Source organism: Vibrio chemaguriensis (assembly GCF_012275705.1).
GTDB classification, from domain to species: Bacteria; Pseudomonadota; Gammaproteobacteria; order Enterobacterales; family Vibrionaceae; genus Vibrio; species Vibrio diabolicus.
In genome coordinates this window covers 115,343-160,091 of record NZ_SHOE01000011.1, presented here as the reverse complement: position 1 = coordinate 160,091, position 44,749 = coordinate 115,343, and the positions used below count along the sequence as shown (strand labels likewise).

Sequence of the window (44,749 nt, the reverse complement as noted above, 5' to 3'; positions counted from 1 at the left end):
TACTCGACGGGGCGTGTAGTTTAACGTGAGAACCAGATATTTTGGATAGGTTGGTTGAACTGAGTTATACAGTGGCTGTTAAACCAGTTCGCGCTGCAGTGCAGATGTTGAGTTTTTTTTTTTTTTCAGATGTGTATAAGAGACAGGTTTCTTTATACAGTAAAGACAGGTGAGAAAAAATTTCTGTGTGGGGTGCTTTTTTGTGATGAAGTGGGAAAAATGAGCCGAAGTGATTACAACGACTCATTAAAATTGAAAAGGTTACGGACGAGTTGGGTTAATCGTGAGCGGCTCTAATGTGACTACTGCATTCACACCAGCACCTGGATGATCCACGTATGATGTGTCTTGCATTAGTGTGTAGTAAACGTCGACGAAGTCATCATCATTCGTTAGGACGCCGTCAGGGATAGTGTCGATGATCTTATTCGTGATTTGCGGAATAATCGCGTAAGCCTGAACTTCTGGATCTGGAATCGCTTTCAATACTTCTTCGGCAACTTGAACAAGGAGTTTTGCCAACTGTTTATAGTCTGTACCATCATCTTGTTCCATGAGCACGATATCCGCAGCGCCCCAGCGGTAACGAGACCAATGAATAATGATCTGATTCGGGTAGTAATCTTGGTTATCGTAGTCTAAGTATGGAAGCTCCACTAAATCGAGAGTCGGTTCATCACGACTTGGATTGACGCCCGTTACGATAGCGTAGATTTCTGCCTTGCCAGAGATCCAAGGTTCTTTGTCATCGGCGAGACGGATCTTTTTCAACTGCGTTGTTTGAATTGGAGCCGCTTCGCCCACAGCGCTACTTGACAATAGCGGTGCATTTTGACGCTGTTCATCAGAAAAATACCGCTGAACTAAAGCTGGCTGGCCGAGTTTTTTCATCTCAGCTTGCATAGCTTGCAAGCCTGCTTTTAGCTCTGCAGAGCTGTTGTTATCAACAACGAGTACAGGTACATCTGGGAGTTGGTAAACATCGAGTTGATGGATGTTGCCATACACATCAAATGCTTCGATGTATTGCCAATTCTCATCATCACCACTTGGTTCAAATGCAAATAATGGCTCGACCTCGCCACTTTGCCATGCTGTTATCATGGCTTCATTTGCCAAGCGAACTTCCAGCAACTGATCTGAGTATTCAGAAATACCTTTCCAGCTACGAATTTGAGTGTCAGCTTGTACAAGCTGACGGCTAAACTCGGAGTTGGGGTTTTGTTGAACAAATGCTGATACAGAGACGTTAGTCTGTTGTGGAGTAATATCTCTTCTCAACATGGGTTCAATGGCAGCATAGTTCTCACTCAATTGTTGAGCGAGGGCACGCTTCGTCTTAGTGATATCTTCCGCTTTTGCGTTGGATACACTGTTGACTTGCGTTTCCTCTGATTGGCAGCCAATAAGTGCTAATGTACTGAGAACAGACAGAATGATGGTTTTCTTCATAATATGTCCTTTATTGATTTTATGAAATAGAGTTAATACTCTATTCATGGTGAGAATATCACCGGACATAGATCATTGAATTTGCTTTTCTATCTTTTGTGTAAACTTTGCCCACAGGATCAAAATTTATAAACTTCTCTTTAATGACAGCAAATATCGTGTCGCCTCACTACTTTGTGTCTATTTCTTGTCTAAGAAAGCCAAAAGCCAGTGGCAATTAAGCTACTGGCTTTTTTATTGAAGTCATTTCCCTGAGTAACAAGTGTTAGAACAATTTACTAGACCAACCAAGCTTGTTACGTAAAACGTGATAGTAGCTGTAGTCTTTGGGATGGATGAGTTTGAGCACATTTGGACTTTGATAGATGTGGATTTCGTCTCCTGGAGAAACAGGGAGAGACACTTGTCCATCACAGCTAACTTCTTGTGTTCCTCGGTTCTCTGGTGACACCACCAATTTAATTCGACGCTTTCCATCAACCACCAAAGGTCGACTCGACAAGGTATGAGGAAACATTGGCACGAGTGAAATGGCATTCAAGCTAGGCGAAAGAATTGGACCACCGCCAGAAAGCGCATATGCAGTCGAGCCCGTTGGTGTGGAAACAATCAAACCATCGGCTCGTAAAGAGAAGGCGAAGCTTTCATCGATGTACACTTCAAATTCAATCATATGGGCAATTTGCCCTGGGTGAAGTACAGCTTCATTTAGCGCAGCGTTGTGGCTTTTAATTTGCCCGTGACGGTGTACTTCCGCTTCTAAGAGAAAGCGCTCTTCTTCAATATACTCACCGTCGAGTACCGCTTGCAGGGACGCTTGGAACTCGTCTGGGTTTAAGTCAGTTAAGAAGCCCAGGTTTCCACGGTTCACCCCTATGACTGGTACATCAAATCGGGATAAAATTCTTGCCGCGCCTAGCATGTTGCCATCCCCACCAACCACAATGGCTAGATCGGCATTTTTTCCTAGTTCAACTAAACTGGCAAATTGACTCTGCGGGATATCATCCAGTATTGCGGCAAGGCGATCGTCAATAAATACTTTATAGCCTTCAGAGGTCAGCCATTGGTACAACTCTTTATGAGTTTGAATTGCTTGTTGATCTCTTGGTTTTCCGATAATCGCGATCACGTTACATGGATTTTTCATAGCATTTCCGCATTAAAGAGGCTTGAATCAGGAATCTTCATCCCCATAATAATGGCAAGTCACCTAAATATGCGAATTTTTATGTGGTTAAAGCCCGCAAAAACGCGCATGGCTTTAAGGGCATTATGTTGAATTCTGGAGATATCATGAGCAACGAAGAAAACAAAGTTACAGAAGAAGAGCTTGATCAAATCATCGAAGAGGCTGAAAAAGTAGAAGCTGAAGCACAAGAAGTTGAAGCTGAGCTTGAAGAAATTGGTGATGAGACAGACGCTAAGATTGCTCAACTAGAAGCGGCACTACTGTCTAGCGAGGCAAAAGTAAAAGAGCAGCAAGATGCGGTGTTGCGTTCTAAAGCTGAAGTAGAAAACATGCGTCGTCGTACCGAGCAAGAAATCGATAAAGCACGTAAGTTTGCGTTGAACAAGTTTGCCGAAGAGTTGCTTCCTGTTATTGATAACCTAGAGCGTGCAATTCAAGCGGCAGATACAGAGAATGAAACGGTTAAGCCGTTCCTAGAAGGTGTTGAGTTAACACACAAAACGTTTGTCGACGTTGTGGCGAAATTTGGCTTGAAAGCAATCAACCCTGAAGGTGAAGCATTTAACCCAGAGTTCCATCAAGCGATGTCGATTCAGGAAAGCCCTGATCATGAATCAAACACAGTTATGTTTGTTATGCAAAAAGGCTACGAACTAAACGGCCGTGTGATTCGTCCGGCAATGGTAATGGTTGCTAAATAACCTTAACTGCCTGTTTTTAAATATAAAGCGCCCATCATTTTTTGATGGGCGCTTTTTTTGTTTTAAACGTAAGTTGTTGTAATGAGCTTCATTGTATATCGATAAAATGGAAGTTTGATCCCCTTCATATTTTTTCTTATTGGTTAATTATTTTCCTATAGGAGATTTCTTCTCATCTCACTGCGTGTTTATGAACGAAGAGGGCTGTAAGTAATTGTAATCATTCGTTGTGTGAATGTTTGTGCTGCATAGGAATGTAAATATAGTCATTTTTTCTAAAACAATTCCGTTAACAAAAATGTAAATTATCACTTTATTTTGTAACCTTGGTGTGTATGATTTGCGACTAATGCTTTAAAAGTAAGCATATATAACTACAAAGATGTAAATAGCAAACACAACATATCGGAGATTTATAATGGATAAATCGCTTTCTAGTAAGATTTTTATAGGCTTGTTTGCCGGCCTTGTGCTGGGAACAGCAATTCAGTACTTATTTAGCGGTATTGCGATTTTTGATACATACCTACTTGGATCAGCAGAAGGCGTTGGCGGCATGTTTGTCTCGCTGATCAAATTGCTTGTTGTTCCTTTAGTTTACGTTTCAATCGTATGCGGCATTGTTGACTTGAAAGACATCAGTGCATTTGGTCGTCTTGGTGGAAAAACTTTTACCCTCTACATTCTTAACACCATCATTGCGATTACGGCGGCTTTGACTGTTGGTTTGATTTTCCAGCCAGGAGCTGGTGCTAATCTGGCAGGAACGGTATCTGAGGCCGTACAGCTGACGACGACAGAAACGCCGGACATTTTCTCTCTAGTTGTTAACATTGTTCCTAGCAACCCAGTACAAGCGTTTGCTAACGGCGACATGCTGCAAATCATCTTCATGGCAATTCTGACAGGTCTTGCAATTCAAGCTTTGGATTCTCGTGGTGGTCCTGCCATCCGCACGTTCAAAATGGCAAATGAAATCATGATGAAACTGGTTGGATTAGTGATGAGTCTTGCGCCATATGGTGTGTTCGCGCTAATGATTCAATTGGGTGCAACACTAAACGCCAATACATTGATGTCCGTGGCTGGTTATGTGGCCTTGGTGGTTGCGATGTTGGTGTTCTGGATCTTCTTCTTCTATCCAATGGCAGTAAGTCTTGCGACAGGGACCTCTCCAAAGACTTTCCTACGTGCAACTCGTGAGCAGATTCTGTTCTCTTTATCTACCGCGAGCTCAAACGCGACTATCCCGGTAACGATGCGAACACTGACAGAAAAGCTTCAGGTCTCTAAATCGGTTGCTGGCTTCGGTGTACCACTGGGCGCAACGATGAACATGTCTGGTGTGTCTATCTATATTGCTCTAGCAACGATGTTTGTTGCGAACGCTTTTGGCCAGCCAATTAACACCGCAGACATCTTCACGCTTGGTTTAACTATTCTTCTATTATCTATTGGTGCTGGTGGCGTTCCTGGAGGCGGCGTGGTAATGGTAGGCGTTTTGCTTCACCAACTAGGCTTACCACCTGAAGGCTTGGCAATTATTGCTGCGGTTGACCGTATTAATGACATGTTCTGTACGTCTTCAAACGTTGTGGGCGACACGGCAGTGAACACCATTGTGGCAAAAACAGAAGGTGAGATTGGTAAAGAAGAAGGCGTTGACGCTGAGCCTGCTCAAGCGAACGCTTAATGCCTTGAATCATTTATTTTAACCCTAATATTGAAACGAGCTCTTATGAGCTCGTTTTTTTGTTTAGGAAGAGTCGGGCATAAATACATTTACCTGAGAAATGGTGTTTTGTTGCGCTACAGCAGTGTGACGAGTTCCCAACTAATCAGAAAGAAACACATAAATTTCGAAAAAAGACGCTTTTTTTTAATTCTGCCCTTGAAAAGCATTTTGCCGCCCTTATCTATGTGGCATAGAGAAGCAAACATTGATTATTTTTGTTTGTGAGCAAGGGTTGAAACCCGATTCTCCTCCCCCCACATTGGGGTTATAACCAAACGAAAATAGAATTTATTCGGAGATAGCCAGATGGGTAAAATCATTGGTATTGACTTAGGTACTACTAACTCATGTGTTGCTGTATTAGACGGCGACAAACCACGTGTAATTGAAAACGCAGAGGGCGAACGTACTACTGCATCGGTTATTGCTTACACTGACGGTGAGACGCTAGTAGGTCAACCTGCGAAACGTCAAGCAGTAACTAACCCAGAAAACACGCTATTTGCAATTAAGCGTCTAATCGGTCGTCGTTTTGAAGACGAAGAAGTTCAGCGTGACATCCAAATCATGCCTTACAAAATTGTTAAGGCTGACAACGGTGACGCTTGGGTAGAAGCAAAAGGCCAAAAAATGGCGGCTCCTCAGGTTTCTGCTGAAGTTCTTAAGAAAATGAAGAAAACTGCTGAAGATTTCCTTGGTGAGGAAGTAACTGGCGCAGTTATCACAGTACCTGCTTACTTTAACGATGCTCAGCGTCAAGCTACAAAAGATGCTGGCCGTATCGCAGGTCTAGAAGTTAAACGTATCATCAACGAACCAACAGCAGCAGCGCTAGCTTACGGTCTTGATAAGAAAGGCGGCGATCGCACTATCGCGGTATACGACCTTGGTGGTGGTACATTCGATATCTCTATCATCGAAATCGATGAAGTTGAAGGCGAGAAAACATTCGAAGTTCTAGCGACTAACGGTGATACTCACCTTGGTGGTGAAGACTTTGATAACCGCCTAATCAACTACTTAGTAGACGAGTTTAAGAAAGAGCAAGGTATCGATCTTAAGAACGATCCACTAGCAATGCAGCGTGTTAAAGAAGCAGCAGAAAAAGCGAAAATCGAGCTTTCTTCTACTTCTCAAACTGACGTAAACCTACCTTACGTTACTGCAGATGCAACTGGTCCTAAGCACATGAACATTAAAGTGACTCGTGCAAAACTAGAATCTCTAGTTGAAGACCTAGTACAACGCTCTCTTGAGCCACTAAAAGTAGCTCTAGCTGACGCTGATCTATCAGTAAACGACATCACTGACGTAATCCTAGTTGGTGGTCAGACTCGTATGCCAATGGTTCAAGCGAAAGTTGCTGAGTTCTTTGGTAAAGAAGCGCGCCGTGACGTAAACCCTGACGAAGCAGTAGCAATGGGTGCTGCAGTTCAAGGTGGTGTACTTGCTGGTGACGTTAAAGACGTACTACTACTAGACGTAACTCCACTGTCTCTAGGTATCGAGACAATGGGTGGCGTAATGACTAAGTTAGTTGAGAAGAACACAACTATCCCAACTAAAGCGAACCAAGTTTTCTCTACAGCGGAAGACAACCAGAGCGCGGTTACTATCCACGTTCTACAAGGTGAGCGTAAGCAAGCGATGTACAACAAGTCTCTAGGTCAATTCAACCTAGAAGGCATCCAGCCTGCACCACGTGGTATGCCACAAATCGAGGTTACTTTTGACCTTGATGCGGACGGTATCCTACACGTGTCAGCGAAAGACAAGCAGACTGGTAAAGAGCAGAAGATCACTATCCAAGCTTCTGGCGGCCTGAGCGATGAAGACATCGAGAAAATGGTTCAAGAAGCAGAAGCTAACAAAGAAGCGGACAAAAAGTTCGAAGAGCTAGCGACTGCACGTAACCAAGCTGACCAAATGATTCACGGTACTCGTAAGCAAGTAGAAGAAGCTGGTGAAGCACTACCTGCAGAAGAGAAAGAGAAGATTGAAGCAGCAATTTCTGAGCTAGAAACAGCGCGCAAAGGCGAAGACAAAGAAGCTATCGATGCTAAAGTTCAAGCACTAATGACAGCTTCTCAAAAACTGATGGAAATCGCTCAACAACAAGCTCAAGCGCAGCAAGCACAAGGTGCTGACGCCGATGCACAGTCTAAAGAAGACGACGTTGTAGATGCTGAGTTCGAAGAAGTTAAAGACGACAAGAAATAATATTTCTTAACCAGATGGCTGCAAAGCCATCTGGGGTCGATAAGACTTCGTGTGCGGGCGTTTGGGGCAACTCTTACGCCCGTCTGTTTGTAAACGCTGTCTTTCTAGTTAAGTATGTTGCGGATAAGTGCACTTACCTAGAACGATACAAACACCAAGCGGTGAATCGATGCCGTTTGTAGTAATTAACTGGTGACGAAGAACATGTCAAAACGTGATTTTTACGAAGTATTAGGCGTAAGCCGTGATGCCTCAGAGCGCGATATCAAAAAGGCGTATAAGCGTCTAGCGATGAAATTCCACCCAGACCGAAACCAGGGTGATGAGTCTGCGGCGGACAAGTTTAAAGAAGTAAAAGAAGCGTACGAAGTTCTGACCGACCCTCAAAAGAAAGCGGCGTACGACCAGTACGGTCATGCTGCTTTTGAACAAGGCGGCGGTGGTTTCGGTGGCGGCGGCTTTGGTGGCGGCGGTGCTGATTTCGGCGACATCTTTGGCGATGTATTCGGCGACATTTTTGGTGGTGGTCGTCGTGGCGGTGGTGGTCACCGTGCTCAACGTGGTGCGGACTTACGTTACAACATGGAACTAACGCTAGAAGAGGCGGTTCGTGGTGTAACGAAAGAGATCGAAGTACCAACACTCGTACACTGTGATACCTGTGATGGTAGTGGCGCGAAGAAAGGCTCATCTGCTGAAACATGTGGTACCTGTCATGGTCATGGTCAAGTACAAATGCGCCAAGGCTTCTTCGCAGTGCAACAAACCTGTCCAACCTGTCACGGTAAAGGCAAGATCATTAAAGACCCTTGTAATGAGTGTCATGGTCAAGGCCGTAAACAGAAAACCAAAACACTTAACGTTAAGATCCCTGCAGGTGTTGATACTGGCGACCGTATTCGTCTATCTGGCGAAGGTGAAGCGGGAGAGATGGGAGCTCCAGCGGGTGACTTGTATGTACAAGTGCACGTGAAAGAGCACCATATCTTCGAACGTGATGGTAACAACCTATACTGTGAAGTGCCTGTAAGCTTTGCGATGGCGGCTCTAGGTGGTGAAGTTGAAGTGCCAACTCTAGATGGTCGCGTAAGCCTAAAAGTGCCTTCAGAAACGCAAACAGGTCGTATGTTCCGCATGCGTGGTAAAGGAGTGAAAGGCGTTCGCGGTGGCGGTATCGGTGACTTGATTGTTAAGTTGGTTGTTGAAACACCAGTAAACCTAAGCTCACGCCAAAAAGAACTGCTCAAAGAGTTTGAAGAGTCTTGTGGTGGTGAGGCGGCGACAAAGCATAAGCCTAAATCAGAAGGCTTTTTCAACGGTGTGAAAAAGTTCTTTGATGATTTAACCAGCTAAGACGTTAGTGAAAAGCACAAATACAAAGGCCTGCTAAAATGCAGGCCTTTTTGCATCTCGGTGTTCTTTTTAATTCCAGCAATCACTTGGTTCTTCGACATTTGTTGACGTTAAAGTAATCGTTTTAGCGCCAGTCAAGCACTCGTCGTCGTCTTGTCCCAGAGCCGATTTTGCTGTTGCTGTAATGGTATAGGCCGTACTTGCAGAGCTCGCAATATTGAAAGAAAATCTATCTGTGTCTGAATCACATAGAGTGCATGTGCCTCCAGAGATAATATGACTCCAGTCGTACCCACCATCATAAGATGTCTCTAGCTCTAGCTGAATTCGACTAAGATCGCTCAAGGCAACCGTCCTATGAGACTTGAGCACATGATTGGTGTAAGAAGGGTAGGCGACAGCCGCAATGATCCCAACAATCACTACGGCTATCAGTAATTCGATCAATGTCATCCCTCCCAATCTTTTTTTGTAGCTGTTACAGCGAGAAATTCGAATCATCACGAGTAGTTTCCTTTTCACTTTTCCGCCTATTTTTGGCAGGTGATAGCATCTGTGCAAGATGAATTACGGCCCTTTTGCCGTTTACATAGGAATTTGGGAAATGCCTCGCGGGTTTACGTTGTTGGAGCTTCTTATTACTGTTGCTGTGCTGAGTATTATATTGGCGTTTGCAGCTCCAAGCTTTAGCCGTGTTTCACAAACTGTGCAAATGCAGCGATTGGCAACTGAATTAGCTGGTTTTCTAAGCCAAAGTAAGTCCGAGGCGGTAATGAGAAATCAAAAGTTATATATACATTTCTCAATGGCTAAAAACGTTGTTGTCAGTCAAGGTGCATGGTCTCTACAGTTAACTGACTCATCTAGCGGCTCAGGGGGAGTAATCTTAAACCTTTCCGGCTCCGCATACTCTGAATTATCTTTGAAGCACAGTTACGATAATCAAAAAATAAGCTTCGATGAGGTCCGTGGACGGCCCCAAGGAGGAAATATAGAGTTTTTCCCAACCAATGCTCAAAACATAAAACTACAAGCAAAGCTCTCAAACCCTCCTGGGAGGATTAAGATTTGTAGTAATTCTGGAGCGAAGTTATATGATTACCATCAGTGCTAACAAACGCTATCAAAGAGGTAGCTCTTTAATTGAATTAATGATTAGTTCTTTAATTGGGTTAATTGTTCTTAGTGTAGTGGGCTCTATATTCTTGAGTTTACAAAAAACAGCAAAAGAAAAAAGCTTAGAGCTAAATTTATTGCAAGGTCTTAATATCACTTTATCTGTTATGAAAGAAGATATTCAAAGAGCAGGTTATGATGGTGGGAACGGTAGTTCACTCAAATTATCCGGAGCTACAGGAACCATAATGCTGAGCGGCGCCTCTTCTGTTGGTTTTGTGTATTTTAAAGAAGACTCAGCTGCCAATGAAGACTATCGAAACATTAAGTATGAGAAGAGAGATACTCGGTTTTTTATATGTGAAAAAGGCGTTGTGTCTCAAACACAAATATTATCTTTTGATGGTATAGATTTTTGTCGTTCTCTATTTGATGATGATATTTTCCAAGTCACCCAATTCACCGTTAGTTCAGAAACAGTGACTAATGGAGGAAATGTAAGTTCGGTCACGAACGTTAAGTTAGGTTTGCAAACGATTGATGGAGTCTTTAGTGAAGTCGCGGAGTTTTCTATCAAACAAAGGAATTGGCAATGACATCTAAATATAGCTATTCCGGTTATACCACTTTGCTTGTGACTTCTATACTTTTATTACTTGCTTTAATTGCATCATTAGCATCATCCAAAGGTGTATTTTTTCAAATAAAAGTTGCGCAAAACGAAATAAAATCTCGACAAGCACATTGGTTAGCTGAAGGAGGTGTTGAATGTGCATGGGCGCAATTTAGAGTTAGTAATATTGTACCTGCAGTAATAACAGATTGTGGCTCAGGGCTTTGGACGGCTCCGAATTTTACGAGTACTTCCAATGGGTATTTGGTTACTTCTAATGTTGGATTTACAAGCATTAGTAAGGAGATTATTTTGGGAGGTAACTTGAGCTATGGTGCAATGCAGTCTAGTGCCGACATTTATTTTCATTCTAGTGCAACGTTTTCTACTCCAGATCCAGGGGAATTGAGCAGCGATGGGTGGGAGTGTATTGCGTTAAGGTATAAAAAGCGCTTTTACTCCTCTTCAGTTGATAATAAAGGCGTAATTCATGGAGAGTCTCCCTATGCCGATTTTAACAACCCTACAAATAAAGATTGTGCAAACACGACGGCAAACCGTCATCTCTCATCTAGTGTTGGCGGGGTTGGTGCTGGTGATGATTTTACTCAAGATACAGATTTAAAGCCATTTGAATCCTTCTTTGGAGTAAAGGCTGAAGAGCATAACGATGTCCGAGATAATGGTGTATTTCATGTTATGACGGGCTCAGTGGCTGGTGGCATACCTAATTGTGGTGCTGCTTTAACAGCAGAAATTCAGTCAGGGAAGCATCATTTATGGGTTGAAGGGAGCTGTGAAATCAAGCAATCGGAATACAATGATTTGGTGAATGCTACATCATCGACCAATGGCGTAACAGTGCTCATTCATGATGGTCTTTTCTCCGTGATGGGACCACCGAGCTCCGGCGCTACATCAAATAAGTTTAAAGGGGTCTTGTTTCATTTCAATCATGATTATGCTCCGGCAACAGCGGATTGGGTTGGGTTCGAAGCCAATGCTCACCTAAATCATGTGCCAAGTGTTGTAGAAGACTCATACAGGACAATAGCTTCTTATTATCAGCATGGTTCTTTTACGGTATCTGGTGGTCAATATTTTGATAGTGAAGATCAGGCAGCGGTTTTCTTCGATTCTTTGGATTTTAGATACAATAAAGATGTGATAGACAATTCAAGGAATGCGCATGCAATTCCTAGATGGAAGAAGGGCTCTTGGAATGATCTCTAAACAAAAAGGTTTTAACCTTCTTGAAGTTCTAATTTCTTTTCTGCTTATCGGTGTTGGGGCTCTAGGTTTAACGAAGCTAAACGTGTATCTAGAACGCGAATCCGAATATGCCATAAAAAGTATTGAAGCACTGCGTCTAGCAGAAAACCAGCTCGAATGGTTCCGGACGCGTGGTGCTTCTGCGGCGATGTCTACCATCACACCTGCAAATTTTGCTTCTATTGCAACAGGCTCTTTTGTTACTGGATCTTATGTCGTCGAGTGGGAAGTTCCAGCTGCCACGGTTTCAGGAACACTGAAAACTATCACTATTACCTCTAGCTGGAAGGATAGAATCGGCGAGACGCGATCAGTTCAGCTTAAAACGATGATCTCACAATACAGTGAATTCGAAAACTAAGTTCAATTGCATGCATGCGCTGAGACAAATGCGGGTGTAATTCCTGTTTGATACCGGATTTGTCACGGTTAATAAATGGTTTTTGAACTGTTAATCGAGTTGATGTGCTACTGTTTTTATTATGTTTAATTGAAGTGGTGTTTTTGCAAAATATGTCTCCAATTATGAAAAAAAATATAGAACCTTGTGCTTTCTCCATTAGTGTTTACTAGAATACTCGTTGGATAGTAGGCCGTCATAATTACTCAAATAGGCCTTGGCACCAACATCATTCACTATGGAGTTACCATGAGTAACCAAGCTGTAAATAAGGCACCATCATCGAAGCCGAGCGGGATGGAGCGCTTTTTAAACTTTATCGAGAGGACAGGTAACAAAATCCCTGATCCTGCGATTTTGTTCTTCTGGGCATTGATCATTACTTGGGCGGCGTCAGCACTTTTATCGAATGTATCATTCGATCTTCCAAACCCTCGAACGGGCGAAGCTCTTACCATCACTAATTTACTTACGGGCGAAGCGCTAGCAAGTTTCCTTGCTAACATGGTGACGACGTTTACTGGCTTTGCGCCACTGGGTATCGTACTTGTCGCAATGCTAGGTGTGGGTGTTGCAGATTCTTCGGGCTTTATTACGACGGGTCTTAAGAAGATGTTGAACTTCACGCCAGCTAAGCTTCTTACTCCAATGCTGATTTTGGTTGCTATTGTGTCGCATACTGCGGCAGATGCAGGCTATGTTCTGGTTATTCCTTTGGGCGGTATTATCTTCCATGCGGCAGGTCGTCACCCTCTAGCAGGTATTGCGGCAGCATTTGCAGGTGTATCTGGTGGCTTCTCTGCTAACTTTATCCCTTCTGGTATCGATCCACTACTTGCAGGCTTTACGCAAACCGCGGCGCAGGTTCTTGATCCTGAATACGTGGTTAACCCATTAGCAAACATCTTCTTTACTGGCCTATCTTCCATCATTATTGTAGCGATTGGTTGGTACGTGACAGAGAAAATCATCGAGCCTCGTTTGTCAAAAATGCCAATTGATGACGATGCGGAAACTGCGCCAAACCTAGGCTCATTTACTGAACTGGAATCAAAAGCATTTCGTTATGCTGGTTGGGCAATGATGGCGGGTATTGCTTTACTTGTTGCAGCGTTAATTCCAGAAACATCAGCACTTCGCTCGCCTGAAGGTGAAATTACGGCCTTCTCAGCACCGATAATGAAGTCTATCGTGCCGTTGATCTTTATTCTGTTTATCATTCCTGGTTACGTTTACGGTAAAGTGTCTGGAACGTTCAAGACCAGCAACGACATTATCAAAGCGATGGCTGATACTATGTCGACCATGGGCGCATACATTGTAATGTCGTTCTTCTGTGCTCAGTTCCTATCTGCATTTGCTCAGTCAAACATCGGTACGATGCTAGCGTTGTATGGCGCAGAAGGCTTAAAAGCGATGAACCTACCAGGTGAAGTGACTATCATCGGTATGATCCTTCTAACCGCGTCTGTAAACCTACTTATTGGTTCGGCATCGGCAAAATGGGCTTTAATTGGTCCAATCCTAGTGCCAATGCTAATGGCGGTTGGTATCTCGCCTGAGCTATCTCAAGCGGCTTACCGTGTGGGTGACTCTGTATCGAACATCATTTCACCTCTAATGGTATTTTTCCCTCTTGTAGTGGTTTACTGTCAGCGTTATGTGAAGTCGGCTGGTATCGGTACGCTTGCGTCACTAATGATGCCATTCTCGATCGCAATGCTGATCGGTTGGTCTATCTTCCTAGTTGCTTATTGGATGGTAGGTATCCCGCTAGGCATTCAAGCTCCTTACACTTACACAATGTAAAAACGTGTAGGGTGTGAAAGCCGCTAATTGGCAGCCAAAAAGCGCAGGTCTTCGATCTGCGCTTTTTTGTTCTCGCAAAACGAACATCGATAGGTCTTGTAACTAGGTTTTTTGGAGTTGCAAACTTTGTCCCGTGATGTGTTGCTGTAGTGAAACCGAAGTTGGTGCTAAAATTCCTGAATTCAATCGTTTTTTGTTTCTTTGGAGCCTCCTTTGTCTAACCATCCGTTTACCCCTCAAGATGAATTGTTTATGCGCAGAGCGATGGTGCTTGCTGAGCAAGCAGAAGCTGAGGGGGAAGTACCTGTCGGCGCAGTGCTTGTCAAAGATGGTGAAATTATCGCTGAGGGGTGGAATCGCTCTATTGGTACTAATGACGCTACCGCACATGCTGAGATTCAAACACTGCGTAAAGCAGGCCAAAAGATAGAAAATTACCGCCTTCTGGATACGACTTTGTATGTAACACTTGAGCCATGTCCAATGTGTGCCGGAGCCTTACTGCATAGCCGCGTTAAGCGGGTCGTTTTTGGAGCGCCAGATTTAAAAGCGGGAGCAGCAGGAACAGTGCTTAATTTGTTTGAAAGCCAAGCTGCTTACCATTACGCCTTAGTTGAAAAGGGGCTGCTAGAAGATGAGTGCCGCACTCAGCTACAAGCGTTTTTTAAGCGTCGCCGAAAGGAAATTAAAGCAAAGAAACAAGCACAAAAAGCATTAGAAAATGGAGAGAGCGAACAAGGTAGTGGGAGTAGTGAGGGCTAGCAAACACCTACAACGTGGTAGATGTTTGCTTGGACGCACTAGTGATTGACTAAATGTACAAAAACACGATTACGTGAACTTACTTTCTTTTTCATACATGTCAGTTTACGTTTACGTCGGATAGCAGCTACTGTGTTATTTAAACGCTTTGACTGCACTCTACGTCTTCTCATATTCAAAACCTCCTGCAGACAAGACTTATACCAGTAAATAGCGGTTCATCGATGCTTTACAATAGGCTCGATAATCGCACTAAACATTTGATGGTTTAACGTTCTTCATTTGACTTCTGCATTGCACAGAGCCAGCAAACAATTTCAATACGATGCTTAATAATAGGAGTGACGTTATTTCGGCAGAGCGTAGCCGAAAGCGCCGCTTCCTCAAGTGAGCTAAACCATGTGGTTACGAAGCAATCTGTTACAAAGCAATCAGTTTAACTAATGGTGAAGAAAAGGCGACCAACCATAGGAATGATTGAGTGTGGTTGGTGTCACTCAGAATATTGGATTCTAGATAAGTTTTCGCTAGGACTCAACAAAAATGACGAGCTCATGGGCTCGTCATTTTTTAGTTTACAGCGGGTCTATTCTTCAGGGCTTTCTTGTTCGGTGTCTTCTTCAACCGTGACGTCAGAAGCGCCAGATATTTGCTCTACAACGGTCTCTACTGCTCCTGATATCAAAATGTCAGGGTTGAGCGGCGGGATAACTTGCAAGTCATCGCTATTCTCATCAATCGCTGGTCTTTGGCTGACATGACCAATGATGGATTGGTAGTAACGTCGAATATTTTCTACGTAATTACGCGCTTCATCACCTCTGGCGTACCCATAGCGAGTTTGACTGTAGTAACGCTTCTGACGCAGTAAAGGCAATCTGTCTTTTACATCCGCCCAAGCGTTTGGATCGCCACCTTGCGCTTTAGTAAGTCGTCGTGCGTCCATCATGTGGCCATAGCCAATGTTGTATGAAGCCAGGGCAAACCATATTTTTTCATGCTCGTTGATGCTATCAGGCACGCGACCTACAATGCGACGTAAGTACTCGACACCACCACGAACAGATTGCTCAGGGTCTAAACGGTTTGTTACCCCGACGCTTTTCGCTGTTGGCAGAGTAAGCATCATCATCCCTCTAACACCCGTTGGCGATTTTGCCGCTGGCTTCCAGTGTGATTCTTGATACGCCAATGCTGCAATTAAGCGCCAGTCGAACTCTTCGCTGTACTTTTGGAATAAAGGTGCCCACTTAGGCAATTTGTCATCCAGAGCTCGAATGAATGCGCGAGTATCAACGTAGTCAAATGCTTCAATATGACCAATGTACTTCTCTTCGAGAGTGGACAGTTCTCCTGATTGTTTAATGTTACCGAAAAACTCTATCAGCATCGCATACAAACTTTCGTCTTCAGAGCGTCGAGTAAACCACGATACTGGTTGATCTTCTGTAAGTTCAAACGCGAGCGCAAGATCGGGGTAAAGGCGCTGAGCTAGGGAAAGTTCTACAGAGTCAGTCACAGTAAAACGCAACTCACCAGTGGATACATATTTAAGTAAGTCTCTCGTATCAGCATCGCCAACAATTTCAAACTGTAGCTCTGGGTATTGCTTCTTTAATGCGGTTAGGGTCGGAACATATTGCGATTGTTCGACGATCTTTAATGTTTGTGCGCCTGCATTTGTATCTTCGTCAGATTCGCTATCTTTCGATGCTTGGTATTCAATCAGCTGTTCGATATCACGTGGTCGAAGTTGCCCCTTTTTATACACAACTTGTTGGCTTACATAATAGTAAGCAGGGCCCGGTCTAAAGCGTTTTACCGCTTGTGATGTTTGATTTAAGCCCGTGGCGATGAGATCAATATCTCCTTTCTTAAGAGCAGGAAAAAGCTCGGCTTGACGAAAGGCAGGTTTAATCTCGAGCTTGACGCCGAGCTGCTCCGCAAACTGACGCGCCAATTCGTAATCCAACCCAGCGGGACCATCGGGACCAATATAATAGGAAAGCTGATTGTTTAGCGTGCCAACACGAAGCACGCCACGTTCCTGAATCTTTTCGAATTCACTTTTGGGTTCCGACTCAATCTGGCAGGCAGAGAGTAGTAGCACAGAAACAAAAATTAGAGCGCTGCGCTTGAGTCGGTTGAGCTGGCTTATTTGCATTAATAGGTACATCTTAGGAAATTTCTATTTGCCTTTATATCAAAGCGAGCTCATGGGGCAAAGTGAATCACACACTTATAGCGTGACATTGTGTGTTTTATCGACATTTTAGTCGCAATTCAAATTTGACAAAAAAAATGACGCAAACGGTTGCTTTTGGTGTTACATCACAAAAACAATTGCTATATAATGCGCTCGCAATAACGAGGTGGAATCGGCATAGGTTCGACAGGGCTTATTTTAAGTGTCTGAATTTATTCCAATATCACCTTAATCAATTGCATAAGAGACCTAAGCACATGAGAATTTTGCGTGGCTCCCCAGCTCTTTCTGAGTTTCGTGTTAATAAACTACTGGAACTTTGTCGTGAACAAGATCTGCCTGTAACTGGCATTTATGCCGAGTTTATGCACTTTGCCGATCTAAAGTCTGACCTTGATGACCAAGAGTTAGAAAAACTTGAAAAGTTACTAACTTACGGCCCAACCATCGAAGAGCATGAGCCAGAAGGTCTTCTACTTCTTGTTACGCCTCGTCCAGGCACTATCTCGCCTTGGTCTTCTAAATCTACCGATATAGCTGTTAACTGTGGCCTGGATAAAGTGAAACGTCTAGAGCGCGGTACGGCTTATTATATCGAATCTTCAGTTGTTCTATCAGATGCTCAAGTTGGCGCTGTCAAAGCGTTAATTCATGACCGCATGATGGAAACGGTATTTACAGAATTTGAAGCTGCGTCAGCGCTGTTTACAGTCGCAGAACCTAAGCCAGTGGCGCATGTTGATATCTTAGCGGGCGGTCGTCTTGCGCTGGAAGAGGCAAACGTTTCCCTTGGCTTGGCACTCGCAGAAGATGAAATTGATTACTTGGTAGAGAACTTTACTAAGCTTGGGCGTAACCCAAACGATATTGAATTGATGATGTTTGCTCAGGCGAACTCAGAGCACTGTCGCCACAAAATTTTTAACGCAGATTGGACTATCGACGGGGTAGATCAACCTAAGTCTCTGTTCAAAATGATCAAAAACACGTTCGAAACGACACCTGACTATGTACTGTCTGCATACAAAGACAACGCGGCCGTTATGGCGGGTTCTAAAGCGGGTCGTTTCTTCCCAGATCCAAAATCACGCCAATATACCTACCACCATGAAGATGCACACATCTTGATGAAGGTAGAGACGCACAACCACCCAACGGCAATCTCTCCATGGCCGGGCGCATCGACTGGTTCAGGCGGTGAGATCCGTGACGAAGGCGCGACGGGTATCGGCGGTAAGCCAAAAGCGGGTCTGGTTGGTTTTACAACCTCTAACTTACGTATTCCTGGTTTTGAACAGCCATGGGAAACCGACTTTGGCAAGCCAGGTCGTATTGTTAACGCGCTAGACATCATGCTTGAAGGTCCTCTAGGCGGCGCGGCATTCAACAACGAATTTGGCCGTCCAAATCTATTGGGTTACTTCCGTACTTACGAAGAAAAAGTGACCTCTCACGCGGGTGAAGAAATCCGTGGTTACCACAAACCAATCATGATTGCTGGTGGTATGGGTAACATTCGTGACGAACACGTGCAGAAGAAAGAAATTCCAGTGGGTGCGAGCTTAATCGTACTTGGTGGTCCGGCAATGAACATCGGTCTTGGTGGTGGTGCGGCATCTTCCATGGCATCTGGTCAGTCAGCAGAAGATCTGGACTTCGCGTCAGTACAGCGTGAAAACCCAGAGATGGAACGTCGCTGTCAGGAAGTGATCGACCGTTGTTGGCAGTTAGGCGACGACAACCCAATCGCATTTATCCACGATGTGGGTGCAGGCGGTATCTCTAACGCATTGCCTGAACTTGTCGACGACGGTGAGCGTGGCGGTAAGTTCCAATTACGCGATGTACCAAACGATGAGCCGGGCATGAGTCCGCTAGAAATTTGGTGTAATGAATCACAGGAACGTTACGTTCTTGCGGTAGCGCCAGAAAACATGGAATCATTCGATGCAATCTGTAAGCGTGAACGCGCACCATATGCAGTGGTGGGTGTGGCGACAGAAGAGCGTCATCTAACGCTAGAAGATTCTCACTTCGACAATACGCCAATCGATATGCCAATGGATATCCTACTTGGTAAGCCACCGAAGATGCACCGTGACGCAACCACACTAAAAGTGGAAAGCCCTGCCATTGTTCGTGAAGGTATTGAGCTTAATGAAGCGGTGGATCGCGTACTTCGTCTTCCAGCGGTTGCAGAAAAAACATTCCTAATTACTATCGGTGACCGAACAGTAACGGGTCTGGTTGCTCGTGATCAAATGGTTGGCCCTTGGCAGGTACCAGTAGCAAACTGTGCAGTAACAGCGGCAAGCTATGACACTTACCACGGCGAAGCAATGTCGATGGGTGAGCGCACGCCAGTGGCATTACTAGACTTTGGTGCATCGGCTCGCCTAGCGGTTGGTGAGTCACTAACGAACATTGCGGCAACAGAAATCGGTGATATTAAACACATTAAACTGTCTGCGAACTGGATGTCGCCAGCGGGTCACCCAGGTGAAGATGCCGGTCTTTATGAAGCAGTCAAAGCGGTGGGTGAAGAGCTCTGTCCTGCATTAGGTTTGACGATCCCAGTTGGTAAAGACTCCATGTCGATGAAAACCAAGTGGGAGGAGAACGGCGAGAGTAAAGAAGTCACTTCTCCACTGTCGCTAGTTATCACGGCATTTGGTCGTGTGGAAGACGTACGTAAGACCGTGACTCCACAACTACGCACTGACAAAGGCGATACTTCTCTAGTTCTTGTTGACTTGGGTAACGGCAAAAACCGCTTAGGTGCGACAGCATTGGCACAAGTATACAAACAGCTTGGTGATAAACCTGCTGACGTAGATAACGCAGAGCAGCTAAAAGGCTTCTTTGATGCAATGCAAGCGTTAGTACGTGATGACAAGCTAGTGGCTTACCACGATAAGGGCGACGGCGGTCTATTTGTTACACTGGCTGAGATGGCGTTCGCGGGTCACTGTGGCGTAAAAGCGAACATCGCAGAGCTGGGTGATGATGCGCTAGCCGTTCTATTTAACGAAGAGCTAGGTGCGGTTGTTCAAGTTAAGAATGATGATCTGGATTCAGTTCTATCTACTCTGGCGGCAAACGGCTTAGAGGCATGTTCACATGTGATTGGTTCAGTTAACGCTTCAGACGACTTTATTATCTCTTCTGGTGATGCAGTTGTGCTTGAACGCTCACGTACCGAACTACGCGTTATCTGGGCTGAAACAACGCATAAGATGCAAGGTCTACGTGATAACCCAGCGTGTGCTGACCAAGAGCACGAAGCTAAGAAAGACAACTCTGACCCGGGTCTAAACGTTAAGCTCAGCTTCGACGTAAATGAAGACGTTGCAGCGCCTTACATTGCGAAAGGTGCTAAACCTAAGATGGCGATTCTACGTGAGCAAGGCGTTAACTCCCACGTTGAAATGGCTGCAGCGTTTGACCGCGCAGGTTTTGAAGCAACCGACATCCATATGAGCGATATCCTAACGGGTCAAGCGGTACTGGATGAATACCATGGCCTAGTAGCTTGTGGTGGCTTCTCTTACGGCGACGTACTAGGTGCGGGTGAGGGTTGGGCTAAGTCTATCCTGTTTAACGCACAAGCTCGTGAACAGTTCCAAGCCTTCTTTAACCGTAAAGAGACGTTCTCTTTAGGTGTATGTAACGGTTGTCAGATGCTTTCTAACCTGAAAGAGCTGATCCCGGGTGCAGACTTGTGGCCACGTTTTGTTCGTAACGAATCTGAGCGTTTTGAAGCGCGCTTTAGCCTAGTTGAAGTTCAGAAATCTGATTCTGTATTCTTCGACGGAATGGCTGGTTCGCGCATGCCAATCGCGGTTTCCCACGGAGAAGGGCGTGTAGAAGTACGTGATGCAGAGCACCTAGCAGCGATCGAGGCATCATGTACGGTTGCGGTTCGTTACGTGGATAACCTCGGTAACCCAACACAACAATACCCGAACAACCCGAACGGTTCGCCAAACGCGATTACCGGTTTAACAACAGCAGACGGTCGCGTAACTATCATGATGCCTCACCCAGAGCGCGTATTCCGCACAGTTGCAAACTCTTGGGCTCCGGAAGGTTGGGGTGAAAATGGTGCTTGGATGCGTATGTTCCAAAATGCCCGTAAGAATATCGGTTAATTAACCAAAGGTTAATCTAGCTTAAGTAAAGCGTTGGTTGAGAGACCAGCGCTTTCTTTTTTCTTATTACTCTTTTTTCTTCGTCGCTCTTTCTCGTGACTAGGCGAAACGTTGCTTTGTTCTGCCTCTTCTTTGTCATCTATTATCTCGCGTAAAAAACTTGCAGCGTTTAGATTACTTTTATGCTCTAATACCGCGCTTACCAAGGGATGGTGTTAAACAGCTCAGCTTAGATGGAGTTATCAAGTTGACCGAATCCCTGATTGATCCCTAAATCCCTTAGGAAATGAAAGAAATGTCTAAGAATCCAAAATTTGCTATCCGCGTCACTGAAAAACGTAACGGCTGGAGCGCAGAAATCACTCGCCAAGTGACATCTCGTAAGACTGTAGTATCAAAGCGTGAAACTGGCTTTGACAGCGAAGAGAAAGCACAAGCTTGGGCTGAACAAGAACTGTCTGGTTTTATCCAAAACCAAGTGGTTCGTAACGAGCGTAAAGCAGCGCAACGTCAAGAGCGTGAAGCAGAACAACTAGCGGCAAAAGTTCGTAAAGAAGAAGCCCGCAAAGCACGTGACGCTGAAGTAGACGCTGACGAAGAATAGATTCAAGTCGGTGAGATGGTGACGTCACCCATCAAACAAAAAGTGAAAATGCCCTGAGCTTTGTCTCAGGGCATTTTTTATTGTATCGACTTAAAAACAATCCGAAGATACTGACAGACTAAACGTACCGTCTTCAGGGGCTGCAAATTGTTTATTGCCAAGAAGAAGGTGAGGGTTATTAGCATAAGTGCGATGTGTTGACTTGCCCTTTGCCGAGTGCCTCTCTGGTAAATCAAAGTGTTGCAATCCGTCAGATAGATCGTTTGCTTCACCGTAGTCGAAATGCGTTGCGACGTCTTTAGGCTGCTTGGCATAACGACAGTGATCCGGCTTTCCATCTTCATGCCAAGTTAACGCGTTTGTTTTGGCGTCTAGATTCAGATTATTTGTTGTTGGTTGTGCGTAATGATCCTCAATAACTTGGTGCTGACTCTGCTCTTGTAAGTAGTCAGCAATGCTCTCAGAAGTCTGTGCCAGGCTTTGACTTGCTGGAACGAAGCAAGCAAGAAGAAACAATGTTTTTAAGTTGTTCATAGTGTGTATGCAAGCAAAAAGAAATGATAGTACTGATAAATAAAACGGTGTGCAATTATGGTTGTTCGTTAAGAAACAGCAGGGCAGTTAATGTCTGCCCTGCATCTTTTAGGTATGGTTAGTATTGATAAGTGAGGTGCAGTTTGACTTCGCGACCAGGCGAAGGCACGCCATTAGATAGGTATGCTTCGTAGTAACGATCGGTTAAGTTTTTCACAACCGCGCCAACACTCAAGCCTTCGACTTGTTGTATTTCCCAAACCACGTAAGCGTTTTGTAGCGTGTATTGCTCACTTGGCGATTTCACTTTTAAATTGTTACCGCTTGCCTTGGTTTTGGTTTGCGCATCATACCAACGGACTTCCCAGCCAGTGCGTAAACCTGGAATCCATTCGTAACCTAAACCTAAGTTGATATTTAATGGTGGCACATCAGGGTGATCATCATCTGAACCTGTGGAGTCAGATAGACTGCCTTTGTTTTTGCCGCGAATGTAACTTGCTGAGAAATTACTGTAGAAATCTTCAATCCGGTATTGTGAAATTAGCTCAAAGCCGTAGTTTTTAAAGCCATCTAGGTTTGTATTCCAGCTTTGTAACTCAGTAGTATTTGTGTCGAGGTTTTCGCCCGTTCGTATATCAACTGTGTCGCTAACATCGTTATAGAACAAAGTTAACTCTGTTGCGAGGTTATCGCGAGAGTTCACCAGCCCTTCCGTTAAGTTGATAACGCTTGCTTGATAAGCATGGATACGAGACACGTCCAGATTCAAAGCAGTAGTCGTAGCGGTAGCTCGCGCATATTGCACTGAGTAGATGTTATCAACGGTTGGTGCTTTTAAAGCGTAGGCGTAGGAGGCGTTTAAACGCGTATTATCGGTCGCATCAAAGTCGATATCCAAACGTGGGCTAAAGCCTTTATGCGTCGTTTCACCGTAGTCATGCCCGGCGGCTGGATCATTATAATCCGGCGCGGCGTTCCCTTTTCCTTCACTCTTGATGTATTCGTAACGCAGAGAAGGTGTGATGGTTAGACGGTCTGTTGCTTGATAGTGATCAGCAATGTAAGCCGCATAAATTGACTGAGTGCCAGATGGTTCGTAGTAAGGGGTATACCAACCGTAGTTTTTGGCTTCATTACTGTCGTATGATGCGTTGAATACTAATGAGTCTCTATCGGTTTTTTGATATTGAAGCCCTGTCACTAGAGTGTGGTCTCCGAACTGCGCTTGGTTAAACACATCAACATAGTCACGCTCGTAACTCAACCAAGACTCGTGACCGTAACTGCCAACAGAAACGAACATTTTCTCGAATGCCACGTCAGGGCGAACCCAGTGACGATCGTTTTCAGAACGTGCCATTTTGATATTGAAATCAATATACGGGTTAGTCGGCATGTAGTGGTAAGAGATGGTCGTGGTGTTATCCGTGTATTTATTATCGACGGTGTATGCGTATTGGGCTTTTTCTAATGAGCCGTATTTCTTGATGTTGTACTCAGTGATGTTAGGCATTTTTCCGCGGCGGTTAGCCCAAGGTTTACGACCTTCATCTTTGTAGCGAGTGTGGCTAATTTCAAACTCGTGATCGTTGTTTTCATAACCGACTTTTACGAGCATGTTTTCTTGCTCGTAACCTGAGTAATCCAGCGTTTCACCACCACCGACTTTAATGTCATCAGAATCTTTTACCGAGCCATTCGCTAGAAAATAAAAACCAGCATCGTTTTTACCATAGAGTGTTAGCGTGTAGGCATTCTCATCGCCGTTGTTGTTATATGCACTTGAGATGCGAGCACCAAAGTTTCTGTCGCCATAAAGGAGATCATCGACACTTTTGGTTTTAATGCGAATGGAGCCACCAAACTTTCCGTTGAGTGCTCGATAGTCGTGCGCGCCCTTGATAATTTCTGCTTCACCAATCAAGAACGGATCAAAAAAGAAAGTTCCGTAGCGGTATTGTTGAAAGCCAATTGGAGCGCCATCGACAAATACGGCGATATCGCTTGGATCATCAAAACCACGAATATTAATACGTTCGCCGCCGGAACGGCCGCCGCCATCTAATGATGCGCCCGGAACGGCATCGATCATTGAGGCAAAATTGGAGTACTGTTGCTCTTCAATCTCTGACCAATTAATGGTGGTTTGCGCAGGCTCAGCAACGGTGATGGGTTTGGCATAACGCACACCGATGACTTCGAGCTCTTCATTTGGCGTTGTCTCGGCATATGAATAAAGAGGGAAGAGCAAAGTCAGTGAAATGAGATTTACTTTGAATGGATGACTTTTTAATCGTTTCATATTGATGATTTATAGTGTTTTTATGAAGCTCGGATTATAAGAACATTATTACGATTAATAAATGATAATGAGATTAATTATCAAATGTGTTTTTGCGATGGCTTGTAAAGTTTTTTATCCATTTGTGGAAACTACGATGAGTATCGTTAGCTTACAGAAAACAAAAAGCCCAGCATCATGGACGCTGAGCTCATTGGCTTTTAAACAAAATGGTGCGAGCACTGTTGCTCCTTTCGAGCTAATCAAGTGCGTACTTGGTAGGAATTACTGAGTTTCTAACGGGATCTGTCCGGTAGTCAGTGGCTCGACATCGAACTCGGTCAGTCCTTCAATGTAACTTTCAACGGCTTGTTCTACCGAATCATCACCTTGGTTGAAGTAAGCAAGGTGGAAGATCGCATCGCCTTCATTAACCAGTGGCAAAGTTTGTTGACCGATCACCAAGCCACGCTTTGGCGCTTTGAGCTCTACCTCATCATGTCCAAGAGGAGAGCTGATATAGGCGAGCGTTTCACCCTGTTCCACTTTGTCTCCCAGATTAACGACAGTACGCAAAATACCGTTACCTGACGCACGAACCCAGCTGGTGGACTTCGCTATGATAGGCTCAGGCAGCTTTTTTCGGCTAGCGCGCAGCATGCCAATGGCTTGCATTACACGCCGAACCCCGAGTACACCAGCGCTGATTGACAGTGGATCAAAACGCAATGCTTCGCCAGCCTCGTAGGTTAGCACGGGGATATCACATTTTTCTGCTTCACTGCGTAAAGAGCCATCACGCAATGCTGAGTCAACAATCACTGGCGTCGCAAACGCCTGAGCAATACGCAGAGTTTCTGGGTTGCTTAAGTTTGCGCGAATCTGTGGCAGGTTCGTGCGGTGAATGGCTCCGGTGTGCAGATCCAAGATGTAGTCACAACGCTTGGCAATGTTGTTAAAGAACCCGTGTGCCATTCGAGATGCAAGCGCGCCTTTTTCACTGCCAGGAAAGCAACGGTTGAGATCTCGTCGATCGGGCAAGTACCGTGATTTATGGATGAAACCAAACACGTTAACGATAGGTACTGCAATGACAGTGCCTTTCAGTTTTTGTGGATCCAGTTGGTTAATGATCTGACGAACGATTTCTACGCCATTAAGCTCATCACCATGGATAGCAGCATTGACCATTAACACAGGCCCTTCTTGTTTCCCATGGATGATTTCCACAGGAATAGATAAAGGCGAATGTGTGTATAGCTTCGCTGCTTCAAATTCGATCTCTAATCGTTGTCCTGGTTGTATTTGATGCCCTAAGAGCTCAAACACTTTGCTTTTTTTACTTCTGGCCATAAACCATCTCTGTCAAATGCGTTATCGGCAATGTAACAATTGCTGCAAAATCGCACTAATCATTCTCATTAAGGACACGACAAATTACTTTAATCGTCATGCGCGAAATCTCAGCATGTGTGAAGTTTTTGTTTTCAATATGATCTTTTCTATCAGTTTAATACATAACGAGAGGTACAGAAGGAAGAGCAATCATAGGCTTAAAAAATGTGACTGTATTAAAAATAATACTGATAATGAGGGACAAAAAAACGGACTTTTAACCCTACTTTTTATCCGATAATATCCGCGCCGAATTTGAGGTCTAACATTTCTAACTAGAGGTTTTGATGAAAAAGGCAATTGCTAAAATTGGTGCATTGACTGCTGTAGCAGTTTCACTTTCAGGTTGCGTTGGCAGTAATGCCGTGACAGGTTATGTCATGGGGTTTAACTTGAAAGCTGTAGATAACCGTTACGCTCGAGGTGGTCTAAACATGCTTTTAGCACCTGTTTATGGTGTCGCAATCGCGGCGGACTACATCGTGTTTAACTCTCTAGAGTTTTGGACGGGTAAGAACCCTTTAAATGGTAAGCCACATATCTTCGATACAAAGATGGATACTTACATCGATGTAAACCACCAGTTAGATAAATCGTTAACGACGGCGCCAATTGCACCGTTAGCGAATAACCGTGTTATTGAGCAGGGTCGAATGCAGCAAATCGATGAGAATACTGTTCAAATGGATATTACTTACAATAACGGCGAGAAGGCGATACTCATGGGTGTGCGCGATGGTGAGTTTGTCACTTACTACATTGATGGCGAAGTCGTTGCACAAACCTCAATGGATGAGCTAGCTGCTTATACGCAAAATCGCGTGTAAATTGGTCCAGCCAAACAACAAAGGGTGCCGTAAAGCACCCTTTGTTGTATTTCGTGATTGAATTACGCTTTCTCTGGAATTGCCTCTAGAAGCGCTACCATCTGATCCCAGTACAACTGAACAGTATCAATCTTCACTTTCTCATCTGGTGAGTGAGGGAATTTTATTGTTGGACCGAAAGAAACCATATCCATGTGTGGGTATGGTTCTTTAAATAGGCCACACTCAAGACCAGCATGGATGACCATGATGTTCGGCTTATGACCGTAAATGCCTTCATACATATCACGGAAAATTGCCATGATCTCGGAATCTGCATCTGGCTTCCAGCCAGGGTAAGCACCTGAGAACTGAATTTGTGCGCCTGCTAATTCAGCAATTGAACGTAGCATACTCTCAACTTGGCTGCGGCCAGAGTCAATCAAAGAGCGAATCAGACACAAAACTGTCACTTTATTTTCTTCAGTAGTGATCACGCCAACGTTCAGTGACGTTTCGACCACACCTTCAATTTCGTCGCTCATGCGCATGACACCATTTGGACAAGCGTTAAGTGCGGCAATGAAGCGTTGCTGATCGGCGATTGAAAATACTTGTGCGTCACTAGCAAGCAATTCATTAAAGGTTACGATACCTGTTTCGATTTTACCCAGCTCAGTTTTAAGCAGATCAGTGTAGTGATCGAACAACTCTGAAAGTTTGTCTTGGTTTTCAGCAGGAAGAGCGACAGTGACAAACGCTTCGCGAGGGATTGCATTACGTAAGCTACCACCACGGAATTCTACCAAACGTAAATCAAGCTCTTGCGCATGACCCGCGAGGAAACGACCAAGTAATTTGTTGGCATTACCGCGACCTGTGTGAATGTCACAACCTGAGTGACCACCTTTTAGGCCTTTCAGCGTCAGTTGGCGTGTTACGAAACCTGCAGGTGTTGCTTCTCGAGAAATATCGAAAGTCATGGTGCCATCAACACCACCGGCGCAACCCATGTAGACTTCGCCCTCTTGTTCAGAGTCTGTGTTTAGAAGGATCTCACCTTCTAACCAACCAGCCTCAAGACCAAATGCGCCAGTCATGCCTGCTTCTTCATCAATCGTCAGCAGAACTTCGATTGGGCCGTGCTTAATGTCTTTAGATGCCAATACAGCAAGGCAAGAAGCCATACCAATCCCGTTATCTGCACCAAGCGTCGTGCCTTTCGCCGTTACCCATTCGCCATCGATGTAAGGTTGGATTGGATCTTTGGTGAAGTCGTGTTCGGTGTCTTCGTTTTTCTGCGGCACCATGTCGATGTGTGCTTGAAGTACAACAGCTTTCTTATTTTCCATTCCAGGTGTCGCGGGCTTTTTGATGAACACGTTACCGGTTGGATCACGGTGAACGTCAAAGCCTTGCTCTGTTGCCCAGTTGATAATGTACTGTGCTAATGCTTCTTCATGTTTAGATGGGTGAGGGATAGAACAAATCTTATCGAAAAGCTGCCAAAGTGGAGCAGGTGATAAGGTACTGATCTCAGAATGGAACTCAGACACGGAGGACTCCTTTTGATGTGCTTTGCCAAATATATACCGTAAAAATATTGTCGAGATAGCATTAAATGCTAGACGATTTGGCCTTCAAATTGCCGTTTAGCATACCACCAGATAAGGAGTACGAGTAGTCGCGTGCACAAGGATTTCTCTCAGAACTGTCACAGTTTGTGAACACAATAACAGGCACTATGTGTTCTTTATCATACATTCTGAAAGTGGCTTTATTTTTTAATTCACAAAACTGTAATTTAATTACAGTTAAACTTTGATGAAGGTCAATTTATATATTTTTTGTGATTCTAGTCACTAAAATCCTTGTAATTAAATTTCTTGGTGGTATATTTGTAACCAGCTTCTGAGAGAAGAATGAAATGCTCAAAGGATGAGTCCGTTTTATCGCCTCCAAGGAACCGAGAAATCAACGAATGTTTAATTGATTTAAAAGGTGATAGTTATGAAAGGTTTACCAAGTACAATGTTCTGGAATAGCAAGTCTGTTTACACCGGCAACTTTGTATACCCAACAAGCTTTGGCTACTAAGTGAAGTCAACGCATGTGACTCGAACAGTTTGTTCACCCCTATAAATTGGAATTTTTTTTCAGTGATAGTGCTGACATGATTCGCCGCCACCCAAATTGGGTGGCGTTTTTTTATCTCCACTTTCTCTTTCTGACATATTTTCTGCCATCAAGGCTGGATTCTATTCTCCGTTCTTCAGTTTTATCGACTTTCCCGTCAAATCCACCTAGATATGACGCTTAAAACGCCCAGTTTCTATTTGAAAGTTTAGTACATTGTTCAGTTTTTATTCTGTTGTTGGGTTCTGAGCAATAATTATTAATTGTTGTTTTATAAGAATATATTTTCTGTTTTGCTTCTAAGAATTAGCGAATGGGTTTCATATCCAAAGAAAAAAATCGCATTAGAGTGAAGATTCTATCTAGAATTTGCTATTTGATAACTTTATAATTCCCGCCAATCGATTACGCAACCGTTTACTTTTTTACCTTTACAGGATTCGATCATGCTCGAGAGGCTTTTTAAGCTCAGTGACAATGGCACAAATGTGCGCACTGAGATCATTGCAGGTGTTACCACCTTCCTAACCATGGCTTACATTATTTTTGTAAACCCAGCGATCCTGTCGGATACCGGTATGGACCGTGGTGCCATTTTTGTTGCAACTTGTCTTGCGGCCGCTATCGGCTGTTTCATCATGGGATTTGTTGCCAACTACCCAATTGCACAAGCACCAGGAATGGGGCTGAACGCATTTTTCACTTACTCTGTTGTGTTGGGAATGGGCTATACGTGGCAAGTTGCGTTAGCGGCGGTGTTTGTTTCAGGCCTGCTGTTTATTCTTTTGAGTATATTTAAGATCCGTGAGTGGATTATTAACTCGATCCCGCATTCTCTTCGAACTGGTATTTCAGCCGGTATCGGTCTTTTCTTAGCATTTATCGCATTAAAAAATGCAGGCATCGTCGTTGATAACCCTGCGACATTAGTTTCTATGGGAGACATCACATCATTGCCATCTGTATTGGCTGCGATTGGTTTCTTCCTTACTATCGCGCTTGTTCACCGTGGTGTGAAAGGTGCGGTGATGATCGCCATTCTTGGTGTTACAGCGCTTGGCCTTCTATTTGGTGATGTGCAGTGGGGCGGCATTATGTCAACGCCACCAAGCATTGCACCCACTTTCATGCAACTGGATTTCTCTGGTTTGTTTGAAGTTGGCATGATTTCCGTTGTGTTCGCTTTCCTATTTGTCGATTTGTTTGATACCGCAGGTACGCTAGTTGGTGTTTCTCAAAAAGCAGGCCTCACGGATGAGAATGGCAACATCCCGCGTCTAAACAAAGCGTTACTTGCAGACTCAACGGCAACGTCAGTAGGTGCATTACTCGGTACCTCAAACACCACATCTTACATTGAGAGTGTTTCTGGTGTGGCTGCTGGTGGTCGTACTGGTCTAACAGCAGTGGTTGTTGGTGTACTCTTCCTACTTGCTCTATTGTTCTCACCGCTAGCAGGAATGATCCCAGCTTACGCAACATCGGGCGCTCTGTTCTATGTCGCGATTTTGATGCTGTCTGGGCTGGTAAGCATTGATTGGCGTGACCTAACGGAAGCATCACCAGTTGTTGTGACTTGTTTGGTGATGCCATTAACGTTCTCGATTGCAGAGGGTATTACGTTAGGCTTTATCGCGTACTCGGCGATCAAATTATTCAGCGGCAAGGGCCGTGAAGTGTCGATGAGTGTGTGGGTGATGTCTGCCATCTTCATCGTCAAATACCTCGTCGGTTAATTTCTCGAGCAAAAAGCCAGTGTGGATTTATTCACGCTGGCTTTTTCTTTTTTCACGTTGTTCACTTAAGACGGTTTTTCTGCGGAATAGGCAGAGAATTTTGATATCACCGTTGGTATTAGCGGTGTGTTTCGGTAGAATAATCGTTTGCGCAGCTTGAAATCCTCATCTCCATACGTTTTGGAGAGGTCAGTGAGCATTCCGCTTTTGAGTGAGTTCGCTAGATTTTGAGGATGCATATTTTCAAATTATTAGGTTATTACAATGAGTAAAAAATTCATTATCACTTGGGATGCAATGCAGACTTACTGCCGTGAACTGGCTGAAAAACAAATGCCAGCTGAGCAATGGAAAGGGATTTGGGCGGTAAGCCGCGGTGGTTTGGTTCCTGGCGCTATCTTGGCTCGTGAACTGGGTATTCGTTACGTTGATACAATCTGTATTTCAAGCTACGACCATGATCATCAGCGCGATATGACGGTACTAAAAGCACCTGAAGGCGATGGTGAAGGTTACCTAATCGTTGAAGACCTAGTAGACAGTGGTGATACGGCGCGCAAACTACGTGAGATGTATCCAAAAGCGAAGATGATCGCTGTGTGTGCGAAACCTTCAGGCAAAGCGTTGCTAGATGATTATGTGGTAGATATCGAGCAAGACACTTGGATTGAACAACCTTGGGATATGTCAATCCAGTATGCTGAGCCTGTAAACCGCAAGCAAAAATAAACGCTATTAAAGAATATTGAGAAATGCCCCTGTATAGGGGCATTTTTTTTATTATCATAACAACTCATGCTAATAGCCTAAGGTTCTTCCTATGTCTGAAGACGTCAGTAAAAATCTTTCCGAAACTTTATTCGTGAAACATAAGCAAGCAAAAGAAACCTCTGCGCTTACCCAGTACATGCCGACCAGTCAAAAAATACTTGATGAGCGAGAGGCGCAGGGTGATCGTGCTTGGTATCGTCATTTGCGCCGCTTGCAATGGGCTTGGCAAGGGTTGTCTCCGATAGAGATGGAAGGTGTGCTTTCTAAAATCGCTTCTTCTTCCCACTCTCGAACCAATGATGATTGGTTAGACACCGTAATGGGATACCACAACGGCAACTGGACATTTGAGTGGATTAAGCTCGGCATGGAGCATCAGAAGCGTTCAAATGAAATGCAAGGTGAGGAGGCCGCCGATGAACTCTTCACCGCTTCTTTGTGTTTTAGTATCGCAGGCTACCCACATCTGAAGAATGATAATTTGGCCTTGCAGGCTCAAGTGCTGGCAAACAAAGCGTATTCTGACGGCGCAGAAAAGACCAAGTACACCATCAAGCAAATTGAAGTGCCTTACCAAAATCGCAAAATCATCGCGAATCTTCATTTGCCAAGAACCGACAAACAACTGCCTGTGGTGATGGTGAGCGCTGGTCTCGATACGTTACAAACCGACATGTGGCGTTTGTTCCGCAATCATCTTGCACCACGAGATATTGCGATGTTGACGGTTGACATGCCTTCGGTAGGGCACAGTTCTCACTGGCCTTTGACTGAGAACTCAAGCTGTCTGCACCAAGCGGTACTAAATGAGCTGTATTCATTGCCTTGGGTGGATCATCACAAAGTGGGGTTAGTTGGATTTCGTTTTGGTGGTAATGCCATGATCCGACTCTCTTTTGTTGAGCAAGAGAAGATCAAAGCTTGTGTAGCCCTCGGCGCACCCGTACATGATATTTTTACTTCCCCTGAGAAGCTGCAAAAAATGCCGAAGATGTATCTGGATCTGTTGGCTTCTCGCTTAGGGAAAAGCGCGGTTGATATTAATAGCATGGCGGGCCAGATGATGGCCTGGTCATTGAAGGTTCAGGGCTTCTTGAGCAGTAGAAAAACTAAAGTACCTATTTTAGCTTTGAGCCTTGAAGGCGATCCGGTGTCTCCACACAGTGATAACCAACTCGTCGCGCTGTTTAGCCAGTATGGCAGAGCGAAAAAAATCAGTTCCAAAACGATTACAAAAGGATATGAGCAATCCCTCGATTTAGCCATAAAGTGGCTAGAAGATGAATTATTAGGGTGACAATTCTCCTAAATTAGTTAAAAGTGATATATCTGAGCAAAAAATAAGCTCATGATAATTAAAAATAATAATCATTCTTGGGTGTTTACTTTTAACTATGAAAACGGAGATTCATATGTCAGAGACGACTCAGGGCCCGACTCACTTTCGCTTGATGTCAAAGTTGAAGGCGATAGGGCCTTACCTGCGCGAACCACAATCGCAAGAAGGGCGCTATTATTTTGATTGTCTATCTGTTTGTGTAGACGACAAAAAATCGCCTGAGAAGCGTGAATTTTGGGGCTGGTGGATGGATTTAGAATCCATCGAAGGAGGCTTTACTGCCAAATATCATATCGGCAAGTACAACAAAGAAGGGCAATGGGTATCTGAAGCCCTGCCTAAAAAAGCGGTAGAGGAAGTGTATCTGACGCAGAGCACATTCCATCAAAAGCTGGTTGATACTTTAGAAGAACACTTCAAATTAGAAGTCGAATATCACACGGAGTCTTTCGATTTCGCTTAATTTGGTTGTTTTCATTTAATACCAAACAAAAAGGTGCGAAAACGCACCTTTTCTCTTGTTAATTCCCTCTTTGATTGTTAAAACATCCTCTCTTTATTTGTTTTTCACTTCAGAAGACATCATGACAACGAATCAACAAAATGCAGTTGTTTCACAACCACAAACTGTCGTTGTGAAACTGGGTACAAGTGTGCTGACAGGCGGCACTCTGGCACTCGACCGTGCTCACATGGTTGAGTTAGCGCGCCAGTGTGCTGAGCTTAAAAAACAAGGCCATTCAGTGGTAATGGTTTCGTCTGGTGCTATTGCAGCAGGCCGTGAGCATCTTGGTTACCCCGCATTGCCCAACGAGATGGCGAGTAAACAATTACTTGCGGCGGTAGGGCAAAGTCGCTTGATTCAAACATGGGAGTCTTTGTTTGGTATTTACGGTATCAAGATCGGCCAAATGCTACTAACTCGTGCTGATTTAGAAGATCGCGAGCGATTCTTAAACGCACGTGACACCATCAATGCGCTCGTTGCGAACGATATTATTCCTATCGTAAACGAAAATGATGCCGTTGCGACCAGTGAGATTAAAGTGGGCGATAACGACAACCTTTCCGCTTTGGTGGGCATTTTGTGTGGCGCAGATAAGCTCTTGCTTTTAACTGACCAAAAAGGTCTGTTTACTGCTGACCCTCGTAAAGACCCAAATGCAGAGTTGATCAAGGAAGTAAAAACCATCGACGATACGCTGCGTAAAATCGCAGGAGGAAGTGGTACAACATTGGGTACTGGCGGTATGGCAACGAAGCTGCAAGCCGCAGACATCGCTCGCCGCGCTGGTATCGAGGTTATTATTGCTGCCGGTAGTGCACCGAATGTTATCTTTGACTCTTTGAGTGCAGAGCCACAAGGCACACGCTTCCTACCTTGCGCTGAAGCTTTAGAAAACCGTAAACGCTGGATTCTGGCGGGACCTGCGGCATCGGGCGACATCATTATTGATGACGGTGCGGTAAATGCTGTGGTCGGTAAGGGCAGTAGCCTACTTGCTAAAGGGGTAATCAAAGTAAGTGGTGACTTTGCACGAGGCGAAGTGGCGCGTGTAACAAATTCTCACGGTAAGTTGGTGGCTCGTGGCATCAGCGCCTACTCAAGTGATGACCTAACTAAAATTACTGGTAAGCACAGTAAAGATATCATCTCTATTTTGGGGCATGATTATGGCTCTGAGGTGATTCATCGCGATGATTTGGTCGTCATTCAGGAATAGAATTAGAGGGAAGCAAAGTGGATTTAACGAATATGGGTAAAGCTGCTAAAGATGCAGCTTTCGAATTAGCGACAGCGTCAACTGCGCAAAAGAACCAAGCTTTAGCGATCATCGCTGATGAGCTAGAAGCAAACTCCGCTGCTATTTTGGCGGCAAACGCTAAAGACATCGAACTTGGCCGTGAAGCGGGTTTAACCGATGCGCTGCTCGATCGCCTTTTGCTGAATGAAGAACGATTGACTGCAATTGCGAATGATGTTCGCAACGTCATTAGCTTGAACGATCCTGTGGGCAGCGAAATCGACAGTAAGGTACTGGAAAATGGGATGTCATTGTCTCGCCGCCGCGTACCACTGGGTGTTGTGGGCGTAATTTATGAAGCGCGTCCTAACGTGACCATTGATATTGCGGCGCTGTGCTTGAAAACCGGCAACGCAAGCATTTTGCGTGGCGGCAAAGAGACATTTTTCTCGAATATGGAATTGGTAAAGGTTATTCAGTCTGCGCTAGCAAAGGCGAACCTTCCTGCCGCTTCGGTTCAGTACATTGAAAAGCCAGATCGTGAGCTAGTCTCTCAACTGCTTAAACTGGACGATTACGTCGACATGATCATTCCACGCGGTGGTGCTGGCCTACACAAAATGTGTAAAGAAAACAGCACGATTCCGGTGATTATTGGCGGCTTTGGTATCAGCCATATCTTTGTCGACGAATCCGCTGATCTAGAGAAATCCCTGAATGTGGTTGAGAACTCTAAAGTTCAACGTCCATCTGCGTGTAACTCATTAGATACGCTGCTCGTGCATGAAAAAATTGCAGCACAGTTTCTGCCAATGATCGTTGAGCGTATGGACGAAAAAGTGACGTTCGTGGCAGAACCAAAAGCAAAAGAACTCATGGAGCAAGCGAAACAAGTTCGCGATGCTGTTGAAGGTGACTTTGATACGGAATGGTTGAGCTACACCCTTGGTGTAAAAGTCGTGTCTGATGTGAAAGATGCAATTGATCATATGCGTGTTCATAACGCGAGCCACTCAGATGCGATCATGACCAATAGTTTGGAAAACTCAGAACTGTTCATCAATTCTGCCGGTTCTGCGGCGGTTTATGTGAATGCTTCAACGCGCTTTACAGACGGTGCGCAATTTGGCCTTGGCGCAGAAGTCGCAGTATCCACGCAAAAGCTACATGCCCGTGGTCCAATGGGCTTAGAAGAGCTAACTAGCTACAAGTGGGTTGGTAAAGCGAATTACTTAGCACGCAGTTAACACATTCAACGAGATCTTGAGTGAAAAAGGGGCCTTTGGGCCCCTTTTTGTTTTGTCTAACATACCAATTCCGCTACACTACATGAGCTTTTATTTCGGTTTGAAAGCGTTATACCCAAATAGCTTTAATAGAGTCCGCATAACTATGAACGCGTGGTTAGCCGTGATTGCTCATGAGGTTATTTGGGTATAGATATGGAGGTGATATGCATTGTCCTTTTTGTTCCGAGAACGATACCAAAGTTATTGATTCCCGCTTAGTGGCTGATGGCCATCAAGTTCGACGTCGCCGTCAGTGCTTGGCGTGTAGCGAGCGTTTTACTACGTTTGAAAGCGCAGAGTTAGTGATGCCTAAAGTGATCAAATCGAATGGCAACCGTGAACCATTTGATGAAGATAAAATGGTTGGCGGTATTCAGCGCGCATTAGAGAAACGTCCAGTGAGTGCCGATTCTATAGAGTTAGCGATCAGCATGATCAAATCACAACTGCGTGCGACGGGTGAACGAGAGGTTCCGAGTGAAATGATTGGTAATTTAGTCATGGACCAACTCAAAGAGCTCGACAAGGTCGCTTATATCCGTTTCGCCTCAGTTTACCGCAGTTTTGAAGACATTCGCGAGTTTGGCGAAGAGATTGCCCGCCTAGAAGACTGAGTAGCTCATGACTCAACACACTCCTGAAAGAGCGTTTTCTGATTTAGATTTCGCCATGATGTCACGAGCTATTAAGTTAGCGAGACGTGGCATTTATACCACCGCCCCAAATCCAAATGTGGGGTGCGTCATCGTTCGTGATGAAGAAATTGTTGGTGAGGGCTATCACCACCGCGCTGGTGAGCCGCATGCCGAAGTGCACGCGATGCGCATGGCGGGTGAAAAAGCAGTTGGTGCAACCGCTTATGTGACGCTCGAACCTTGCTCTCATTACGGCCGTACACCGCCATGTGCTGAAGGGCTAATCAAAGCCAAAGTGGCACGTGTGGTTTGCGCAATGGTAGACCCAAACCCTAAAGTTGCGGGGCGGGGCATCCAGATGTTGCGTGATGCCGGAATTGAAGTACAAATCGGCTTGTTAGAGCAAGATGCCCTTGCCCTTAACCCTGGTTTTATAAAGTACATGCGTACAGGCATGCCGTTTGTTCAATTAAAAATGGCAGCCAGTTTGGATGGGCAAAGCGCACTCAGCAATGGGCAGAGCCAATGGATCACCTCCCCAGCGGCCCGCCAAGATGTGCAGCGTTATCGAGCGATGAGTGGTGGTATTCTCTCTACCAGCAAAACGGTGATTGATGATAATGCGTCACTCAATGTGCGTTGGGATGACTTACCTACCAGTGTTCAAGCGCAGTATTTACGAGAAGAACTTCGTCAACCAGTACGTGTAATCTTAGACCGTCAGAACCATTTAACGGATGCGCTCAAGCTGTTCCACACCGATGGAGAGCGAGTTATTGTTAGCCCAGATGGAGACTGTATCCCTCTATTGGACAGCGCTGACCAAATTGACTTATCAACAACATTAAAACGTATCTCGGATGAGCACCACATCAATCACTTATGGGTTGAAGCTGGAGCCACGCTAGCGAGTGCGATGATAAAGGCTAATCTTGTAGATGAGCTCATTGTTTACCTTGCGCCAAAACTCATGGGCAGCGATGGTCGGGGGCTTATCGGTGCTTTAGGATTGAGCGCTATGGCTGACGTCATAGATTTAAACATTACAGACGTTCGTATGGTCGGGGTAGACATTCGTATCACCGCCACCATCAAACGTAATGAACTTAGATAAGAAATAGTATGTTTACAGGAATAGTAGAAGCAGTTGGCAAGTTAGCTGCGATTACGCCGAAGGGCGAAGATATCACCGTCACGGTTGAAACGGGGACGCTTGATATGTCAGACGTTAAGTTAGGCGATAGCATTGCGACCAATGGTGTTTGCTTAACGGTAGTTGACTTCGGAAGCCACTATTACAGTGCTGATCTGTCATTAGAAACCTTGAAGAAAACTGGGTTTGCTGAATACCAGGTGGGCGATAAGGTGAATCTAGAAAAAGCCATGTTACCAACAACGCGATTGGGTGGACATATCGTTTCTGGCCATGTCGATGGGGTTGGTGAAATTGTCGAACGCAATTTAGTTGGCCGTGCGATAGATTTTTGGGTTGCAATGCCAGCGGAAATTAGCAAGTACGTTGCAGAGAAAGGCTCGATTACTGTTGATGGTATTAGCCTAACCGTCAACGACTTACGTAAAAATGCTTTTAAGCTGACGATCGTTCCTCATACGAGTGAAGAAACTACGATTGACCAGTTTCAAGTGGGGCGCAAAGTAAACTTAGAAGTTGATGTACTTGCGCGTTATATGGAGCGTTTACTGCAAGGGCAGCAAGAAGATAAGGCCGAGTCTCGTATCACGATGGACTTTTTACAGCAAAACGGTTTTGCATAAGTATTGGGAGTGGCTGCGTGAGGCATGCGATAAAGAGCAGACTCACAGAACACCGCGAGATTCATTGACTTGCTTGGTGCAAAGCTCAAACTATTGACCTAACTAGCATTCACTGCAACATGATTTTTTCATTGCTGCCGCAATAACAAATTTAGAATAACGGGAAAACAGACTATGCCAATCAGTACGCCACAAGAAATTATTGATGATATTCGCGCAGGCAAAATGGTCATCCTAATGGATGATGAAGACCGCGAGAATGAAGGTGACTTGATCATGGCTGCCGAGCATATTACGCCGGAAGCCATCAACTTTATGGCAACCTACGGCCGTGGCCTGATTTGTTTAACCATGACCAAAGATCGTTGCGAAAGCCTAGGTCTGCCACCAATGGTGCAAGACAATAATGCGCAATACACAACCAACTTTACCGTTTCTATTGAGGCGGCAGAAGGGGTAACGACGGGTATTTCAGCAGCGGATCGCGCACGCACGGTTCAAGCGGCAGTCGCGCCAAACGCCAAAGCTGCGGATTTGGTACAGCCTGGTCATATCTTCCCGCTCGCGGCCCAAGATGGCGGTGTACTGACTCGCGCAGGTCACACTGAAGCGGGCTGTGATTTGGCTCGCCTTGCTGGTTTAGAGCCTGCATCGGTGATTGTTGAGATCTTAAATGACGACGGCACCATGGCTCGTCGCCCTGATCTAGAGGTCTTTGCAGAGAAGCACGGTATTAAATTGGGCACTATTGCCGACCTAATTGAGTACCGCAATAACACTGAGACAACGATTGAACGTGTGGCAGAGTGCAAGTTACCGACAGAGTTTGGCGAGTTCACGTTAGTCACGTACAAGGACACCATTGATAACCAAGTGCACTACGCAATGTGCAAGGGCGATTTGAAAGAAAAAGCGCCACTGGTTCGCGTACATCTTCAAGACGTTTTTACCGACTTACTACGTAGCGATCGTAATGCAGAGCGTAGCTGGACACTAGATAAGGCAATGAAACGCATTGGTGAAGAAGGCGGTGTGCTGGTTGTTCTTGGCCATGAAGAATCGACTGATCTACTTATTCATCGCGTGAAGATGTTTGAAGCGCAAGACAAAGGTGAAGCACCAACGCTTGCTAAAAAACAAGGCACGTCTCGCCGTGTTGGTGTGGGGTCACAGATTCTTGCGGATCTCGGTGTACATGATATGCGCCTTTTGTCATCGACCAACAAAAAGTACCACGCGTTAGGTGGTTTTGGTCTGAACGTTGTTGAGTACGTCTGCGAGTAACAACCGAACAATAAGTTCCTAGTCTTTGACGTGCTTAACTCGTCAATGGCTAGGAACCGGTGATTTGCCTCCAATTTCCATTAGATATTGCTCACAAATTTGTGCTAGAATCCGGCGATTCTCACTTGATGAACATATTTCACTTATAAATAGAGTTAAAGGAAAGCTTATGAAAGTGATCGAGGGTGGCTTCCCAGCGCCAAATGCAAAAATTGCTATCGTTATTTCTCGTTTCAACAGTTTTATTAACGAAAGCCTACTTTCTGGTGCGATCGATACACTAAAGCGTCACGGACAAGTAAGCGAAGACAACATCACGGTTGTGCGTTGTCCAGGTGCCGTAGAACTACCTCTAGTAGCTCAGCGTGTTGCTAAAACTGGCAAATTCGACGCTATTGTTTCTCTAGGGTCTGTTATTCGCGGTGGAACGCCTCACTTTGACTATGTTTGTAGTGAAATGAACAAAGGTCTAGCACAAGTGTCTATGGAATTCAGCATTCCAGTAGCATTTGGTGTTTTGACTGTTGATACGATCGATCAAGCGATTGAACGCGCAGGAACCAAGGCTGGTAATAAAGGTGCAGAGGCTGCACTAAGCGCACTTGAAATGATTAATGTACTATCTGAAATTGATTCCTAATGGGGGCCAGTGTGAAACCAGCCGCACGTCGTAACGCACGTCAATTCGCTCTACAGGCGATCTACTCATGGCAAATTACTAAAGAGAATGTTGCCAAGATTGAAGAACAGTTTTTGTCTGGCGACAAATACGATGAAGAAGAACTTCATGCATCTGAGCCAGCGCTTGCTGCTCCAGAGACAGACGTAGCTTACTTCCGTGAACTATTAAGCGGTGTTGTACTTAGCCACGCTGAGCTAGATAGCAAAATTCGGCCATACATCTCTCGTCCTATGCAGGATTTAGATATGATGGAACTTGCTCTTCTTCGCCTTGCTATGTACGAGATGACTCGTCGCGAAGATGTTCCTTACAAAGTTGTTATCAATGAAGCGATTGAACTTGCAAAAGTTTTCGCAGCAGAAGATAGCCACAAGTTTGTGAATGGTGTACTTGATAAAGCAGCACCTCACATTCGTAAGAAATAACGATTTCTTCAATGAAAAGGTCAGCACATGCTGACCTTTTTTGTATCAAAAGCTTTTACATCAAAAAGTAAGTGAATTATGTCTGGTGAATTTAATCTGATAGACAAGTATTTCGTCGGTCGTCAGAGCCAACGTAAAGATGTCCATCTAGCCGCTGGTGATGATTGCGCTTTGGTCAAAGCGCCAGCTAATGTTCAGATTGCGATTAGCACGGATACATTGGTAGCTGGAACGCATTTCTTAGCCGACGCGAACCCAGCATGGGTCGCACACAAAGCATTGGCTTCTAACATCAGTGATTTGGCTGCGATGGGCGCAACGCCTGCGTGGGTGAGCTTCGCATTAACGATGCCTGAGCCAGATGAAGAATGGCTTGCACCTTTCTGTGATGCATTTTTCGAACTGGCTGATTACTATGGTATTCAGTTAATTGGCGGTGACACAACCAAAGGACCTTTGTGCTTAACGCTGACGGTGCAAGGTTTTGTGCCTGAAGGTAAAGCACTCACACGTTCCGGAGCAAAGCCAGGGGACTGGGTGTACGTAACAGGGAACCTTGGCGATGCCAAAGCTGGCTTGGATGTGATTCTAGATGGTTCTCTACGCAGCAGGGCAGGTGCGGAAGCACTAGAGCGAGCTCATTACCTCAGTTCTCCGCGTGTGCTTGCTGGACAAGCTCTGATTGGCTTAGCCTCTTCGGCGATAGATATTTCAGATGGTTTAATCTCTGATATTAAGCACATTTTACAGCGATCTCAGGTTGGGGTGAGTATTGATGTCTCTCAGCTACCGATCTCTTCAGAATTAGTCCAGTTTTTAGATGATAAGATCAGCGCGCAGCAGTATGCTTTAGCAAGTGGCGAAGAGTACGAATTGTGTTTTACCGTGCCGGAGCAAAATCGAGGCTCGTTACAAAGCGCTTTATCTCATACTGGCTGTAAGGTCACATGTATTGGTCAAATCCGACCAAATGGAACCTTCGAGCTGCATGATAACAATCAACCACTTGATTGGGACTTAAGTGGCTTCGACCACTTTAAATGATCTGAGCTAAGCTCTAGCCAAGAGCCTGTTACCATTGAGCAACTCGCAGGCGTGACGATTGAAACCAAACTAGCAGTATAGGTTTAAGGATATGACCAACCCTCTTTCTCTGATTTCATTAAAGAACCCGTGGCATCTATTGGCGACGGGTTTTGGCAGTGGATTATCCCCGTTTATCCCAGGAACAATGGGGACACTGGCGGCCGTGCCCTTTTTTTTGTTGTTGGCGCAATTGCCATTTTCGGCGTACGTCATTGTTGTTCTGATTTCGTGTGTGATCGGTATTCAAATCTGCCAAGTGACGTCAGCAGACATGAAAGTACATGATCATGGTTCAATCGTATGGGATGAATTTGCGGGTTTTTGGATTACGATGGGCATCGTCCCTGCGTTAAATATTCCGTTGACCGAGTGGAAGTGGTTGCTCACTGGCTTCATCTTGTTCCGTTTTTTCGACATGGTAAAACCGTGGCCAATTGGGTGGCTAGATAAGCGAGTTCACGGTGGGCTGGGTATTATGGTTGATGATATCGTGGCGGGAATTATGGCCGGTGTTGCCCTGTTTCTAGTCGCAAAATACGCAGGCTGGATGAATTAAACGTTGGACATAAAAAAGGGATGCCATGAGCATCCCTTTTTAAATTCTATTTTGCTAAATAATCCAAGATGGATTGTTCAATCCCTTTTGCATCGAGACCAAGCTCTTCATGCAGTTCATCTTGTGTTCCCTGATGAATAAACTCATCTGGTAAACCTAGGTTCAACACAGGTTTAATGATTTTATCTTTCATCATAAACTCAACGACACCTGCACCTGCACCACCTGCGATAACATTTTCTTCTAACGTCACGAGCACGTCATGATCTGCGGCTAATTGACGAATTAATGCTTCATCGAGCGGCTTCACAAAGCGCATGTCAGCAACAGTGGCGTTAAGGTATTCTGCCGCTTCTAACGCGTTACCCAAGAAAGTACCAAAGTTCAGAATAGCAACTTTTTCACCTTGGCGAACCATGCGTCCTTTACCGATTTCTAAAGCCGTAAACTCAGTTTCGATTTCTACGCCCATCCCGCTACCGCGAGGGTATCGAACCGCACTAGGGCCAGTATGTTTATGGCCAGTGTAAAGCATTTGTCGACATTCGTTTTCGTCACTTGGCGCCATGATCACCATGTTCGGAATACAGCGCATAAAGCTTAGATCGAATGCGCCTTGGTGAGTTTGGCCATCTGCACCAACGAGACCTGCACGGTCGATAGCGAACATTACTGGTAAATCCATGATCGCGATATCGTGGATCAGTTGGTCATAACCACGTTGCAAGAAAGTCGAATAGATAGCAACGATTGGATGATCGCCCGCAATTGCCATGCCTGTTGCAAGTGTCACAGCGTGCTGCTCAGCAATCGCCACGTCAAAGTATTGGTCTGGATATTCTTTTGAGAAACGTACCATACCAGAGCCTTCGCGCATTGCTGGCGTAATTGCCATTAGCTTAGGATCTTGGGCCGCCATGTCACATAAAAAGTCACCAAAGATCTTTGAGTAAGTTGGCTTACCGCCACTGCTTTTCGGTAGACAGTTATGCGTTGGATCGAATTTAGGAACACCATGGTAGCCGATAGGATCTTTCTCGGCAGGCTCATAACCTTTGCCTTTCTTGGTCATGATGTGTAGGAACTGAGGACCTTTGAGCTCACGCATGTTTTTTAGCGTTTTGACGAGTTCATTGACGTCGTGTCCATCAATCGGGCCAATGTAATTAAAGCCGAACTCTTCAAACAGAGTGCCTGGCACTACCATGCCTTTTAGGTGCTCTTCCGTACGGCGAACCAACTCTTTAATAGGTGGAACACCAGACAACACTTTTTTACCGCCTTCACGGATAGAAGTGTACAAGCTGCCAGAAAGTACTTTCGCAAGGTGGTTATTCAGGGCGCCGACGTTTTCTGAAATAGACATTTCGTTGTCGTTCAAAATCACCAACATATCAGGATGAACGTCGCCAGCGTGGTTCATAGCTTCGAATGCCATGCCGGCTGTAATTGCGCCATCGCCAATCACACTGACAATTTTACGACCTTTGCCTTCTTTTTGTGCGCTGATGGCCATGCCAAGACCAGCACTAATCGATGTCGAAGAGTGACCGACAGATAAGGTGTCATATTCACTTTCTTCACGCCAAGGGAAAGGGTGTAGACCATCCTTTTGGCGAATTGTTGGCATTTTATCGCGACGTCCGGTGAGGATTTTATGCGGGTAAGCCTGATGACCAACATCCCAGATCAGTTTGTCGATAGGGGTGTTGTAAACATAATGCAGAGCGACAGTTAGCTCCACGGTGCCTAAGCCAGACGCTAAGTGTCCGCTAGATTGGCTCACTGAATTTAGCAGATACGTTCGCAGTTCATCACACAGATTTGGTAATGTTTCTTTCGGAAGAAGACGTAATTCTTCCGGTGTATTTGCTAACGCCAGTGTTGGGTACTTTGAAATATCAAGAGTCATATAAATGCGCGCTTATAGTGTTAATTTTTGCGCTCGATGACATATCGGGCGAACTCTTCGAGTAACTGAGTATTGTATGGGATAGCTTCCAATGCTTGAAGTGCTTCCTGTAACAGAGTGTGAGCTTTCTCTATGGCTCCCTCTAAACCCAGCAGGGAAGGATAAGTGCTCTTATTCAGACCTTGGTCGGAACCTTGAGGCTTACCCAGTGTTTCTGTGTCACTGATGATATCAAGAATATCGTCTTGAACCTGAAACGCCAAACCAATTGCTTTTGAGTAGCGCTCCAAGTGAGGTAGAACCTCGATACCTTTCTCACCAGCAGCTAATGCACCTAATTTTACCGCACAATCAATCAGAGCTCCGGTTTTTTTACGGTGTATCTCTTCCATTTCTTCAAGAGAAACTTGGCGATTTTCTGCGCCTAAATCTAAAGCTTGTCCAACACACATGCCGTTGGCGCCAGAAGAATGCGCCAACGCTTTGATCATATTGATGCGTTGAGTCTCGGCTGCCGGGTTTAATTGACCATCGGCAATAATGGTGAAGGCGAGAGTTTGTAGTGCATCACCTGTCAGTATTGCGGTTGCTTCATCAAACTTAATATGACAAGTTGGTTGACCTCGACGCAGTTCATCATCGTCCATGGCAGGCAGATCATCATGAATGAGTGAGTAGGCATGTATACATTCGATAGCAGCGGCAGGAGTGTCTAAGTCTTCTGGTTTACAGCCGAGCATTTGACCTGTGATGTAAACAAGAAAAGGGCGAA

General features: G+C 44.9%; 37 protein-coding genes (1 of these 37 only partly in view). 27 read left to right on the top strand and 10 right to left on the bottom strand.

The window, feature by feature from the left end; genetic code table 11:
- Nucleotides 1–261 precede the first annotated feature (261 nt).
- The gene (locus EX191_RS12645; RefSeq protein ID WP_193447851.1) at nucleotides 262–1,452 is read right to left on the bottom strand and encodes a DUF3103 domain-containing protein; all 1,191 of its coding nucleotides are present in this window, start codon (nucleotides 1,450–1,452) and stop codon (nucleotides 262–264) included.
- 265 nt (nucleotides 1,453–1,717) lie between these two features.
- On the bottom strand, nucleotides 1,718–2,602 hold the full coding sequence (gene nadK / locus EX191_RS12640) for an NAD(+) kinase (protein ID WP_193447850.1): 885 nt from the start codon (nucleotides 2,600–2,602) through the stop codon (nucleotides 1,718–1,720).
- A 146-nt stretch (nucleotides 2,603–2,748) separates the two neighbouring features.
- Between nadK and grpE the strand changes: the two genes are divergently transcribed.
- The 4 genes from grpE (at nucleotide 2,749) to dnaJ (ending at nucleotide 8,653) form a co-directional block, all read left to right on the top strand.
- The gene (grpE, locus tag EX191_RS12635; protein WP_012842091.1) at nucleotides 2,749–3,345 is read left to right on the top strand and encodes a nucleotide exchange factor GrpE; all 597 of its coding nucleotides are present in this window, start codon (nucleotides 2,749–2,751) and stop codon (nucleotides 3,343–3,345) included.
- A 418-nt stretch (nucleotides 3,346–3,763) separates the two neighbouring features.
- Nucleotides 3,764–5,038, top strand: a complete 1,275-nt coding sequence (locus tag EX191_RS12630; RefSeq protein WP_193447849.1) for a dicarboxylate/amino acid:cation symporter — start codon at nucleotides 3,764–3,766, stop codon at nucleotides 5,036–5,038.
- A 348-nt stretch (nucleotides 5,039–5,386) separates the two neighbouring features.
- Nucleotides 5,387–7,300: a molecular chaperone DnaK gene (gene dnaK, locus EX191_RS12625; protein WP_005391455.1), complete on the top strand. Its 1,914-nt coding sequence runs from the start codon at nucleotides 5,387–5,389 to the stop codon at nucleotides 7,298–7,300.
- A gap of 204 nt (nucleotides 7,301–7,504) precedes the next feature.
- The gene (gene dnaJ, locus EX191_RS12620; protein ID WP_005391453.1) at nucleotides 7,505–8,653 is read left to right on the top strand and encodes a molecular chaperone DnaJ; all 1,149 of its coding nucleotides are present in this window, start codon (nucleotides 7,505–7,507) and stop codon (nucleotides 8,651–8,653) included.
- Nucleotides 8,654–8,722: 69 nt separating this feature from the next.
- Here dnaJ and EX191_RS12615 read toward each other — a convergent pair whose 3' ends face one another.
- Nucleotides 8,723–9,154, bottom strand: a complete 432-nt coding sequence (locus EX191_RS12615; protein WP_054867884.1) for a type IV pilin protein — start codon at nucleotides 9,152–9,154, stop codon at nucleotides 8,723–8,725.
- A 103-nt stretch (nucleotides 9,155–9,257) separates the two neighbouring features.
- Between EX191_RS12615 and EX191_RS12610 the strand changes: the two genes are divergently transcribed.
- The 6 genes from EX191_RS12610 (at nucleotide 9,258) to tadA (ending at nucleotide 14,625) form a co-directional block, all read left to right on the top strand.
- Entirely contained in the window at nucleotides 9,258–9,767 is a 510-nt protein-coding gene (locus EX191_RS12610) for a GspH/FimT family pseudopilin (protein ID WP_047010169.1), read from the top strand.
- Nucleotides 9,748–10,365: a PilW family protein gene (locus EX191_RS12605; RefSeq protein ID WP_104974426.1), complete on the top strand. Its 618-nt coding sequence runs from the start codon at nucleotides 9,748–9,750 to the stop codon at nucleotides 10,363–10,365. The genes EX191_RS12610 and EX191_RS12605 overlap by 20 nt, the downstream gene beginning before the upstream one ends.
- On the top strand, nucleotides 10,362–11,615 hold the full coding sequence (locus EX191_RS12600; RefSeq protein ID WP_193447848.1) for a hypothetical protein: 1,254 nt from the start codon (nucleotides 10,362–10,364) through the stop codon (nucleotides 11,613–11,615). Before EX191_RS12605 ends, EX191_RS12600 begins: the two co-directional genes overlap by 4 nt.
- Nucleotides 11,605–12,015 carry a type IV pilus modification PilV family protein gene (locus EX191_RS12595; protein WP_193447847.1) on the top strand — a complete coding sequence of 137 codons (411 nt, stop codon included), beginning with the start codon at nucleotides 11,605–11,607 and terminating at the stop codon, nucleotides 12,013–12,015. The genes EX191_RS12600 and EX191_RS12595 overlap by 11 nt, the downstream gene beginning before the upstream one ends.
- A 288-nt stretch (nucleotides 12,016–12,303) precedes the next feature.
- Complete coding sequence (locus tag EX191_RS12590) at nucleotides 12,304–13,863, top strand: AbgT family transporter (RefSeq protein ID WP_005383758.1); 1,560 nt, start codon at nucleotides 12,304–12,306, stop codon at nucleotides 13,861–13,863.
- A 252-nt stretch (nucleotides 13,864–14,115) separates the two neighbouring features.
- On the top strand, nucleotides 14,116–14,625 hold the full coding sequence (gene tadA / locus EX191_RS12585; protein WP_373273923.1) for a tRNA adenosine(34) deaminase TadA: 510 nt from the start codon (nucleotides 14,116–14,118) through the stop codon (nucleotides 14,623–14,625).
- 586 nt (nucleotides 14,626–15,211) lie between these two features.
- Here the strand turns inward: tadA and mltF are convergent.
- Nucleotides 15,212–16,789, bottom strand: a complete 1,578-nt coding sequence (mltF, locus tag EX191_RS12580; RefSeq protein ID WP_182033352.1) for a membrane-bound lytic murein transglycosylase MltF — start codon at nucleotides 16,787–16,789, stop codon at nucleotides 15,212–15,214.
- 299 nt (nucleotides 16,790–17,088) lie between these two features.
- On the opposite strand from mltF, the gene purL reads away from it, so the two are divergent.
- Together purL and EX191_RS12570 are read left to right on the top strand one after the other, a co-directional pair.
- Entirely contained in the window at nucleotides 17,089–20,982 is a 3,894-nt protein-coding gene (gene purL / locus EX191_RS12575) for a phosphoribosylformylglycinamidine synthase (protein WP_193447846.1), read from the top strand.
- 295 nt (nucleotides 20,983–21,277) lie between these two features.
- Nucleotides 21,278–21,586, top strand: a complete 309-nt coding sequence (locus EX191_RS12570; protein WP_193447845.1) for a DUF3622 domain-containing protein — start codon at nucleotides 21,278–21,280, stop codon at nucleotides 21,584–21,586.
- Nucleotides 21,587–21,676: 90 nt separating this feature from the next.
- On the opposite strand, the gene EX191_RS12565 is transcribed toward EX191_RS12570, so the two are convergent.
- From EX191_RS12565 to EX191_RS12555, 3 genes are all read right to left on the bottom strand, one after another.
- Nucleotides 21,677–22,120 carry a hypothetical protein gene (locus tag EX191_RS12565; RefSeq protein WP_046874316.1) on the bottom strand — a complete coding sequence of 148 codons (444 nt, stop codon included), beginning with the start codon at nucleotides 22,118–22,120 and terminating at the stop codon, nucleotides 21,677–21,679.
- 118 nt (nucleotides 22,121–22,238) lie between these two features.
- The gene (locus EX191_RS12560; RefSeq protein ID WP_193447844.1) at nucleotides 22,239–24,425 is read right to left on the bottom strand and encodes a TonB-dependent receptor domain-containing protein; all 2,187 of its coding nucleotides are present in this window, start codon (nucleotides 24,423–24,425) and stop codon (nucleotides 22,239–22,241) included.
- 264 nt (nucleotides 24,426–24,689) lie between these two features.
- Nucleotides 24,690–25,757: a succinylglutamate desuccinylase/aspartoacylase family protein gene (locus EX191_RS12555; protein WP_005391426.1), complete on the bottom strand. Its 1,068-nt coding sequence runs from the start codon at nucleotides 25,755–25,757 to the stop codon at nucleotides 24,690–24,692.
- A gap of 329 nt (nucleotides 25,758–26,086) precedes the next feature.
- On the opposite strand from EX191_RS12555, the gene EX191_RS12550 reads away from it, so the two are divergent.
- Nucleotides 26,087–26,626, top strand: a complete 540-nt coding sequence (locus EX191_RS12550; RefSeq protein ID WP_012842079.1) for a DUF3332 domain-containing protein — start codon at nucleotides 26,087–26,089, stop codon at nucleotides 26,624–26,626.
- Between the two features lie 62 nt (nucleotides 26,627–26,688).
- Here EX191_RS12550 and EX191_RS12545 read toward each other — a convergent pair whose 3' ends face one another.
- Nucleotides 26,689–28,161, bottom strand: coding sequence for a beta-Ala-His dipeptidase (locus tag EX191_RS12545; RefSeq protein ID WP_193447843.1), 1,473 nt, complete (start codon nucleotides 28,159–28,161; stop codon nucleotides 26,689–26,691).
- Nucleotides 28,162–29,187: 1,026 nt separating this feature from the next.
- On the opposite strand from EX191_RS12545, the gene EX191_RS12540 reads away from it, so the two are divergent.
- The 14 genes from EX191_RS12540 (at nucleotide 29,188) to pgpA (ending at nucleotide 42,065) form a co-directional block, all read left to right on the top strand.
- The gene (locus EX191_RS12540; RefSeq protein WP_150916378.1) at nucleotides 29,188–30,477 is read left to right on the top strand and encodes an NCS2 family permease; all 1,290 of its coding nucleotides are present in this window, start codon (nucleotides 29,188–29,190) and stop codon (nucleotides 30,475–30,477) included.
- Between the two features lie 264 nt (nucleotides 30,478–30,741).
- On the top strand, nucleotides 30,742–31,206 hold the full coding sequence (gene gpt, locus EX191_RS12535) for a xanthine phosphoribosyltransferase (RefSeq protein WP_193447842.1): 465 nt from the start codon (nucleotides 30,742–30,744) through the stop codon (nucleotides 31,204–31,206).
- 91 nt (nucleotides 31,207–31,297) lie between these two features.
- Nucleotides 31,298–32,545, top strand: coding sequence for an esterase FrsA (frsA, locus tag EX191_RS12530; RefSeq protein WP_005391416.1), 1,248 nt, complete (start codon nucleotides 31,298–31,300; stop codon nucleotides 32,543–32,545).
- 115 nt (nucleotides 32,546–32,660) lie between these two features.
- Nucleotides 32,661–33,050, top strand: a complete 390-nt coding sequence (gene crl / locus EX191_RS12525) for a sigma factor-binding protein Crl (RefSeq protein WP_005391414.1) — start codon at nucleotides 32,661–32,663, stop codon at nucleotides 33,048–33,050.
- Between the two features lie 121 nt (nucleotides 33,051–33,171).
- Nucleotides 33,172–34,311 carry a glutamate 5-kinase gene (gene proB, locus EX191_RS12520; protein ID WP_005391413.1) on the top strand — a complete coding sequence of 380 codons (1,140 nt, stop codon included), beginning with the start codon at nucleotides 33,172–33,174 and terminating at the stop codon, nucleotides 34,309–34,311.
- 17 nt (nucleotides 34,312–34,328) lie between these two features.
- The gene (locus EX191_RS12515) at nucleotides 34,329–35,579 is read left to right on the top strand and encodes a glutamate-5-semialdehyde dehydrogenase (RefSeq protein ID WP_167426835.1); all 1,251 of its coding nucleotides are present in this window, start codon (nucleotides 34,329–34,331) and stop codon (nucleotides 35,577–35,579) included.
- 206 nt (nucleotides 35,580–35,785) lie between these two features.
- Nucleotides 35,786–36,235 carry a transcriptional regulator NrdR gene (gene nrdR / locus EX191_RS12510; RefSeq protein ID WP_005381578.1) on the top strand — a complete coding sequence of 150 codons (450 nt, stop codon included), beginning with the start codon at nucleotides 35,786–35,788 and terminating at the stop codon, nucleotides 36,233–36,235.
- A 7-nt stretch (nucleotides 36,236–36,242) separates the two neighbouring features.
- Nucleotides 36,243–37,370 carry a bifunctional diaminohydroxyphosphoribosylaminopyrimidine deaminase/5-amino-6-(5-phosphoribosylamino)uracil reductase RibD gene (ribD, locus tag EX191_RS12505; protein ID WP_193447841.1) on the top strand — a complete coding sequence of 376 codons (1,128 nt, stop codon included), beginning with the start codon at nucleotides 36,243–36,245 and terminating at the stop codon, nucleotides 37,368–37,370.
- Between the two features lie 8 nt (nucleotides 37,371–37,378).
- Nucleotides 37,379–38,032, top strand: a complete 654-nt coding sequence (locus EX191_RS12500) for a riboflavin synthase (RefSeq protein WP_150916384.1) — start codon at nucleotides 37,379–37,381, stop codon at nucleotides 38,030–38,032.
- 174 nt (nucleotides 38,033–38,206) lie between these two features.
- On the top strand, nucleotides 38,207–39,316 hold the full coding sequence (gene ribBA / locus EX191_RS12495; protein WP_164666669.1) for a bifunctional 3,4-dihydroxy-2-butanone-4-phosphate synthase/GTP cyclohydrolase II: 1,110 nt from the start codon (nucleotides 38,207–38,209) through the stop codon (nucleotides 39,314–39,316).
- Nucleotides 39,317–39,485: 169 nt separating this feature from the next.
- Nucleotides 39,486–39,956: a 6,7-dimethyl-8-ribityllumazine synthase gene (gene ribH, locus EX191_RS12490; RefSeq protein WP_005381572.1), complete on the top strand. Its 471-nt coding sequence runs from the start codon at nucleotides 39,486–39,488 to the stop codon at nucleotides 39,954–39,956.
- Nucleotides 39,956–40,423, top strand: a complete 468-nt coding sequence (gene nusB / locus EX191_RS12485; RefSeq protein WP_005381571.1) for a transcription antitermination factor NusB — start codon at nucleotides 39,956–39,958, stop codon at nucleotides 40,421–40,423. The genes ribH and nusB overlap by 1 nt, the downstream gene beginning before the upstream one ends.
- 78 nt (nucleotides 40,424–40,501) lie before the next feature.
- Nucleotides 40,502–41,467, top strand: a complete 966-nt coding sequence (gene thiL / locus EX191_RS12480) for a thiamine-phosphate kinase (RefSeq protein WP_193447840.1) — start codon at nucleotides 40,502–40,504, stop codon at nucleotides 41,465–41,467.
- Between the two features lie 91 nt (nucleotides 41,468–41,558).
- Entirely contained in the window at nucleotides 41,559–42,065 is a 507-nt protein-coding gene (gene pgpA / locus EX191_RS12475) for a phosphatidylglycerophosphatase A (RefSeq protein ID WP_104974415.1), read from the top strand.
- Between the two features lie 46 nt (nucleotides 42,066–42,111).
- On the opposite strand, the gene dxs is transcribed toward pgpA, so the two are convergent.
- Together dxs and ispA are read right to left on the bottom strand one after the other, a co-directional pair.
- Complete coding sequence (dxs, locus tag EX191_RS12470) at nucleotides 42,112–43,977, bottom strand: 1-deoxy-D-xylulose-5-phosphate synthase (protein WP_048626092.1); 1,866 nt, start codon at nucleotides 43,975–43,977, stop codon at nucleotides 42,112–42,114.
- A gap of 20 nt (nucleotides 43,978–43,997) precedes the next feature.
- Nucleotides 43,998–44,749, bottom strand: the 3' portion of a protein-coding gene (gene ispA, locus EX191_RS12465) for a (2E,6E)-farnesyl diphosphate synthase (protein WP_005391389.1). It continues 133 nt past the right edge of the window; 752 of the gene's 885 nt are visible here — the last part of the coding sequence; the start codon falls outside the window, past its right edge; the stop codon is at nucleotides 43,998–44,000.

Excerpts from the sequence above, each read along its gene's own strand:
- nusB (WP_005381571.1), top strand. The coding sequence starts at position 39,956 with ATGGGGGCCAGTGTGAAACCAGCCGCACGTCGTAACGCACGTCAATTC.
- EX191_RS12645 (WP_193447851.1), bottom strand. The coding sequence starts at position 1,452 with ATGAAGAAAACCATCATTCTGTCTGTTCTCAGTACATTAGCACTTATT.
- nadK (WP_193447850.1), bottom strand. The coding sequence starts at position 2,602 with ATGAAAAATCCATGTAACGTGATCGCGATTATCGGAAAACCAAGAGAT.
- mltF (WP_182033352.1), bottom strand. The coding sequence starts at position 16,789 with ATGCAAATAAGCCAGCTCAACCGACTCAAGCGCAGCGCTCTAATTTTT.
- EX191_RS12615 (WP_054867884.1), bottom strand. The coding sequence starts at position 9,154 with ATGATTCGAATTTCTCGCTGTAACAGCTACAAAAAAAGATTGGGAGGG.
- ribD (WP_193447841.1), top strand. The coding sequence starts at position 36,243 with ATGACTCAACACACTCCTGAAAGAGCGTTTTCTGATTTAGATTTCGCC.
- EX191_RS12630 (WP_193447849.1), top strand. The coding sequence starts at position 3,764 with ATGGATAAATCGCTTTCTAGTAAGATTTTTATAGGCTTGTTTGCCGGC.
- EX191_RS12555 (WP_005391426.1), bottom strand. The coding sequence starts at position 25,757 with ATGGCCAGAAGTAAAAAAAGCAAAGTGTTTGAGCTCTTAGGGCATCAA.
- EX191_RS12605 (WP_104974426.1), top strand. The coding sequence starts at position 9,748 with ATGATTACCATCAGTGCTAACAAACGCTATCAAAGAGGTAGCTCTTTA.
- thiL (WP_193447840.1), top strand. The coding sequence starts at position 40,502 with ATGTCTGGTGAATTTAATCTGATAGACAAGTATTTCGTCGGTCGTCAG.
- EX191_RS12570 (WP_193447845.1), top strand. The coding sequence starts at position 21,278 with ATGTCTAAGAATCCAAAATTTGCTATCCGCGTCACTGAAAAACGTAAC.
- EX191_RS12540 (WP_150916378.1), top strand. The coding sequence starts at position 29,188 with ATGCTCGAGAGGCTTTTTAAGCTCAGTGACAATGGCACAAATGTGCGC.
- crl (WP_005391414.1), top strand. The coding sequence starts at position 32,661 with ATGTCAGAGACGACTCAGGGCCCGACTCACTTTCGCTTGATGTCAAAG.
- dxs (WP_048626092.1), bottom strand. The coding sequence starts at position 43,977 with ATGACTCTTGATATTTCAAAGTACCCAACACTGGCGTTAGCAAATACA.
- ribBA (WP_164666669.1), top strand. The coding sequence starts at position 38,207 with ATGCCAATCAGTACGCCACAAGAAATTATTGATGATATTCGCGCAGGC.
- EX191_RS12590 (WP_005383758.1), top strand. The coding sequence starts at position 12,304 with ATGAGTAACCAAGCTGTAAATAAGGCACCATCATCGAAGCCGAGCGGG.
- ribH (WP_005381572.1), top strand. The coding sequence starts at position 39,486 with ATGAAAGTGATCGAGGGTGGCTTCCCAGCGCCAAATGCAAAAATTGCT.
- purL (WP_193447846.1), top strand. The coding sequence starts at position 17,089 with ATGAGAATTTTGCGTGGCTCCCCAGCTCTTTCTGAGTTTCGTGTTAAT.
- frsA (WP_005391416.1), top strand. The coding sequence starts at position 31,298 with ATGTCTGAAGACGTCAGTAAAAATCTTTCCGAAACTTTATTCGTGAAA.
- EX191_RS12560 (WP_193447844.1), bottom strand. The coding sequence starts at position 24,425 with ATGAAACGATTAAAAAGTCATCCATTCAAAGTAAATCTCATTTCACTG.
- grpE (WP_012842091.1), top strand. The coding sequence starts at position 2,749 with ATGAGCAACGAAGAAAACAAAGTTACAGAAGAAGAGCTTGATCAAATC.
- tadA (WP_373273923.1), top strand. The coding sequence starts at position 14,116 with ATGCGCAGAGCGATGGTGCTTGCTGAGCAAGCAGAAGCTGAGGGGGAA.
- EX191_RS12550 (WP_012842079.1), top strand. The coding sequence starts at position 26,087 with ATGAAAAAGGCAATTGCTAAAATTGGTGCATTGACTGCTGTAGCAGTT.
- dnaJ (WP_005391453.1), top strand. The coding sequence starts at position 7,505 with ATGTCAAAACGTGATTTTTACGAAGTATTAGGCGTAAGCCGTGATGCC.
- EX191_RS12610 (WP_047010169.1), top strand. The coding sequence starts at position 9,258 with ATGCCTCGCGGGTTTACGTTGTTGGAGCTTCTTATTACTGTTGCTGTG.
- EX191_RS12600 (WP_193447848.1), top strand. The coding sequence starts at position 10,362 with ATGACATCTAAATATAGCTATTCCGGTTATACCACTTTGCTTGTGACT.
- dnaK (WP_005391455.1), top strand. The coding sequence starts at position 5,387 with ATGGGTAAAATCATTGGTATTGACTTAGGTACTACTAACTCATGTGTT.
- EX191_RS12595 (WP_193447847.1), top strand. The coding sequence starts at position 11,605 with ATGATCTCTAAACAAAAAGGTTTTAACCTTCTTGAAGTTCTAATTTCT.
- EX191_RS12500 (WP_150916384.1), top strand. The coding sequence starts at position 37,379 with ATGTTTACAGGAATAGTAGAAGCAGTTGGCAAGTTAGCTGCGATTACG.
- proB (WP_005391413.1), top strand. The coding sequence starts at position 33,172 with ATGACAACGAATCAACAAAATGCAGTTGTTTCACAACCACAAACTGTC.
- pgpA (WP_104974415.1), top strand. The coding sequence starts at position 41,559 with ATGACCAACCCTCTTTCTCTGATTTCATTAAAGAACCCGTGGCATCTA.
- gpt (WP_193447842.1), top strand. The coding sequence starts at position 30,742 with ATGAGTAAAAAATTCATTATCACTTGGGATGCAATGCAGACTTACTGC.
- nrdR (WP_005381578.1), top strand. The coding sequence starts at position 35,786 with ATGCATTGTCCTTTTTGTTCCGAGAACGATACCAAAGTTATTGATTCC.
- EX191_RS12565 (WP_046874316.1), bottom strand. The coding sequence starts at position 22,120 with ATGAACAACTTAAAAACATTGTTTCTTCTTGCTTGCTTCGTTCCAGCA.